The 57,475-nt window shown below is 59.1% G+C and carries 54 protein-coding genes and 1 tRNA gene (2 of these 55 only partly in view); 23 read left to right on the top strand and 32 right to left on the bottom strand.

All coding sequences use genetic code 11. The annotated features are described in order from the left end of the window. Positions 1–960, top strand: partial view of a YgiQ family radical SAM protein gene (locus tag G5154_RS05490; protein ID WP_216978296.1) — the 3' end only. Its footprint begins 1,419 nt before the window's first position; 960 of the gene's 2,379 nt are visible here — the last part of the coding sequence; its start codon lies off the left edge, out of view; its stop codon occupies positions 958–960. Positions 961–1,020: 60 nt separating this feature from the next. Here the strand turns inward: G5154_RS05490 and G5154_RS05485 are convergent, their stop codons facing one another. Together G5154_RS05485 and G5154_RS05480 are read right to left on the bottom strand one after the other, a co-directional pair. Beyond that, positions 1,021–2,304 carry a hypothetical protein gene (locus G5154_RS05485; protein WP_421263895.1) on the bottom strand — a complete coding sequence of 428 codons (1,284 nt, stop codon included), beginning with the start codon at positions 2,302–2,304 and terminating at the stop codon, positions 1,021–1,023. Between the two features lie 481 nt (positions 2,305–2,785). Beyond that, the gene (locus G5154_RS05480) at positions 2,786–4,285 is read right to left on the bottom strand and encodes a histidine-type phosphatase (RefSeq protein WP_216978298.1); all 1,500 of its coding nucleotides are present in this window, start codon (positions 4,283–4,285) and stop codon (positions 2,786–2,788) included. Positions 4,286–4,521: 236 nt separating this feature from the next. Between G5154_RS05480 and G5154_RS05475 the strand changes: the two genes are divergently transcribed. From G5154_RS05475 to G5154_RS05465, 3 genes are all read left to right on the top strand, one after another. Continuing rightward, positions 4,522–5,472 (top strand): transposase, encoded by a 951-nt coding sequence (locus G5154_RS05475; protein ID WP_227342209.1) that lies wholly within the window; start codon positions 4,522–4,524, stop codon positions 5,470–5,472. Positions 5,473–5,736: 264 nt separating this feature from the next. Continuing rightward, positions 5,737–5,988, top strand: a complete 252-nt coding sequence (locus G5154_RS05470; RefSeq protein ID WP_227342210.1) for a hypothetical protein — start codon at positions 5,737–5,739, stop codon at positions 5,986–5,988. 128 nt (positions 5,989–6,116) lie between these two features. Next, positions 6,117–7,031, top strand: coding sequence for a Gfo/Idh/MocA family protein (locus tag G5154_RS05465; RefSeq protein WP_227342212.1), 915 nt, complete (start codon positions 6,117–6,119; stop codon positions 7,029–7,031). A gap of 111 nt (positions 7,032–7,142) precedes the next feature. Here the strand turns inward: G5154_RS05465 and G5154_RS05460 are convergent, their stop codons facing one another. From G5154_RS05460 to G5154_RS05450, 3 genes are all read right to left on the bottom strand, one after another. Beyond that, positions 7,143–7,493: a TusE/DsrC/DsvC family sulfur relay protein gene (locus G5154_RS05460; protein ID WP_019446869.1), complete on the bottom strand. Its 351-nt coding sequence runs from the start codon at positions 7,491–7,493 to the stop codon at positions 7,143–7,145. Between the two features lie 24 nt (positions 7,494–7,517). Beyond that, positions 7,518–9,671: a YccS family putative transporter gene (yccS, locus tag G5154_RS05455; protein WP_100646502.1), complete on the bottom strand. Its 2,154-nt coding sequence runs from the start codon at positions 9,669–9,671 to the stop codon at positions 7,518–7,520. 249 nt (positions 9,672–9,920) lie between these two features. Beyond that, entirely contained in the window at positions 9,921–10,577 is a 657-nt protein-coding gene (locus G5154_RS05450; RefSeq protein ID WP_227342215.1) for a Bax inhibitor-1/YccA family protein, read from the bottom strand. 208 nt (positions 10,578–10,785) lie between these two features. Between G5154_RS05450 and G5154_RS05445 the strand changes: the two genes are divergently transcribed. The 15 genes from G5154_RS05445 to G5154_RS05375 all read left to right on the top strand — a co-directional run bounded on the left by G5154_RS05445 (position 10,786) and on the right by G5154_RS05375 (position 24,693). Next, positions 10,786–10,873 (top strand) — tRNA-Ser (locus G5154_RS05445). 371 nt (positions 10,874–11,244) lie between these two features. Further along, complete coding sequence (locus G5154_RS05440; RefSeq protein ID WP_041234490.1) at positions 11,245–12,057, top strand: IclR family transcriptional regulator; 813 nt, start codon at positions 11,245–11,247, stop codon at positions 12,055–12,057. Between the two features lie 521 nt (positions 12,058–12,578). Next, entirely contained in the window at positions 12,579–12,887 is a 309-nt protein-coding gene (locus G5154_RS05435; protein ID WP_005347576.1) for a non-heme iron oxygenase ferredoxin subunit, read from the top strand. Positions 12,888–12,901: 14 nt separating this feature from the next. Continuing rightward, the gene (locus tag G5154_RS05430) at positions 12,902–13,201 is read left to right on the top strand and encodes a recombinase-like helix-turn-helix domain-containing protein (protein ID WP_421250478.1); all 300 of its coding nucleotides are present in this window, start codon (positions 12,902–12,904) and stop codon (positions 13,199–13,201) included. Positions 13,202–13,232: 31 nt separating this feature from the next. Next, positions 13,233–14,267 carry an aromatic ring-hydroxylating oxygenase subunit alpha gene (locus G5154_RS05425; protein ID WP_236348889.1) on the top strand — a complete coding sequence of 345 codons (1,035 nt, stop codon included), beginning with the start codon at positions 13,233–13,235 and terminating at the stop codon, positions 14,265–14,267. Next, the gene (locus tag G5154_RS05420; protein ID WP_005347570.1) at positions 14,260–15,018 is read left to right on the top strand and encodes an SDR family oxidoreductase; all 759 of its coding nucleotides are present in this window, start codon (positions 14,260–14,262) and stop codon (positions 15,016–15,018) included. The genes G5154_RS05425 and G5154_RS05420 overlap by 8 nt, the downstream gene beginning before the upstream one ends. A 32-nt stretch (positions 15,019–15,050) precedes the next feature. Continuing rightward, complete coding sequence (locus tag G5154_RS05415) at positions 15,051–15,983, top strand: VOC family protein (RefSeq protein WP_421250477.1); 933 nt, start codon at positions 15,051–15,053, stop codon at positions 15,981–15,983. 3 nt (positions 15,984–15,986) lie between these two features. Further along, on the top strand, positions 15,987–17,207 hold the full coding sequence (locus G5154_RS05410; RefSeq protein WP_421244323.1) for an NAD(P)/FAD-dependent oxidoreductase: 1,221 nt from the start codon (positions 15,987–15,989) through the stop codon (positions 17,205–17,207). Positions 17,208–17,230: 23 nt separating this feature from the next. After that, positions 17,231–18,487 carry an MFS transporter gene (locus G5154_RS05405; RefSeq protein ID WP_421263894.1) on the top strand — a complete coding sequence of 419 codons (1,257 nt, stop codon included), beginning with the start codon at positions 17,231–17,233 and terminating at the stop codon, positions 18,485–18,487. Positions 18,488–18,576: 89 nt separating this feature from the next. Then, positions 18,577–19,101: a cupin domain-containing protein gene (locus G5154_RS05400; protein ID WP_005347566.1), complete on the top strand. Its 525-nt coding sequence runs from the start codon at positions 18,577–18,579 to the stop codon at positions 19,099–19,101. Next, positions 19,098–19,943, top strand: coding sequence for an alpha/beta fold hydrolase (locus tag G5154_RS05395; RefSeq protein WP_421250475.1), 846 nt, complete (start codon positions 19,098–19,100; stop codon positions 19,941–19,943). Before G5154_RS05400 ends, G5154_RS05395 begins: the two co-directional genes overlap by 4 nt. A gap of 2 nt (positions 19,944–19,945) precedes the next feature. Further along, positions 19,946–20,740 carry an SDR family oxidoreductase gene (locus tag G5154_RS05390; protein WP_421250474.1) on the top strand — a complete coding sequence of 265 codons (795 nt, stop codon included), beginning with the start codon at positions 19,946–19,948 and terminating at the stop codon, positions 20,738–20,740. 8 nt (positions 20,741–20,748) lie between these two features. Beyond that, the gene (locus G5154_RS05385; RefSeq protein WP_005347563.1) at positions 20,749–21,540 is read left to right on the top strand and encodes an aspartate dehydrogenase; all 792 of its coding nucleotides are present in this window, start codon (positions 20,749–20,751) and stop codon (positions 21,538–21,540) included. Between the two features lie 11 nt (positions 21,541–21,551). Then, a complete protein-coding gene (locus G5154_RS05380) occupies positions 21,552–23,018 on the top strand; it encodes an aldehyde dehydrogenase (protein ID WP_421250473.1) in 1,467 nt (488 codons plus the stop codon). Between the two features lie 34 nt (positions 23,019–23,052). Then, entirely contained in the window at positions 23,053–24,693 is a 1,641-nt protein-coding gene (locus G5154_RS05375) for a thiamine pyrophosphate-binding protein (RefSeq protein WP_216978308.1), read from the top strand. Between the two features lie 171 nt (positions 24,694–24,864). Here the strand turns inward: G5154_RS05375 and chbG are convergent, their stop codons facing one another. The 25 genes from chbG to G5154_RS05250 all read right to left on the bottom strand — a co-directional run bounded on the left by chbG (position 24,865) and on the right by G5154_RS05250 (position 49,844). Then, on the bottom strand, positions 24,865–25,632 hold the full coding sequence (gene chbG, locus G5154_RS05370) for a chitin disaccharide deacetylase (RefSeq protein WP_337072363.1): 768 nt from the start codon (positions 25,630–25,632) through the stop codon (positions 24,865–24,867). Positions 25,633–25,687: 55 nt separating this feature from the next. Next, a complete protein-coding gene (locus G5154_RS05365; RefSeq protein WP_216978310.1) occupies positions 25,688–27,034 on the bottom strand; it encodes a 6-phospho-beta-glucosidase in 1,347 nt (448 codons plus the stop codon). Between the two features lie 145 nt (positions 27,035–27,179). After that, positions 27,180–28,007, bottom strand: coding sequence for a transcriptional regulator ChbR (gene chbR, locus G5154_RS05360; RefSeq protein ID WP_216978311.1), 828 nt, complete (start codon positions 28,005–28,007; stop codon positions 27,180–27,182). Between the two features lie 54 nt (positions 28,008–28,061). Next, complete coding sequence (chbA, locus tag G5154_RS05355; RefSeq protein ID WP_216978312.1) at positions 28,062–28,415, bottom strand: PTS N,N'-diacetylchitobiose transporter subunit IIA; 354 nt, start codon at positions 28,413–28,415, stop codon at positions 28,062–28,064. Positions 28,416–28,438: 23 nt separating this feature from the next. After that, complete coding sequence (locus G5154_RS05350) at positions 28,439–29,821, bottom strand: glycoside hydrolase family 1 protein (protein WP_421250472.1); 1,383 nt, start codon at positions 29,819–29,821, stop codon at positions 28,439–28,441. 68 nt (positions 29,822–29,889) lie between these two features. Then, positions 29,890–31,251, bottom strand: a complete 1,362-nt coding sequence (gene chbC, locus G5154_RS05345; protein ID WP_160881214.1) for a PTS N,N'-diacetylchitobiose transporter subunit IIC — start codon at positions 31,249–31,251, stop codon at positions 29,890–29,892. A 14-nt stretch (positions 31,252–31,265) separates the two neighbouring features. Beyond that, positions 31,266–31,583 (bottom strand): PTS sugar transporter subunit IIB, encoded by a 318-nt coding sequence (locus G5154_RS05340; protein WP_421231585.1) that lies wholly within the window; start codon positions 31,581–31,583, stop codon positions 31,266–31,268. 614 nt (positions 31,584–32,197) lie between these two features. Beyond that, positions 32,198–32,965: a GspN family type II secretion system protein ExeN gene (gene exeN / locus G5154_RS05335; protein ID WP_421250471.1), complete on the bottom strand. Its 768-nt coding sequence runs from the start codon at positions 32,963–32,965 to the stop codon at positions 32,198–32,200. Beyond that, entirely contained in the window at positions 32,962–33,453 is a 492-nt protein-coding gene (exeM, locus tag G5154_RS05330) for a GspM family type II secretion system protein ExeM (RefSeq protein ID WP_421250470.1), read from the bottom strand. The genes exeN and exeM overlap by 4 nt, the downstream gene beginning before the upstream one ends. After that, a complete protein-coding gene (exeL, locus tag G5154_RS05325; protein WP_421250469.1) occupies positions 33,450–34,634 on the bottom strand; it encodes a GspL family type II secretion system protein ExeL in 1,185 nt (394 codons plus the stop codon). Before exeL ends, exeM begins: the two co-directional genes overlap by 4 nt. 113 nt (positions 34,635–34,747) lie before the next feature. Then, the gene (exeK, locus tag G5154_RS05320; protein WP_421244334.1) at positions 34,748–35,746 is read right to left on the bottom strand and encodes a GspK family T2SS minor pseudopilin variant ExeK; all 999 of its coding nucleotides are present in this window, start codon (positions 35,744–35,746) and stop codon (positions 34,748–34,750) included. Further along, complete coding sequence (gene gspJ / locus G5154_RS05315) at positions 35,736–36,476, bottom strand: type II secretion system minor pseudopilin GspJ (RefSeq protein ID WP_421250468.1); 741 nt, start codon at positions 36,474–36,476, stop codon at positions 35,736–35,738. Before gspJ ends, exeK begins: the two co-directional genes overlap by 11 nt. After that, positions 36,473–36,832, bottom strand: coding sequence for a GspI family T2SS minor pseudopilin variant ExeI (exeI, locus tag G5154_RS05310; protein WP_005347523.1), 360 nt, complete (start codon positions 36,830–36,832; stop codon positions 36,473–36,475). Before exeI ends, gspJ begins: the two co-directional genes overlap by 4 nt. Positions 36,833–36,914: 82 nt before the next feature. After that, positions 36,915–37,481, bottom strand: a complete 567-nt coding sequence (exeH, locus tag G5154_RS05305) for a GspH family T2SS minor pseudopilin variant ExeH (protein WP_421211955.1) — start codon at positions 37,479–37,481, stop codon at positions 36,915–36,917. Further along, entirely contained in the window at positions 37,478–37,597 is a 120-nt protein-coding gene (locus tag G5154_RS05300) for a type II secretion system protein (protein ID WP_421211953.1), read from the bottom strand. Before G5154_RS05300 ends, exeH begins: the two co-directional genes overlap by 4 nt. A 47-nt stretch (positions 37,598–37,644) precedes the next feature. Then, positions 37,645–38,076: a GspG family T2SS major pseudopilin variant ExeG gene (exeG, locus tag G5154_RS05295; RefSeq protein ID WP_005347518.1), complete on the bottom strand. Its 432-nt coding sequence runs from the start codon at positions 38,074–38,076 to the stop codon at positions 37,645–37,647. Positions 38,077–38,173: 97 nt separating this feature from the next. Beyond that, a complete protein-coding gene (gene exeF, locus G5154_RS05290) occupies positions 38,174–39,394 on the bottom strand; it encodes a GspF family T2SS innner membrane protein variant ExeF (RefSeq protein WP_005347516.1) in 1,221 nt (406 codons plus the stop codon). A 1-nt stretch (position 39,395) separates the two neighbouring features. After that, positions 39,396–40,901, bottom strand: a complete 1,506-nt coding sequence (gspE, locus tag G5154_RS05285; RefSeq protein WP_421250467.1) for a type II secretion system ATPase GspE — start codon at positions 40,899–40,901, stop codon at positions 39,396–39,398. After that, positions 40,901–42,943, bottom strand: a complete 2,043-nt coding sequence (exeD, locus tag G5154_RS05280) for a GspD family T2SS secretin variant ExeD (protein WP_216978321.1) — start codon at positions 42,941–42,943, stop codon at positions 40,901–40,903. Before exeD ends, gspE begins: the two co-directional genes overlap by 1 nt. Positions 42,944–42,964: 21 nt before the next feature. After that, a complete protein-coding gene (gene exeC / locus G5154_RS05275) occupies positions 42,965–43,804 on the bottom strand; it encodes a GspC family type II secretion system variant ExeC (RefSeq protein WP_421263893.1) in 840 nt (279 codons plus the stop codon). A gap of 221 nt (positions 43,805–44,025) precedes the next feature. Beyond that, positions 44,026–44,712, bottom strand: a complete 687-nt coding sequence (gene exeB / locus G5154_RS05270; RefSeq protein WP_421211947.1) for a GspB family T2SS assembly factor variant ExeB — start codon at positions 44,710–44,712, stop codon at positions 44,026–44,028. After that, on the bottom strand, positions 44,712–46,280 hold the full coding sequence (locus tag G5154_RS05265; protein ID WP_421250466.1) for an ExeA family protein: 1,569 nt from the start codon (positions 46,278–46,280) through the stop codon (positions 44,712–44,714). Before G5154_RS05265 ends, exeB begins: the two co-directional genes overlap by 1 nt. A 378-nt stretch (positions 46,281–46,658) precedes the next feature. Next, entirely contained in the window at positions 46,659–47,780 is a 1,122-nt protein-coding gene (locus G5154_RS05260) for a beta-ketoacyl-ACP synthase III (RefSeq protein WP_421250465.1), read from the bottom strand. 54 nt (positions 47,781–47,834) lie between these two features. Beyond that, a complete protein-coding gene (locus G5154_RS05255) occupies positions 47,835–48,998 on the bottom strand; it encodes a vWA domain-containing protein (RefSeq protein WP_421250464.1) in 1,164 nt (387 codons plus the stop codon). A gap of 3 nt (positions 48,999–49,001) precedes the next feature. Beyond that, a complete protein-coding gene (locus tag G5154_RS05250) occupies positions 49,002–49,844 on the bottom strand; it encodes an AAA family ATPase (RefSeq protein ID WP_421250463.1) in 843 nt (280 codons plus the stop codon). Between the two features lie 159 nt (positions 49,845–50,003). Between G5154_RS05250 and cysK the strand changes: the two genes are divergently transcribed. The 4 genes from cysK (at position 50,004) to crr (ending at position 53,998) form a co-directional block, all read left to right on the top strand. Then, the gene (cysK, locus tag G5154_RS05245; protein WP_215807521.1) at positions 50,004–50,972 is read left to right on the top strand and encodes a cysteine synthase A; all 969 of its coding nucleotides are present in this window, start codon (positions 50,004–50,006) and stop codon (positions 50,970–50,972) included. 440 nt (positions 50,973–51,412) lie between these two features. Further along, a complete protein-coding gene (locus G5154_RS05240) occupies positions 51,413–51,670 on the top strand; it encodes an HPr family phosphocarrier protein (RefSeq protein ID WP_005338266.1) in 258 nt (85 codons plus the stop codon). 46 nt (positions 51,671–51,716) lie between these two features. After that, complete coding sequence (gene ptsI, locus G5154_RS05235) at positions 51,717–53,444, top strand: phosphoenolpyruvate-protein phosphotransferase PtsI (RefSeq protein ID WP_216953166.1); 1,728 nt, start codon at positions 51,717–51,719, stop codon at positions 53,442–53,444. A gap of 44 nt (positions 53,445–53,488) precedes the next feature. Continuing rightward, positions 53,489–53,998 (top strand): PTS glucose transporter subunit IIA, encoded by a 510-nt coding sequence (gene crr / locus G5154_RS05230; RefSeq protein WP_216953167.1) that lies wholly within the window; start codon positions 53,489–53,491, stop codon positions 53,996–53,998. A 99-nt stretch (positions 53,999–54,097) separates the two neighbouring features. Here crr and G5154_RS05225 read toward each other — a convergent pair whose 3' ends face one another. Together G5154_RS05225 and mscK are read right to left on the bottom strand one after the other, a co-directional pair. After that, positions 54,098–55,030 carry a GGDEF domain-containing protein gene (locus tag G5154_RS05225; protein WP_421250462.1) on the bottom strand — a complete coding sequence of 311 codons (933 nt, stop codon included), beginning with the start codon at positions 55,028–55,030 and terminating at the stop codon, positions 54,098–54,100. A 182-nt stretch (positions 55,031–55,212) separates the two neighbouring features. Further along, positions 55,213–57,475, bottom strand: the 3' portion of a protein-coding gene (gene mscK / locus G5154_RS05220) for a mechanosensitive channel MscK (RefSeq protein ID WP_005359039.1). Its footprint extends 1,067 nt past the window's final position; the window shows 2,263 of its 3,330 coding nt (coding positions 1,068–3,330); its start codon lies off the right edge, out of view — the gene reads right to left on this strand; its stop codon occupies positions 55,213–55,215.

The following is a 57,475-nucleotide window of genomic DNA, read 5'->3' as shown; positions in this document are numbered from 1 at the left end:
CGCAAGGCGCGCGACCTCAAGGGGATCAAGAAGATCCTCATCGCCTCCGGCGTGCGTTACGACATCGCGGTGGAAGATCCCCGCTATATCAAGGAGCTGGCCAAGTACCACGTCGGCGGCTACCTCAAGATCGCGCCGGAACACACCGAGGAGGGGCCCCTCTCCAAGATGATGAAGCCGGGCATGGGCAGCTACTACCAGTTCAAGGAGTTGTTCGACAAATACTCCAAAGAGGCGGGCAAGCAGCAGTACCTGATCCCCTACTTTATCTCCGCCCACCCGGGCACCACAGACGAAGACATGGTCAATCTGGCGCTCTGGGTCAAAGAGAACCGCTTCAAGCTCGATCAGGTGCAGAACTTCTACCCGTCGCCGCTCGCCAACGCCACCACCATGTATTACACGGAGAAAAACCCGTTAAACAAGGTGAGCCGCACCGGTGGCGATGTGTTTGTTGCCAAGGGCGAGCGCCGTCGCCGCTTGCACAAGGCGCTGCTGCGCTACCACGATCCTGCTGGCTGGCCGATGATCCGCGAAGCCCTGCTCGCCATGGGCAAGGGCCACCTGATTGGCAATGGCCCCGGCTGTCTGGTGCCTGCGGAAGGGCGCAACGAGCGCGCCGCCAGCGGCAAGGGGCTAAAACCGGCCCTGACTCGCCATAGCCCAATGTCTCAACAAAGAGGCCAACAACAGCGCGGCAATGGCGCTGGCAACAAGCCGACGGGCGGCAAGCCGGTGGGTTCCCAGCTGCAGAAAGGGGCTGCTAACGGCAAACCGGCCGCACAGGGTGAAGGCAAGAGTGCTGGCCAGAATGCGGGTAAGAGCAAACCTGCCGGAAAACCTGCCCATAAGGGCAAGGCGCCAACCCGCGCTGGCTCTGCCAAGCCGGGGGCAAAACCCGTAGCTCAAGGCGGCAAGCCTGCGGCTAAAGGCAATGGTGGCAAGCGACCGGCACGGTAATATTTCCTGATTGGAAAGCGATAGAAATAAAAAGGCGACCGGATGGTCGCCTATTTATTTTTAGTCTTGTTCAGAGTACATTCTAGGTCGAGCTAAAACATATGAATGAAACAAAGAGTCTTTAAATCGATAGTAACGTTCTCTTAGCTTCTCAAGTTCTGCACCATATTCTTCAGCTACAAGCTGGCCAACATACTGACTTGAATTATCGACTCCAGCATCTAAAGCAATTTTGTATGCATTAGAAGTCCATATTTCATTATGTTTATCCTGTGCAGCTGCCATAGCCCTAAGTACAGTCTCTCGTTGAGATGATGACGCGACCGCTTTTCGATATTTGCCTTCTAAGACAGGATCTGCTTTTTGTTCTGCAATGCTAGATAGAGTTTTATTAATATGACTATCCGTAATGATGTACACATTTTCTTCGAATGCAGCCCTAAGTGAAAATTTTCCGATTAAATGGACCATATAAGGATGGCCGTTTGCTAGTTGTACAATTCTATCCCTAGCGTTATTATCAAAAGTTATGTATCTATCAATATATTTTTCTGCGTTATCAATAATGTTCTCTAGCTCATTTGAATTCATGGGGTCCATAGATATTATGCTGCCTGCGAACAATCGATCAGTTGACTCATGCTCCTTCATAAGCATCTGGATATCTTTTGCTACGCCTACAACGCAAAATTTAACCTTAGGTACATTGGTTGCAAGTGCTTTTAGAAAAGAAGCAAATCCTGAAGGATCCGCTATTTGATCAAACTCATCTATAACTAATAGAATTCCATTTTTAGCAACATCTGCTTTAATAATAGCATCAACGACATTAGTGAATACAATATCAACTTGATGTTCCGACATAACTGGAGATGTTGTGACCTCTGATGTCTTACTTCCCGCCAACTCAACGCCTACACCTAATACTTTTGCACTGAACTTTGGATTATAATTAACCATTACCTTCTTTGCATTTGGAATCTCATATATCCACTTAGCTAAGCAGTTGGTAGACGTTAAGAGTCTTTCAAGAAGTTCATCCGTTGAACGTACTTGTTTTCCACATGCCATGTATACAGTTAAAAAGTCAAATTGTTCATCATTCGGAATGTCTAGCTTTTCTAGTATAGAGCTATCACCGGCACCAATATTTGTTATCTGTCTAGCCAAGGAGGTTTTACCAATACCTCTATTACCTACAATGGCTATATTTGAACCCTCAGCAATGAGAGCATAAAAAGAATTTACCACTGCTACTTTTCGGCCAGCAAATCGTTCTGAATCAGTTATTTCCTTTGCAGGTAAAAAAGCATTCTCTATTTGACTTAGCTTTGGTTTTTTCATTTTTTAGTAGTGCCATGATGTATTTTTCATTAGATATTAAAAAATGGTTTATTACATGGGAGCTAATATATTTGGCTAAAAATAGTAGATGGTACCAAATGAAGTGATGCCCAACGTATAGCACGATAATTTTTTAATGGAAATCTAGGACACCCACCTTTCTGTATGAGGCGTATCTTTACCCAATCCCACGCTACCGCCCGTGGATTACAGCTTCCAATATGCTCCCTGGACCTGCGCTGGCAGCAACCCATCGCAACTCAACAGGTTCTGGATGGCTATGGTAAGCCAAACGAAACTGCCGAGGCGAGCCTTAAAGTGACTCAACTATCAGAAATTAATCGTTTTTTGAACTGGATCAGCAAATGGAACCGGAAGGCGGCTTTGTAGCCATATCCCGCTTTGGCAAGCAGGGAAGGGGAGTGAATTGGGGCGACCTGCTGGTCGCCCCTTTCGATAGCCATATCCGGCGCGCTAGGGGTTAGCCGTTATAGCCGTAGCAGCGCTTGAGCTCTTCGAAGTCGTAGTAGTGGCTGCCGCTCTGGTAGGGCTGGCAGCCCGCTTTAAAGGCGATCTCCTTTTCGTTATAGAGCATCTTGACCAGCACCTGCCGCTGCCCGTTCTGATAGATATCCCATTGAATATTGGCGGTATAGGGGGAGACCCAGCCGCCACGCCACTCGTTGTTCTGCTGGCTGAACAGCTGATCCGGGCTGGCCCCCTGACGGCTCCCTTCCAGCTTCATCAGGGCGGCGAGGGGGATAATGGCTTCGGCGTGGGCAAAGCGCAGGGTGGCCCGTCGGCTCTGCTCGCCCTCCACCACCTGATGCTGTACCTCGCCAAACAGGCCGTCGAGCAGCGGCTGGGCAATGGCGTAGGGGGCGCTCTGGTTGGCAAAGCTCGGCCCCTTCTCGTAGAAATCTTCCGCATCGGAGAGGTAGGAGAACCAGGCAGACTCTTGTGGGGTCAGGAACTGCTCCAGCGCCCAGGGTTCGCTGCCCTGTGCCTGCGCTTCGCGGATCATGCCGGGGCCGATGATAAAGAGGTTGTAGAGCATCAGGGCGGCATCCACTTCGTCGCGCACATAGGTCATACCGCCATCTTCCGGGTTGACGGCGACAAACTCGACGCCGCCCGCCAGATAGTCGACAAAGCCCTTGCTGTAGATACGCTCCAGCATGCTGCGGGCCATCTCTTTGGTCTTGCTCAGGTTTTTAAGCTGATCCAGCGCTCTGGCCAGTTCGGGGGCCGGGGCGATTCCGGCATCTTCGTCACCGATAAAGCGCTGGTAGCTCTCATAGGCGGGCAGGTAGCGGGCGTAATCCCCCTCGGGGGTGGTCTTGTGGAAGTAGAGCTCGAACTTGTTGACCAGCTTTTTGTCGATCTTCGAGGGGTCATCCTGCGTGAGGTAGCACTGCGCCGAGTCGCTGACATAGTTCACGTCGCGCTTGAGGCTCTCCATAAAGTAGAAGGCGCTTTCGTTGGCCCTGTCTTTGCCCGAGGTAACCACCTTGATGCAGTGGGGCTCGCTGCTGTTGAGCAGGGTCGGCAGCCGCGCCGCCAGCCGGGTGGCGAGATTGGCGTGCTCCTCCTTGCCCAGCGCCGAGAGCAGGCCGTAGCCCAGTTTCTGGTTGGCGGTCGTCACCAGATCGACCTTGCCTCCCAGCCCCTGCCCGAGAGTGGTGAGCGCCCCCTGACGCTGCGCCTCTTCCCAGACCAGCTTGGTCAGCACGTCATATTTCGGGCTGGAGAGGGAGCGCGAGCCGTGGCGCGCCACCATCTCGGTAAAGACCGGGCTGAACCCCTGAGGCGCTGGCTCGTAGCTCTCCGCCTGCTGCTGCGGGCTGTAGACCGCTTTGGTGCTGTATTGATAGGCGGTTTTGCCCTGGCTGTCGGTAGACGATTCGTTCTCTGACTGGCAACCGCCAAGCAAGACCAGCGAGACGGCCAAAGCCACATAAGAAGAGCGCGGGAAAGTCATGATGTTCCTTATCTATCCATATGAAAAATAAGTGAAAAACTCTATGGCTTGAAAATGACCGCGGGATGTCAGCCAGATGACAGGCTGATGACTTCTGATAAAGCAGTAAGCAAGGGGGAGGGGAGAGAGGATGGCTATAGGGAGGGCAATAGAATCCCTTTTTTCGGGACACCCACCTTTTTGACAGTGGCGTAGGGCTGTTCTTGACTTAAGAGGTCACCGTTGAGGGATGTGCCATGACCATTGCCCGTTCACGTCAAATCAGCTTGCAGGATACGCCTTACTACCATGTGGTCAGCCGCTGTGTGCGGCGAGCCTTTCTGTGTGGTGACGATGCCCATTCTGGCCAGAGTTATGAGCATCGGCGTCAGTGGGTGGTCGACAAGTTGGGGCAACTATCGCGGCTGTTTGCAATTGGCATTTGTGCTTATGCGGTGATGAGCAATCATTATCATCTGGTGCTCAAGGTGGAGCCCGATACCGCAGCCAACTGGAGTGAGCGGGAGGTGGCTGAGCGCTGGGCGGGGCTATTCCAGTGGCCGCATTTGGTCAGGCGCTGGTATCAGGGGGAGACGTTGATCGAGCCTGAACTGGCTGTCGTGCAGCAATTGCTGGCCCAATGGCGGGAGCGGCTTCACTCCATAAGTTGGTTTATTCGGCTACTCAATGAAAATCTGGCCCGTCAGGCCAATCAGGAAGATGGTTGCAAGGGCCATTTCTGGGAGGGGCGCTTCAAGAGTCAGGCTTTGCTCACCGAATCCGCCTTGTTGGCCTGTATGGCGTATGTTGACCTCAATCCGATACGAGCTGCGTTGACCGATCGGCCAGAGCAGAGTGAATACACCAGTATCAAACAGCGCCTTGACGCGCCTGCTACTACTGAGGTTTTGCCACCACTTTTGCTGCCGTTTGCCCGCCAGGGTAAGCCTGAAGAGCTGCCTTATACCTTCAGCGACTACCTGATGCTGGTTGATTGGACTGGTCGTGCTATTCGGCCCGACAAGCGGGGTCATATTCCGGCCCAATTTGGACCCATTCTGGAACGATTGGGACTCGATGCTGTTCGCTGGTTGAAGCAGGTGACGCTGTTCAGGCGACAAGGGATCAGAGTGGTGGGAGACAGATATCAATGTCAGCAGTTTGCCCGCCACTGTGGCCAGCGACGATGCCATCAACCAAGGCTGTGATAGCTTTGCATCCACCCTGCTGATAGCTCCGGGTATTGCACATAGTCCAATAAATGGCTGTGCAGGGGCTGTTGCTTTCTAAACCTGACAATCTCTCCCACCAGCCTACTTTTGCAGGCATCAGCTCGGATACACACCCCTTATTGGGCCTGCAAGTAGCCTAATAGTGGCTTGCTCCAAAAGGTGGGCAAAAGGTGGGTGTCCCAATTTGTTCCCCTTATTGGGCCTGCAAGTAGCCTGATAGTGGCTTGCTCAAAAAGGTGGGTGTCCCAATTTGATTCGGCGACGCTCCCCTGTTACACCTCGCTGCAAGCCTTTATGTCGGTCAATGACGTGGCGGCCTGCATTCCGTCGGCCATCGCCACCCTCGGCGATTTTCGCATGCTGGAGCTGGCCGGGGCGCCGCAGCAGTTCGAGGTGGTGGTTGGCAGACACCGCAAAAGTCAGGGCAATCTCGCCATCGAGTGGCTGGCCGAGGTGATCAAGTCGGTCTGCGATCTTGCCATGCCTAAATAACGTCGCCGTTTGCACAGAGCTGCGCACGCCAGCCAGTTTGCTAACGGCAGGCTGGATCTGCGGGACAAATCCTGCGATGGTGCGGGCAGTTATCCGCTTGTCCCGTTATCGAGTGAAAAGGAGTTGAGATGCGCATTGCCATGATTGGTCTGGGGGATATCGCCCAAAAAGCCTATCTGCCGCTGCTGGCGAGCGACGAGCGGGTCACCCCGCTGCTCTGCACCCGGAGTCCATCGGTGCTGGAGACGCTCGCCCGCCAGTATCGGGTCGCCGAGTGCTTTACCGATGTGGCGGCCATGCTGGCCAGCCGCCCCGACGCAGTGATGATCCACGCCGCCACCGCCGTTCACCGCGAGCTGGCCGAGCAGTGCCTGCGCGCAGGGATCCCCACCTTTGTTGACAAGCCCCTGTGCGACAATCTGGCCGAGGCAGAGGCGCTGGCCAACCTCGCCATCGCGCAAGATTGCACCCTCTTTACCGGCTTTAACCGCCGCTATCTGCCCGCCATGGCCGAGGCGCGCGCCCAGCCGCTCACTGAGCTGAACTGGCAGAAACACCGCTTCGCCCTGCCGGGCAAGGCGCGGGATTTTATGTTCGACGACTTTATCCATGTGCTCGACAGCCTCTGCTTCTATGGCGGCGTGCCGGACGGCGACTTTCATGCGGTATTGCGACCGGATGCGAAGGACAACAGCCTGTTGGCCGGGGTGAGCGTCAGCTGGCAGAGCGGCGATCGCGCCATCAGCGGCAGCATGAACCGCAGCGCGGGGATCACCGAGGAGCGCATCGATGCCTATGGCGACAACCTCTCCCTGCACCTTGAGAACTGCACTCGCGGCAGCATCGCCCGCGACAAGCAGGCACAGATGCTTAGCCCCAGCGACTGGCAGCCGGTGCTGGCCCAGCGCGGCTTTGCCGCCATGCTGGAGCACTGGTATCAACAGATTGAGTTGGGCCGTGCCGATAGTGAGCTGATCGCCTCCTACCTGCATGGTCACCGGCTGGCGGAGCAGCTGGTCGTGCTGGCTGACAAGCGGGGATAAGGCTGGCTGGAAGTGCGCGTGGCATGAATGCGCGGTGCGTGAGAAAGACGCATGAAAAACAACGGGGGCCGCAGTTACGGCCCCCGTTGTTATGGGATGAGATGCATGGGATCAGATGCACTTTACCGGCTTGGGCAGGCCGCCAATCTTGGTCGCCTGCTTGGCGGGCCCTTCCGGGAACAGCTTGTAGAGGTAGCGGCTGTTGCCCTTCTCGGGGCCGTACTGCTTCTCCATCGCCTTGACCAGCGCGCGGATGGCGGGGGAGGTGTTGAACTCCAGATAGAAGGCGCGCACAAAGCGCACCACTTCCCAGTGCGGCTCCTCAAGCGTGATCCCCTCCTGCGCTGCCAGCACCAGCGCCAGCTCCTCGCTCCAGTCGTTGCTGTTGAGCAGGTAGCCCTTGGCATCGGTCTCGATGAGTTGGCCGTTGAATTCCAGCTGATGTTTTTCGGACGCAGACATGGGGGCTCCTCGCTAATGGGGCTATCAGGATTGGGCGGGCATGGTAGCGCCTTGATCCCCGGTGAGCAACCGACTCTCGTTGGCCAGATGCAGCAGCTGATCCGCCAGCTCGCTGATCAGGTTGAGCTGCTGGGTCAGCATCAGCTGCTCCTCGCTGCTGTCCGGACTTATCACCGGGCACTGACCACCGATGGAACTGGAGGGGTTGCCCGCCAGATGTCCGGCGGCCTGCTCCAGGGTGTGGCAGATGTGGTGGCGCACCTCATCCAGCCCGCTGATGGCCTCCAGCTTGTCGCGATGGGCCCCCAGCGCCGAAATGTAGGAGAGCAGGGCATGGTTGCGCCAGGTGAGGGTAAAGCAGAGATCGAGGAAGCGGCGGCGCTTTTGCGGCTCCACCAGCATGCTCTGCCAGGCGGTGGCCAGCTCGCTGTCTGCCAGATGGGCGCTCTTGCGCGCCACCCGATAGTCGATGGACTCGTCTCGCTGCTGCTTGAGGCTCGCCAGCACCGCTGAGAGGTAGCGGGCGTTGGCCGAGAGCGAATTGGCGATAAGCGTCGGCAGCCGCTTGTACTGCCAGTCCGGCCAGAGCCAGGCCACCAGCCCGTAAGAGATCAGGCAGCCGAGCAGGGTATCGAGCAGCCGTGGCCCGAGAATGGCAAAGCCGATGCCATCGAGCAGATTGAACGCCATCAGCACGTAGAGGGTGATAAAGCAGACCGCGGCGCTGTAGTTGTTGCGCACCTGGGTAAAGAAGAGGAAAGCGGCCAGCCCCATCACCACCAGCTGGACGTGCAGCTCGGGAAACAGCCAGAGCACCGGAATACCCACCAGAATACCTGCGAAGGTGCCGAGCATCCGCTGCACCAGTCGGCGGCGGGTGGCGCTGTAGCTGGGCTGGCAGACAAACAGCACGGTCAGCAAAATCCAGTAGCCCTTATCCATATCAAAGGTTTGCAGTATGCCGTAGCCGATCACCAGTCCGAGCGACAAACGCAGCGCGTGGCGAAACACCATGGAGTGCAAGGTGAGGTGCTGCTTGAGCTGGGCTAGCAGCGGCAGGCGGGGGGGGCGCGCCAGCGCTGGCAGATCCTGCTCCGGCTGCTCGGGGTTTTGCAGCACTTCGGCGCTGCCCAGCAACTGGTTGATGCTGGCCAGATTGCGGCGCAGGAATTTCATCGGCGTCAGCAGGGTTTTCGGGTAGTGCTGCTTGAGATTGGTGAACTCCAGCTGATCGCCGAGGGCCTCCAGCGTCCAGTGGATGCGCTTGTTATGGGCGTAGGGCTTGTGCACCAGAATGGCGTAACCCAGCCGCTGGCATGCCTCGGAGAGTTGCAGGAACACCTCCTGAAATCCTTCCAGTACGATGCCTTGCTTGAGCTCCGCTTCCAACCGGCTGTAGGGATAGTGGCTGGAGGTGGCTCGCTCGTGAATCTCCAGCGCCAGAAGATAGAGGCGCAGCAGGCTGGCCAGCTCGGGGCTCGCCGGATGGCGGCGACTCAGGCGGGCGTTGAGGGCCGATTTGGTGAGGGTCAGCGCGCTCACCAGATTGATGTTGAGCTGGGCCAGATTGTGGCGAATGGCCTGAGCGCCGTGCTCGTCCGCCGGGAAGAAGCGGGATTTTTCCAGCAGGTAGCGACCAAGGGCGAAGTAGCTCTGGGCCAGCTGCTCGTGCAGGGTCTTGTAGGGCAGCAGCCAGAGCCAGATAAACGAGACCAGTCCGTACCAGAGGGCGCCAGCGCCGAGGGCCAGCGGCTGGTAGAAGAGATCCGGCGCCTTGGCGGCACCCAGCATGGTGTAGATGGCGATGAGCAGCGAGCCGAAGCTGATGGTGGCGTAGCGGGCGCCGAGCGCCCCCACCATCACGAAGATAAAGGTGGAGCTGGCGAGCCCAATGGCAAACAGCCAGGGGGTGGGGTAGAGATACTGCACGCACAGGGACGCGAACATGAAGCAGATGAGCGTCATGGCGAGGTTTTTGAGCCGTCCCCACAGGCTGTCGTCGGTTTCGGCGATGGCGCCCGCCACGACCCCGAGGGAGAGCAGCACGGTGAGCTGGATATTGCCGGTGGCCAGGGTGAAGGCGAGCAGACCGAGAATGGCCAGCAGCACCTTGAGGGCGAAGTAGATGTGACTATCGGTCAGCAGTCGGCGTAACAAACCGGAGAATTCCATGGGCATGCTAGGCACCACCCTTGAGCGAAGCAAAATCGATGTGACTATCAATCAGCAGTCGGCGCAGCAGGCCAGAGAGATCCATCGGCATGAGACAGGTGAAACCCTTGATCGAAACGAGAGCGAGATAGTAACCCGCCAAGCGCGAAGTGGCCCTGATCCAAATCAGGGCCACTTCGCTTCATATCCTTGATTTACAACTTATCCTGACAAAAATCGGCGCCAATAAAAACCCCGCCGAAGCGGGGTTTCTGATTAGTTGCGGTTGCCGCCAAGCAGGCTCAGCAAGCTCAGGAAGATGTTGTAGATGGAGACATACAGGGTGACGGTGGCGGAGATGTAGTTGGTCTCGCCGCCGCGCACGATCTGCTGGGTAGTCAGCAGGATGGCACCGGAGGAGAAGAGCATGAACATGGCGGACAGAGCCAGGCTCAGGGCGCTCATCTGCAGGAAGATGTTGGCAATCATGGCCACCAGCAGTACCCAGAAACCGACGAACAGCATGCCGCCGATGAAAGAGAGGTCACGCTTGGTGGTCAGGGCATAGGCCGACAGACCGAAGAAGGTGAGCGCGGTACCGCCAAGGGCGGTCATCACGATTTCGCCACCACCATTGTTCATGTACATGTTGATGATGGGGCCCAGGCTATAGCCCAGCAGACCGGTCAGGGCGAAGGTGAAGACCAGCCCCATGCCGTTGTTGCGATTCTTCTCGGTCAGGAACATCAGACCGTATACGCCGATGAGGAAGATGGCCCAGTGCAGCGGCGGCATGTTCATTACGGTCGCGATGCCCGCCACCACGGCAGAGAAGCCCAGAGTGAGGGAGAGCAGCATATAGGTGTTACGCAGCACCTTGTTGGTATCGCGTACGGCACTTTGGGTGCCAGTGTAGATAGAACGGGTATCCATCTTGGGTGTCCTCTTTATGTCCGGGTGAGACGGCGAGCAGCCGCCTCGTGATCGCTGTTTGTTACTGCATGTTTACGCATTGTATGTAGAACAAATAGGGATGACGAGGAACAATTTCAAGCCACCTGCCATTTTGCTCCCGCACACTATCCCACAGGAAATATGTATTGCATATGAACAAGGGCTTAGCGTAGTATGCACGCCGTTCGGAGGGGTGGCAGAGCGGCTGAATGCACCGGTCTTGAAAACCGGCGATGGGCGACCATCCGTGGGTTCAAATCCCACCTCCTCCGCCATATTCAAAGAGAAAGCCCAAGCGGTCACCCGCTTGGGCTTTTTTGTATCTGTGCCGTGTAGTCTTGCTCGACAGTACTCCTGGTCGCAAATGGGATGCCGTCAAAGCGTCCCCGCATCTTGTGACTTGGAGCAGGATGACGGCTATCTCTCTCATCTCTAACTGCTCGATGCGCGTCTCTTCTCTGAGGCTGAGTTGTCTGCATCCATGTTTGAGCCCTGAGTCGTCATCCTGTCGCTGCGCTCATAGACTCTCGTCAGCTTCTCGCCTGCGGCGCGGATGTTGACTGTCTCCTGCCATTTGATGGAGAAAGAGGGTCATTGATTGACGTTCCCCCCCTGCCATGGTCAAATTTTCCCATTAATTAACAAAATGTCAGGTACTTCAGGGAGATATATGGAGACAGATGACAGATATACAGTGCCAGGCTTGGTAAGGGGACTGAGAGCGCTTCAGGCATTTAGCGAAGAGCGAAGAGAATTAAGCGTGTCAGAGCTTGCCGAAGTCATTGATGTCAATCGTTCCAGTGCTTTCCGTATTATCTATACCCTGGAAACCTGTGGCTTTTTGTATAAGGCAGATGGGTCCAGACGCTATAGCTTGACTTCCAGGGTGCTGGATTTGGGATTTACCTATCTCTCGGGGCTGGATTTACTGGAGCCATCGCGGCCTATCATGCAGCGCTTGCGGGACGATATTACCATTGCGTGCCATTTGGTGATCCGTCAGGGGACAGACATAGTCTTTGTCGATCGTTATCAGGCGAAAGGGCCGTTTACCAGCACGGTAGGAGTGGGCACCCGATGGCCAGCCCATGCAACCGTCACCGGTCAGTTGCTGCTTTCTGACTTGTCTGATGAGGCCATTATCGAGCTATATCGTGATTATCAATGGTCCACCTACACCGAGGGAACCCCGAACAGCATTGAGTCACTGCTGGCTTGCATGGCTGAGGTACGGGGACAACCGGCGCTGATCAGCTGGGGCTATTACAATCCCGTGATGGCTGCCTGTGCGGCACCGATAAATCGGTTAAGTGACGGCCGCATGATCGCATCGGTTTCTGTCAGCTGCCCCCTGCAAAGTTTTCCCCGAGAGGAGTTTGAAGGACGCATTCGGGATAAGGTGATCCATGCTGCGCACGATCTGTCGCGCACACTCAGTTTGAATAACGGTAATCCCTGAAAAATAGCGCTCTTTTTGTAACGCCATGCGCAAGCGCATGGCTTGTTGCATGATCTGCCACACTCGGTTTATCCCCCCCTCCTTTCTTTGCCACCCAGTGCACTACCGAGCCTTTGCTGCTCGAACATCAGGCCAGCAATAACGCAACTTGGTCAGATTGTTAAATCTTGTTCCCGCCACTGGATAGCTGCTGATGCCTTGGGGCCATGTTCATGGCTGACTGTCGCCAACCTGCGTCGATGGTGGCAGAGCGTAGCACCCTTCTCAAACATCAAAAATTAATCATCAAATTCAATCGGATAATCAAACCCAGTTGCCTGTTGCGCTCAGCTGCACTGACCCATTTCCGTTCTGGCGAACCCTCAACAGAGGGTCGATGAGCGTTATCGTGGCACCTCATGGAGGAGGCTTTGGTGGTGATGGTAACAAAAAGTACACAACTCATTGACATGGGTTGCTCTTGGCGATTAACGTGTTTGCATACGAAAAAATGTTTCTATAGTGAATTTTTCGGAGGCGAGATGAGTTGGATGCCGGTTTGTAAATTGAGTGCGATTTCGGATGGGGAGCATCTGGCGCTCAATGTCGAGGGGAAAGCGGTTGGGATATTCATGATCGAGGGGCAGCTTCATGCCATCGAGGATATCTGCCCTCATGCCTACGCCCTGCTGAGTGAGGGGTTCGTGGAAGGGCGCACGGTTGAGTGCCCGCTTCATGAGGCCATTTTCGATATACCCACCGGCAAGCTGCAAAGCGGCCCGGGTTGCCGCGATTTGAACACCTACGAGGTACGCGTCGAAGGCGACGACGTACTCCTTCACATGGCATGACGAGGAAGCAGTTAATGGAGAATTTCAATCCCAAACTGGCCGCTTGGCTCAATAAGGAGCCCAGTGCTGAGGCCGGACAAAACAACATTCAGATCCCGGGCAAGACGGTCAACCTGATATGGCAGAACCGCTACCGCGAGCCGACCGCTTATGAGCTGGCGCTGGTGAGTCAACTGGAGAAGGCCTTTGCCGAGGGCATTACCGAGCTGGAGTCCCTTGTAGAGACCCTCAATCGGTCTGGACTGCGCAATGAGGCGGGCGAGCCGTGGAGTTGTACCAATTTTCAGGATGAGATGGCCCGCCTCGGTTACTGAGCGGCCCACTGCAGATAGCGAGGAGAACACGATGAAGCAACAAAGTGCACTGGAACATCACCTGAATTTGGGTCTCAAGGATCTCTGGTATCCGGTGGTATCCAGTTGGGAAGTGAGCAGCAATCCGGTAGGTATCACGCGTCTTGGTGAACATATCGTGCTGTGGCGCGATACCAAGGGGAAGGTCAACGCGCTTGAAGATCGTTGCCCTCACCGGGGAGCCCGGCTCTCGCTGGGTTGGAATCTGGGGGATCGGGTGGCTTGCTGGTATCACGGCGTGGAGGTAAATGGCGCGGGCGTGGTGACCGATGTGCCTGCGGTCGATGCCTGTCCCATGACTGGCAGCAAGTGCCTGCGCTCTTATCCGGTCATCGAGAAGCACGGCGCTATCTTTCTGTGGTTTGGCCTGGAAGCGGAGAGCACACCCGCAGAACTGGTGCTGCCGGAACAGTTGGAAAGTGAGGAGTGGAGCCACTTCCTCTGTCAAGCCGATTGGGCGGTCAACTACCGCTATGCGGTGGATAACGTGATGGATCCCATGCATGGCAGCTACCTGCATTGCACTTCCCACTCCATGGCCGAAGGGGACAAGAGTGCTGATATGCGGGCTCGCAACACGGAACAGGGATTCATCTTCGAGAAAACTGGCCAAAGTGGTGTCAATTTCGACTGGGTGGAATTTGGCAGCAGCGGAACTTTCTGGTTGCGCCTGTCGATCCCCTATCGTCCGCAGTTTGGGCCGGGCGGCGAGTTCTGGATTGTCGGTTTCGCCACCCCGGTAGACGAGCACCACACCCGGGTATTCTTCTGGCGCGCACGCAAGGTCAGCGGTTGGCAGCGCAATGTGTGGCGCTTCCTCTATCGCAACCATCTGGAAAAGTTGCACTGGGATGTGCTGGAACAAGACCGGGTGATCCTTGAACAGATGGCCCCTGATGCCCGCGAACACGAGTTTCTTTATCAGCATGATGTGGGGTTGTCGCGGCTGCGCAGATTGATGAAGAAGATGGCAGAGCAGCAACTGGCCCGCTTGCAAGTCAGGGAAGAGGCTGTGAGCGATGTCTAGGTTGCTGTCGGGCAAACGATTGCTGATCACCGGAGCGGCCAGAGGGCTGGGGCTGGAGTTTGCAAGGGCCGCCTGTGCGGCGGGTGCCAGTGTGGTGATGGCGGACATTCTTGCCGAGCAGGTGTTAGCCGGTGCCAGGGCGCTGTCTGCCGAGGGATGTATGGCACATGGCCTGTCATTGGACTTGGCTGATCCGGACTCCATTGCCCGCTGCGCCCATGATGCAGCTCAGCTACTGGGCGGGCTCGACGGGCTGGTCAATTGCGGTGCCATCGCGACCGGTATTGGTGGCGTCGACATGCTGGCGCTGGATGTGGCGGTGTGGGATCGCGTCATGCAGGTCAATGTCCGTGGCAGTTGGCTGATGACCCGGGCGGTAGTGCCTTATCTCAAGGTGTCCGGTGCCGGCAAGGTGGTGAATATCGCGTCCGACACCGCATTGTGGGGGGCCCCCAGATTAATGGCATACGTGGCCAGTAAAGGGGCCTTGCTGGCAATGACCCGCTCCATGGCTCGCGAGCTGGGGGAGTACAACATCTGCGTCAACGCGATCAGTCCTGGCCTGACGCAGGTTGAGGCGACCACCTATGTCCCTGCATCGCGTCATCAGCACTATGTCGACGGGCGGGCCATCAACCGGCCGCAGGTGCCTGAGGATGTAAACGGCACCGTGCTCTATCTGTTGTCTGATCTCGCTTCCTTTGTCACGGGTCAGAACCTGCCGGTTAACGGCGGTTTTGTCTTCAACTGAGCGGATGACATCCCAATTAAGAGAGTGTGAGCATGAAGATTACTGGAATTGAAACCCTGAAGTTCGGGGTGATCGACAGAGCCAAGGCAGCCGCGTTTCTTGCTGATTTCGGGTTGCGCCGGGCCAGCAGTGATATCGCCGGGGCGGATCTCTTCCTGACGCTTAATCAGAGTCGGGTCTATCTGTTCGAGGTGGATGACCCCCGTTTGCCGGCGGCCTTCGATAGCGGCTCGACGCTGCGCGAGGTGGTTTGGGGCGTGGCCAGCCCGGAGTGTCTGGCGCAACTGGCCGAGCGGCTGGCGGGGCATCCGTCATTGCGAAGCGAGGAAGGGCGTCTGAGTTGCCAGGACCCCAATGGCATGACCCTGAGTTTTCAATTGAGTGCGCAGCGACCGGTCGAGTTACGGGTGACGCCGATTAATCAACATGGGGATATTCGCCGGATCAATGAGGCCAGCCCTGTCTATGAGCGTGGTGAACCCATCGGGATCGGACATGTGGTGTTTTTTACCCCTGACCTTGCCCGCACAGAAGCATTTTACCGTGATCGACTCGGTTTCCATCTCTCTGACTGCTATCAGGGCAAGGGCGCCTTCATGCGCTGCGCCGCGGAAGGGCACCATCATGACCTCTTCCTCTTGCATGTGCCGGGCAAATCGGCGGGGCTCAATCATGTGGCTTTCACGGTGCGAGATATTCACGAGGTGGTTGGCGCTGGCCTGGCGATGAATCGACATGGCTGGTCCACCTTTATGGGGCCGGGTCGTCACCCGATCTCGTCGGCCTACTTCTGGTATGTCAACAGCCCACTGGGCGGGGCGTTCGAGTACTACACCAACGATGATTATCTGACCCTGGAGTGGCAGCCCCGCACCATGGAACATCGTCTGGAGCTCTTTACCGAGTGGGCTATTGAGGGGGGGCTCGATAGCCGTACCCGGCGGCAGCTCAAGCAGGAGGTCTGAGCCATGCATCCAACCATCAGCCGGATTGTGATCATCGGTGCAGGGCAGGCTGGGGCCTGGGCTGCACACACCCTGAGGCAACAGGGCTATCAGGGGCGTTTGTCGGTGATCTCTGCCGAGGAGCAGGTGTTCTATGAGCGCCCCCCCCTCTCCAAACAGGTATTGGCGGGGACTATGGCCCCGGCGGCGTTGCAACTCTTTTCCGACGAGGCGATTACCGCCATGGATATCGATTGGCACAAACCTGTGCTGGCAACGGCCATCAACCCGCAGCAGCGGCAGGTAAGCCTGGCCAACGGGGTGACTCTGGCCTACGACAAACTGCTGATCGCCACCGGCAGCCGGGCCCGTGTTCCGGTGCGAGACTGGTTGGGGTTGCCCCACGTCTTTACCCTGCGCACCGTCGAAGATGCCATCCGTCTGCGTGAGCGACTGCTGCCCGGCAAGCGTCTGGCCATTTTGGGTGGCGGATGGATTGGCCTGGAGGTGGCTGCGACGGCGCGAACCAACGGGGTAGCTGTGAGCCTGTTCGAACAGGCAAGCCGGTTGTGTGCCCGCAGTGTGAGGCCCGAGCTGTCGGCGTTTCTTATGAAGCTGCACCAGGAGCAGGGGGTTGACGTTCAGCTGGCGTGTGGCGCCATTGATCTGGTGGTGACCGACGGTGGGGCAGTCCGACTGCTGCGAGAGGGTCAGTTGCTGCAGGAGGTGGACGCCGTAGTGGTGGGGGCCGGGGCGGAAATAGCCTCCGAGCTGGGCCGCGATGCGGGGTTGGCCGTCAATAATGGTCTGCTGGTCGATGAGTTCGGCAGGACATCCCACCCGGATATTTATGCCGCGGGGGATGTGGCCGTTCACCCCACGCTGGGTATGTGCGTGCAGTCTTGGGCCAATGCCCAGAATCAGGCCATCAGCGTGGCCAAGTCGATGCTGGGTGAGCCTTGCGAGTATCGGGAGGCACTCTGGATTTGGTCGGATCAATATGACTGCAATATCCAGATATTGGGCACTCCGGCCAATCACGCCAGCCGCCTGGTTGAGCGCTACTACGGGGAACATCAGCGTTCATTTATCTATCTGGATGCAGAAGGGCGACTGGAGTCCATGGTGACGGTCAATGACGCCAGGTTGATGAAACTTGGCAAACGATGGCTCAAGGGGGGGACTCTGCTGCCTGCCGGACAACTGGCTGACATCACAGTCAATCTGATGACGCTGAAACCGTAACAGGACGACAAGGTTAAACAAGTATGGAAACCATAAAAGAAACCCTGCTGATGACCGACAAGCCCGCTTCTGCGAGCCTGTTCCGGCGATGGTCTATCTCCGTCGTGCTCATGGTGTGTGTGGTGCTGGCCTTCTTTGACAAGATCAGTATTGCAGTGCTGTTCTCGGACCCGGTGTTTCAGAATGCAATGGGCATCGGGGCTGACAAGACCAGGCTGGGCTGGTTGATGAGCAGTTTCTTGCTGGCGTATGGCCTCTCATCTGTCTGCCTGAGCTTTATCGGCGACATCATCAACCCGCGAACCTGCCTGCTGACAGGCGTGGCCTCCTGGGGAATATTGATGGCCATGATGGGCATGGCGACCAGTTATGAACAACTGCTGGTGTTGCGTGTTCTGCTAGGGATTGCCGAAGGCCCGCTGTTTGCGCTGGCTTATAGCATCGTCAAACAGTGTTACAACTCGGGGCAGCAGGCCAGGGCCAGTACCATGTTTCTGCTGGGCACTCCGATAGGCGCTGCGCTCGGCTTCCCCATTACCGCCTTTATCCTCCATCGCTACGGTTGGCAGATGACCTTCTTCGTGATGGCCGGGTTGACGCTGGCGACCTTGATGGTGGTCTACTGGGGTCTGAAGGGGGTCTCACTGAACAGTGGCAGTGCTGATGGTTCGCCGAAGAAGCGGGTGACCTGGCTGCAGCACTTTCACAATAGTCAGCAATTGTGCAAGTCCCCCTCGTTTTGGGCCCTCTGTCTCTTTAATGCCGCCTTGTTGACCTATCTCTGGGGCGTGAACGGCTGGTTGCCCAGTTACCTTATCGAAGAGAAAGGGGTGGATCTTGCCTCCTTCGGCGCACTTTCGTCACTGCCCTTCATCGCCATGCTGTTTGGGGAGATAGCGGGCGCCTTCCTCTCTGATAAAACAGGCAAGCGGGCGGCACAGGTATTTGCCGGTCTGTTTCTCGCCGGATGTGCGCTCTATCTGGTATTGCAGCTTCATGACGCTGTGCTGGCGATCCTGGCTCTGTCGATGAGCACTATGAGCTGGGGTTTTGGTGTGTCAGCCGTGTTCGCCTTGCTGGCCCGGCTCACGCCGTCAGAAGTGAGTGCGACGGCGGGGGGGATTTTCAACGGCTTTGGCAACTTCGCCGGATCTGCCGCCCCGGTATTGATGGGCTACATAGTGACCCGGAGCGGAGACTTCAATCTGGGACTGATGTTCCTGGTGTGGGTGGCCGTGCTCGGTTCGCTGCTGCTGCTCCCCCTCGTTAAAAAGTACTGATCCTGACCTGACTGGCTGCTTATTCCGTTGCCGCGGAAGGGGCGCTCTTTATCTGAAACTGAGCAATAACCACTGAGAGGAAACGCACTATGAACGCGAAATTTGCCACCTGGAATAAACCCGCTGACAAGAGTCTGGGAGAGTGGCTGGATAGTCGCATCGCCCGCTTTAGCACCCGTCGCTATGACTTCGATGCCCTGAAATTCCAGGCTGATTATGACCCTAAATATCGCCGTGCCCAGATGCGTTATATGGGCACGGGGGCCACAGGGGTACAGAGCGACAGCAATACCGTCCCCTCCGAGCATTTCACTTTCTCTACCATGGTGCTGCCTGCCCAGTGTGAAGGGCCGCTGCATCTCCATGACGATGTCGAAGAGGTGTTTTTCATGCTGCGTGGCTCGATAACCCTGTTCGTCGAGTTCGAAGGGGAAAAATTTGAGACCCAACTTAATGAGCGGGATCTTATCTCCATTCCGCCGGGAATTTATCGTGGTCTGCTGAACCATGGTGAGGAGGATGCACTGATGTGCGTGATGCTGGGGGCCAGCAAGCCGACCACGCCCACCTACCCGGACACCCACCCGTTATCCAAGATCAAGCGGGTCTCATGATGGGCGATCTGGTCGCTCGTCTCACTGACTTCCCGTTGCAACGGACGATGCTGGCCGGGCGTCAGTTGGCCTATCGTCGGGTTGGGCAGGGGCCCGTGTTGCTGTTACTGCATGGGATCAGCTCCGGCTCCGGCTCCTGGGTGTGCCAATTGGAGCAGTTGGCTGCGCAGTTCACCCTGGTGGCGTGGGATATGCCCGGCTATGGCCAGAGTGACCCGCTGCCAGGTTCAACTCCGGACGCCCGGGCGTATGCCAGAGTGCTGCATCAGTTGATCATTGCCCTTGAGCTGGAGCAACCGCTGTTGCTGGGGCATTCGTTGGGGGCCATGGTGGCCGCAGCTTATGCCAGTGAACAACCCGATAGCGTCAGGGGGCTGCTGTTGGCCAATCCCGCACAGGGTTATGGCCGGGACGAACCTGAGATGCGGGAGCAGATCCATCGCAAGCGCCCCGAGATGTTGCGCACCCTGGGCCACGCTGGGCTTGCGGCCGCCCGTGGCCCTGTGCTGCTGGGCCCCAGCGCAAGCAAGGCCCAGTTGGCACTGGTTGCCAACAGCATGACCGGGTTGACCCAGGTGGGCTTCGAGGCTGCTTCCTATCTGCTGGCCTATGACGATATTCGTGATTATCTGGCGCGCTATCCCGCTCCGATCGGGGTGATCTATGGCGAAGAGGATGTCATTACGCCACCCGTAGGGGTGCTGACCCTGGTTGCCGGGCATGGCAAGGCTCATTGCGAGCCTCTGCCGGGGGCGGGTCACGCCAGTTATATCGATCAACCTGCGGCGTTTAGCCGGGCCGTGGTGCAACTGGTCGCTTTATTAACCAATCGAGGGGTATAACCGTGAGTTTTAACGTGAAAGGCAAGGTAGCCGTGGTAACGGGCGGCTCATCGGGGATCGGGCTGGAAACCGTGCGGTTGTTACTGGCCGAGGGGGCTCGAGTGGCCTGGTGTGGACGCAATACCGAGCGTTTGGCTGCCTCGCTGGCCGAGATGTTGGCCAGCTTTCCCGAGGACAACTGCATGGCTTACCCGTGCGATGTACTCGATAAAGAGGCGGTGACGGCCTTTGCTGCGGCGGTCGAGGCCCGTTTTGGCGGTACCGACATGTTGATCAACAACGCCGGTCAGGGACGCGTCTCCAACTTTGAGCAGACCGACGATGAGCAGTGGCTGGCAGAGAGCCGGCTGAAAACATTCAGTGTCATCTATCCCATCAAGGCTTTTTTGGATCAGCTGACGCGCTCGCCATGCCCCTCCATCACCAATGTCAATTCGTTGCTGGCATTACAGCCAGAGCCACACATGATTGCGACCTCGGCCGCTCGGGCCGCTCTGTTAAACCTGACCCACTCGTTGGCTCATGAGTTTGCCGCCAAGGGGATCCGGGTTAATTCCATCTTGCTCGGCATGGTGGAGTCGGAGCAGTGGCGTCGCCGCTTTGCCGAACGCAGCGAGCCACAGCTGAGTTGGGAGGAGTGGACACAGGGGATCGCTGCACGCAGGGGCATACCCATGGGACGGCTGGGCAAACCCGAAGAGCCTGCCCGTGCGCTGCTTTTTTTGGCCTCGCCACTGGCGGCCTATACCACCGGGGCAGCGCTCGATGTCTCGGGTGGCTTTAACAGGCACCTCTAGGAGAGATGATGAAACAACTGATGATGGTGGGCTTTGGTGCCATGGCCCGTGAGGTGATGACGCTGCTGCCTGAGGATCTGATGCTGAAATGGGTCGTGGTGCCCCCGGCCAGCGTGGCACTGGTGCAAGCCGAGTTGGGACCCGCCGTGACGGTGCTGAGCCGGATTGAAGAGTGTACGGCAAGCCCGGATCTGGTGGTGGAGTGTGCCGGGCAGGCGGCCGTGCGTGAGCACGGGGCGGCGATATTGACCCGGGGTTGGACGCTGGGGCTCATCTCGGTGGGCGCGCTGGCCGATGAGACCCTCACCCGGCAACTGCGGGAGGCCGCCCGTCAGGGGGGCGGCACCATGCTGGTGCTCGCCGGAGCCATCGCCGGGATCGATGGTCTGGCCGCCGCCCGCGAGGGGGGGCTGGAGTCGGTCACCTATCAGGGGCGCAAGAGTCCCCAGAGTTGGCGAGGGAGTTATGCCGAGCGATTGATCGATCTGGCCCGGATCTCTGAGCCGACAACTTTCTTTCGCGGGTCAGCCCGGGAGGCGGCCATGCTGTTTCCTGCTAATGCCAACGTGGCTGCCACCATCGCGCTGGCCGGGTTGGGCATGGATCGTACTCAGGTTGAACTGGTTGTCGACCCGACGATTGGGCGCAACCAGCACCAAATCAAAGCGTGTGGTCGGTTTGGTGAACTCGATATCGCCATGAGCGGTTTCCCGCTGGAGGCCAATCCGAAAACCTCCACGCTGGCTGCACTGAGCGTGGTACGTGCCTGTCGCCAATGTACCGACAGCCTGGTTATTTAAGGAGCAGCAACATGGTGAAACCTATCTATATCGCGGGTGAATGGCGCCAGGGGCGTGGCCCGGTGAGCACCAGCTATTTTCCTGCCGATGGCAGCATCAATGATCAGATCAGTACTGCCAGCGTGGAGGATGTGGCAGAGGCCGTCGAGGCGGCCGAGCGGGCCTGGCGTGATCCCTCCTGGCGCCATAGCCTGCCCCACCAACGGGCCGCAGTGCTCTATCGGGTCGCGGATCTTATCGAGCAGCGCAGTGAAGAGCTGGCGCGGTTGCAGACCAGAGACAACGGCAAGCCGCTGCAGGAGACCCGGGGGCTGGTCGCCAGTGCCGCCGGTACGGCCCGCTACTTTGCGGCTGCCTGCGAGACCCTCGATGAGCAGCTGCCTACCCAGAGATCCCCGGACTTCATGACCCTCAGCGTCCATGAACCGTTAGGCGTCGTGGCCGCGATCACCCCGTGGAACTCCCCCATCGCCAGCGAGATGCAAAAGATTGCCCCTGCTCTGGCGGGGGGCAATGCGGTGCTGCTCAAGCCGGCCGATGCCACTCCGCTGGCGGCACTGGCGCTGGCCCGTATCTTTGAAGAGGCGGGGTTGCCCAAGGGGTTATTGAGCGTGTTGCCGGGACGGGGTTCCATCGTTGGTGAGGCGCTGGCTCGCCATCCGCTGGTTAAAAAGATCTCGTTCACGGGCGGTACCAATACCGGGCGACGGCTGGCCCATATCGCTGCCGACAAGCTCATCCCCACCTCGCTGGAGCTTGGCGGCAAGTCACCAACCATAGTGCTGGCGGATGCGAACCTCGAGTTGGCTGCCAAAGGGGTGGTATATGGCATCTTCAGCTCGGCAGGGCAGGCCTGCATCGCAGGGGCGCGGCTGTTTGTGCATCAGTCGTTATATGAAGCGTTTCTCACCCGCTTGCTGGCGTTGACCCGGGAGCTGCGAATTGGCCACCCTGAGCAGCCGGGGATACACATAGGGCCGCTGATCAGTGAATCCCATCTGCAGTCAGTCGATGAGTATGTGGCGTTGGCCAAGGCGGAAGGGGGGCAGGTGTTGTGCGGCGGTGCTCGCCTGACCGGCGCTGAATATGCCAAGGGCAGTTTCTATCCACCCACCATTATTACCGGTCTCTCCAATCAAGCCCGGGTGTGTCAGGAGGAGATCTTCGGCCCTGTGCTGGTGGTGCTGCCTTTCGCGGACGACGCGCAGTTGTTGCAACAGGCCAACGACAGTGTGTTTGGTTTGGCCGCCGGGATCTGGAGTGAAGATTTTCGCCGGGCCTGGGCGTTGGCGCGCAGGCTCGAGGTGGGCACTGTCTGGATCAATACCTACAAAAAATTCTCCGTCTCGGCTCCCTTCGGCGGTTTCAAAGAGAGCGGGCTTGGCCGGGAAAAGGGGCGTCAGGGCGTGTTCGCATACATGCAGCAGAAGAGTGTCTATCTGGGCCTTGGCGATCAACCCAATCCCTGGTGCAACTAACCGGGCCAACCACTGAACAGAGTAAGGAAAGGTCATGAGCAATCAAGTCAATGTGGGCGAAGCCATCGCCAGAGTATTGGAAGCCCATGGGGTTGGCTCGGTTTATGGGGTCATCTCTATCCACAATTTGCCCATCGCCGATGCCATCGGGCGACGGGAGCGGATCCGGTTTGTGGCGGCAAGAGGAGAGGCGGGGGCGGTCACCATGGCCGATGCACACGGACGCTTTAGCGGCTTGGGGGTGGCCATCACCAGTACCGGTGCCGGGGCAGGTAACGGGGTGGGAGGCTTGCTGGAGGCGCTCAACGCCGGGAGCCCGCTACTGCATCTCACCGGTCAGGTCGAGCGGGAATACCTTGATCGGGATGCCAGTTTTATCCATGAGACCCGGGATCAGCTGACATTTCTCAAAGCCAGCAGTAAGGCGGCTTTTCGGATCAACAGCCCGGAGCAGGCGGTGGGAGTGCTGCTTGATGCCATCCGCATTGCGACAACAGTCCCCATGGGGCCGGTGAGTGTCGAGATCCCCATCGATGTGCAGGCCGCGCAGATCACCCTGCCCGCCGAGCTCGGCCCGATCGCCCCCCTGCAGCTTCCCGCACCGGCTGCGCCGGATCTGGCAAAGCTGGTCGCCGCCCTGAAAACGGCCAGGCAGCCGCTGCTGTGGGTCGGCGGTGGCGCGCTCGCGTGCCATGAGGAGGTCTTGGCCCTGGCCGATCTAGGGGTCGCGGTGATCTCCTCGACCCATGGCCGCGGCATCTTGTCAGATGAGCATCCGCGCAGCCTGGGGGCGTTTCATAACGCCGCGGCGGTGGAAGCCCTGATGGCGCAGTGCGATCTGGCTATTGTGGTCGGCTCACGGTTGCGCAGCAATGAAACCCGCACCTATAGCCTGGCGTTGCCCCGTCCCCTTTATCAGGTGGATGCTCACCCCGGCGCGGCGTCGCGCAACTACGCCAGTGATCACTTCGTGTGCGGCGATGCCAAGGTGGTACTGGCGGCGCTGCGCGACAGCTTGCAGGGGGAAACCAAGGTCAATCGAGCGTTTGATCAGGCGATCAGTGAGGCCAAAGGCAGTGCCATTGCCGCGCTCACCGAGCAACTTGGCCCCTATGCCACCCTCTGTGGCCAACTGCGCCAGGCCCTGCCTCAAGATGCGATTCTGGTGCGTGACATCACCATGTCTGGCAGTACCTGGGGTAGTCGTTTGTTTCCCATCTGGGCACCGAATACTAATATTCACTCCCTGGCGGGGGCGATCGGCATGGGGCTGAGTATGGCGATCGGCACTGCTATAGCGAACCCGACGCGCAAGGTGGTGGGCCTGGTAGGGGATGGCGGCTTGATGCTGGGGGTTGGCGAGCTGGCCACTATGGTGCAAGAGCAAACCAACCTGGTCCTGCTGGTGATGAACGACGGGGGCTATGGGGTGATGCGCGGCATCCAGAACCACTATTTTGGTGGCCGTCAGTACTTTAATCAGCTGCACACCCCGGATTTCAGGGCCCTGGGTCAATCTATCGGGCTGGCCAGTTGGCAAGTGTCCGATTTGGCGGGCTTTGAACAAGCCATTGCGCAGGCTTGTGCCCTGAAGGGGCCGGCGCTGATCGAAGTGAAGATGCAAGGCATTGGCCCCCTTAACTTCGCAGGCCCCCCACAGAAAAAGCTCTATTGAGCGGGTCACCTCAAGCGGGAAATAGCGGCATTTTCAGGATATTCAGGGCGGATATTGTTCGGAAAATGCAGCGACCAAAGACGAAGGCCCCGAGGGGCCTTCTGACTTGCTGGCGCACACGCTTGCCTGCTTCTTTCGTTTCCCCGGCAGCTAACGGTCTGTTTACTGAGCTTAAGATCGCCAATCCCGATAGCTGGCAAGGTGGTAACCGCGCTCGGTGATAAGAGCGGGCAGGGCCGGATCGGTCAGGATGGCCAGTTCGTTGAGGCGGGGTTGGCAGTAGGAGCTGCCCTGCATCTCCAGATCGATAAAGGAGGGGTGGCACATGACCTCGAGCGAATGGGCCCCCTGTTCACTGGCTTCATCGAGCAGTTGCAGCAGGTTGGCCTGGGTCAGCTGTGCGCCGTAGAAGCGGTCGTCGAACCGATCGCAGCTCTGCGGGTGGTTAACGGTCAGACCGTGGCGGGCGATTTCGCCCCGGTCGATGCGAAGGGGTAGGCCATGCGCTTTGGCGAAGGCCTCCACCAGCGGGTAGATAGTCGGCAACATATGAACATGGTGGTGGCTGTCGATATGGGTCGGCTGCTGGCCGAAGATCTCGACAAAGCGCTGATACTGACTCGCCAGCTCGCCGGATATCTCGGCCAGATCCAGCTCGCTCGCCTCGCTCTTGTGCCAGATCCCCTTGTTGAGTTCACCTTGCTCGTTCACCAGTGAAGTGAGCGGGGTGAGCGGTTTTCCCCAGCTGAGCATAAAGTGCAGCCCGACTGGCAGCTCGGGGAAGCGTTTGGCCAGCCAGGCGGCATGGTCGATGGCGGGGGAGGTGACAATCGCAGTGGTGGAGCTGACGACCCCGTGCTCGAACGCCTCTATGATGCCGTAGTTCTGGGCGCGACAGAGGCCGAAATCGTCGGCGTTGATGATCAATCTCTTGCTCATGAGGGTTCCCTTGCGGTTAAGCGCCCCGCCTGTGGTCAGGCGGGGCGTGCTGGCCTCAGGCGAGGGCGTCGATGGCGGCGGCGAAGTTGGGCAGGTGTTCGCGGTGGGCCAGCAGCAGCTCGCGGGCGACGATGCGGGCATCGTTGTCGGAGTGGATCAGCGGGTTGAGGTTCATCGCCAGCAGCAGGTCATCAAAGTTGCCACTGATGGCTGCCTTGGCGGCGGCGATCTCGAAGCTCTTGATGAGGTGCACCAGCCCGTTCACCTTGTCGTCAAAGCGGGTGAGACGCGGGTGGGGGATGGCACCGTCACGCCCGATCAGGCAGCTCATCTCCACCGTCCAGTCGGCCGGGATATTGGTGACATGGCCCTGATGGGGCACGATGACGTAGTGCTCGCTCTGCTTGTCGTTATGGATGGCGCTGATCACTTCGCAGGCTGCATCGGAGTAGTAGGCGCCGCCACGCAGCTCCAGCTCCTTGGGCTTTTCGCACAGCTCGGGGTTCTGGTAGAGCTCGAACAGCTTCTTCTCGACCTGCTGCACCACTTGAGCCCGGGCACCGCCCTTGTAGAACTCGCCCATCTCGATCCCCAGCATCTCTTTCTCCTTGAAGTAGTAACGCAGGTAGGAGCAGGGGAGCAGGCGCAAGCCGCGGATAAAACCGGGATCGAACGGCAGATCGAAGATGTTCTTGACCGAGCTGGCGCGGGTCAGGCTGCCATCGGCGACCCCTTCCAGCAGCTCGTCAAAGCGGGATTCGCCGTTGACCAGCACATCGCCGATAAAGACCAGATGGTTGAGGCCAAACAGATCCATCGAGAGGTGATCCCGCTCGGTGAGCTGGAGGGCATCGCGCACAAACATCTGCATGCCGACCGGAATGTTGCACACCCCGATAAAGCGGCGGAAGTTGGTATGACGGCGCACCGCTTCGGTCACCATGCCGGCCGGATTGGTGAAGTTGATCAGCCAGGCATCCGGGCAAAGCTCTTCGACGTCGCGGATGATGTCGAAGATGACCGGAATGGTGCGCAGCCCTTTAAACAGGCCGCCTGCACCGTTGGTCTCCTGCCCCAGCATGCCGTGGCTCAAGGGGATGCGCTCATCCTTCTCCCGCGCCTGCAACTGGCCGACCCGCAGCTGAGTAGTGACGAAGTGGGCGCCCACCAGTGCCTCGCGGCGATCCAGGGTCTTGTGCAGGGTCATGGGGATGCCCGCCTGGCGGATCATCCGCTGGCAGAGATCGAAGATGATGTTCAGTTTCTCTTCGCCAGCGGGGATATCCACCAGCCACAGCTCGCTGATGGGCAGCTCGGCGTAGCGCTTGATGAAACCATCGACCAGCTCGGGGGTGTAGCTGCTGCCGCCGCCTATGGTGACTACCTTGATCTTCTCGCTCATAAATCCCTCTTCATCGATCTTTATCGGTTTGATGGTGGCCGCTCTGTCATCAGGGTGAGAGGGGCCGCAGCCCTCTGTGGCAGGGGCTGGTGACAATGGGTTGGTTCTCTTGAACCGGGTTGTTTAGGTCAGCAACTCGCTGGTTTCAGGCTGAACTTTCGAATTTCGGATAGAGATATTTGCGGTAACTGCCCGGGGTAAACGAGGTCAGCTTCTTGAAGTTTTTGATAAAGAGGCTGACGTCGTTGTAGCCGGTCTCGAAGGCGATATCGGCCACCGAGTTGTTGGTCACCTCCAGCTGCATCTTGGCGTAGTTGATCCGGATCTCGTTGATGATCTGCATCGGCGTCTTGTTGTAGTAACGCCGGGTGGCCCTGGTCAGATACTCCTGGCTCTTGCCACAGAGGGAGACCATGTTGGCCAGCGCATCCTCGGCAAAGAGGGGGCGATCGTGCATCCGCTCCACGGTTTCGTGGAGCCAGAGCGGAAGATCATCGCTGGCGGAGGTGTCCTTGTAGTGACGCAGCCGGTTCATCACCGCGTAGGTCACCACTTCGAGAAATTCGGTCAGCGCCTCTTCCCGAAAGCCCGGGGAGACCAGTACCGACTCGATATAGCTGAGGAACTCGCTCTTGAGCGCATAGGCCTGTGAGGCGACGAAGTGTTCCGGCAGCAGGTATTTGAAGTGCTCGTCAAAATAGGTACGGGTGATCCCGACGTTGAAGATGCGGGTGGTGCCGAACTCGTAGAAGCTCTGATGGCGGGAGCCGAGCGGGATAAACACCACGTCCCCCCGCTCCAGCAGTACCCGCTTGCCGTTGACCTCCTGGTAATAGCGGCCGGTCAAAACCAGGGTGAACTCGTAATAGTCATGCTGGTGCAAACCGGTTCCGCTCACCTGTTTGTTGTAGATGAACATGTGGAACGGTTTGTTGTTAAACAGTTCGGATTCCCGGATTGTCTTGACGCTCATGAGTCGCTTCCTGATCTGCGGGCCGATGACGGGGCCTCTCGCCCCGTCCGGAGGTTACTGGTTCTGCAGCTTTTCGTGCAGCTCGATCAGCTCGCTGATCAGCTCACGGGCCAGCATGGAGGTCATCAGGTGATCCTGGGCATGGACCAGCACCAGGGTGACCGGGATCTTGCCTTCCCCCTGATCGCCCTCGATCAGCTGGGTCTGCACCAGATGGGCGGCATTGAGCGCCTCGCGGGATTGGGCCATCAGCTGGTGAGCGGCGGCCAGATCCCCCTCCTTGGCCTTTTTCAGCGCGGTGTAGGCGAGACTGCGGGCCTGCCCGGAGTTGATGATGAGCCCCATTACCACCTCTTCCAGATCGTTGCAGGTGGCGGCCTCTTCAGTGATGTTGTCCAGATCGAACATGTGTCGTTCCTTACGTAAATGCGTTAATTAAAACCATGGTTGCGCGCGACCTCGGCAAACCAGTAGCCGCTCTTCTTGATGGTGCGTTGCTGGCTCTCCAGATCGAGGCGGACGAAGCCGTAACGGTTCTTGTAGGCGTTGAGCCACGACCAGTTGTCGATAAAGGTCCACAGGTGATAGCCGCGACAGGCGCTGCCCTCTTCCAGTGCGCGATGCAGCCACTCGAGGTGCTCGCGAATGAACTGGATGCGGTAGTCATCCTCCACCCGTCCCTCGGGACCGATAAATCGCTCTTCCCCTTCGACCCCCATGCCGTTCTCCGAGATGTAGCAGGGGAGGTTGCCGTAGTTGACCCGCAGGTCGGTGAGGATGTCGTAGATCCCTTTTTCGTAAATCTCCCAGCCGCGGTGAGGGTTCATCTTGCGGCCCGGCATTTCGTAGTAGTCGAACAGATCTTCCGGCGTGCGCGGCACACCCTGCCAGGCCACCTCTTTGCCCTTGACCCGGCGCGGCTGGTAGTAGTTGATGCCGAGGATATCCACTTTGCCGGCGGCGAGCAGTGCCTTGTCACCCTCTTCGATCTGCGGCAGCAAGTCATACTGCGCCAGCAGGGCGACCAGCTCGGGGTCATAGCTCCCCTTCAGGGCCGGATCGAGGAAGCTCTTGTTGAGCAGCAGATCCGCGATGCGGGAGGCGGCGATATCTGCCGGATCCTGCGAGCGGGGATAGGTCGGGCTCAGATTGAGGATGATGCCTATCTCGCCATCATGCTGGCAGGCGCGATAGGCCTGCACGGCACCGGCATGGGCCAGCGCGGTGTGGTAGGCGACGGTGGCCGCCCGGCCAAAATCGACCACACAGGGGTAGTGGTAGTGGCCAAGGTAGCCACACTCGACCGGCACGATCGGTTCGTTGAAGGTGAACCAGTGCTTGATGCGACCGCCAAACAGGTCGAAGCAGCGGGTGGCGTAGCGCACATAGGCGGCCACCACTTCCCGGCTCTCCCAGCCGCCACGCTCCTGCATGCACATCGGCATGTCGAAGTGGTAGAGGTTGATAAGCGGGGTGATCCCCTCGGCCAGCAGTCGGTCAAAGAGGGCGTTGTAGAAGCTGACCGCCTCCTGGTTGATTTCGCCCACCCCGTCCGGGATCAGCCGTGACCAGGAGATGGAGGTACGAAAACTGTTGTGCCCCAGCTGTTTGAGCAGCTTGATGTCGCTCTCGAAGTTGTCATAGAAGGTGGAGGTATCGGTCGGGCCAACCCCGTTGTGGAAACGCTCGGGCTCGATGGAGAACCAGTAGTCAAAGATGTTGGCGGATTTGCCGCCGCGGTTGGCGGCGCCTTCCATCTGCGGGGCAGAGCTGGCGCTGCCCCACCAGAAGTTATCCGGAAAACGATACTGCATGGGTTACTTCTCCAGGCTGTTAGGGGAGGAGTTTTGCTCCTCCCTTGCTGTCATTGGAATGGCGGTTATCAGAACTTCAGAGCCAGAGCGATATCCTCTTCGCTCTCCTCTTCTTCATCGATGACGTTCTGCGCCTTGTTGGCAATCAACACGAAGGGGATATACATCATGGTCGCGACCCCCAGGTTGAATATCGCCAGACAGAAGGCGGCCACGCTGCCGTTGGTGTTGAAGAAGGCACCCAGGCCGGTTGGCATGGTCCAGGGCGCAATGTTGGTGATGGGCGGGATGATCCCGGCGTAGTAGGCCGCCATGGTGATCCCCATCAGTACCGGGTGCACCAGAATGAAGGGCACCAGCAGGATGGGGTTCATGATGACCGGCAAGCCGAACAGGATGGGCTCGTTGATCTGGAACAGGCCGGAGGGCAGGCCCAGCTTGGCCACCTGACGGTAGTCATCGCGACGGGAGACCATAAAGATGGCCAGGATAAGGCCAAGGGTGGCACCGGTGCCGCCGAGGAAGACGAAGGAGTCGGTGATCGGTTTGGCCCAGAAGTGGAACTGTTTGCCTGCCTCCAGCGCCGCTTCAACCGAGCCGTACTGGTTGTAGAGGGCGACGTTTTCCAGGGCGAAGGGGAACAGAATGCCGGATTCCAGCGCGGTGAGCGCCAGCATGCCGTGTACCCCGAAGAACCAGAGGAAGGAGGAGAACACCACATAGACCCAGCCGACCAGACCGCTCATATTGGACAGCGGCTTGGCGATGCTGTCCATGATCAGCTGGTGGAAGTTGGTGCCCGCATCGCTCAGCAGATAGGAGATGACCCCCATGATGGATAGGATGATAAAGCCCGGAATGAGCGCGGAGAACGAGCGGGAGACCGAGGCCGGCACGCTGTCAGGCAGGGTGATCACCCAGTTGCGACGGACGATAAAGGCGAACATCTCGGCCACGACGATACCGATCAGCATGCCGGAAATGATGTTGGCTCCGCCCAGCCAGTTGGCGCCCACCGCATAGGCGTCGCCCACGCTGAACGGCGTGACGGTCATAAAGGCCGCTACCGAGAGCAGGCCCGATGCCAGGGGATCGCTCTTGCGCTCTTCGGCCAGCGCCAGACCGATAAAGAAGGGGGCCATCAGGGACATGATCCCCAGAGTGCCGTTATAGACGTTGCCACCGATGCTTTTGAGGCCATCCAGGGTGGCGATGGTGGCAGGATCGAGCCGCACACCGATAGAGTAGAAGAAGGAGCCTTCGCCAAAGCTCAGGAACACGTTGTTGATCAGTACGAACATGGCCCCGACCAGTGTCAGGGGCATCATCTTGATAAAGCCGTTCTTGATGGCGTTGACATGAGGCTGTTTGCCCAGCTTGACGGCAATGGGCAGTATGACCTTCTCCAACGATGCGATGATGTTGCTCACAGGGATCTCCTTACCTATGCTAGGCTCTTCTTGATGGAGGCGACGGCGGCTTTCAGCACGCCCAGCCCGTCGACCTTGCCGTAGAGCAGGGTGTCAATCACCTCGACCGGTTTGCCCGGCAGCTGTTGCTGGATCTCCGGCAGCATGTATGCGATTTGTGGCCCCAGCAGCACCAGGTCGGCATCCTGTCCCTTCTCGCCAGCCAGAGTCTCCGGGTAGGCATCGATCAGCACCGGCACATCATATTTTTCCGCTTGGGCCCTCATCTTTGAGACCAGCAGTGATGTGGACATGCCCGCAGAGCAAAACAGGTAGATACGCTTCTTTTCCATAACCCTTCCCTCAACGCTTGAAAATCAAATGGACAGATCAGTCGAGATGCATGCCTGTCGCGCTAGCAAGACAAATAAATCATCTCCAGTTGACCTAATTGTATCGACCTCTGCTTTGCACCTGGTATTTCGATACTTATATCAATTGTCTTTGGTTGACCTATCGTTTTGCCGTTGCTCACACTTCTGATGGGTGGGCACAAAGGAAATGAGATGAAATGGGGCGTAAAGAGGATGTTTTTCTTTTTTAGTTGTTATTTTTCAGTTGGTTATTTTTATGCTCTGGTGGGCGGCTGTGATCTGGCTGGAAAAGATCAATAACGGGTGACAGCTCACATTTATCAATTAATGCAACCTGATTGATATTCAATTTTGCTGGGGCGAGTTGCCTCTTTTTCAGCTCGGTGTTCGCTCATTGACCATTGGCGGCAAATGGATTGACCGGTGAGGCTGGTTGTTGCTGCGCTGATCGGGTTGAAGGAGAGGGGGGCAGGGGACGTGACGGTACGTAAGAGCAGAATGAGTAAGGGCTGAGGGGGGCAGTTCAGTGAGCGGAGAGGTACAAAGAGGAAAAAACAACCCCGGCGTGGCTCCGGGGTTGGTGGGATGGTGAATTAGATCCGCCCCTGGTAGCGCAGGGGGAAGCGGCCCTGACTGTCGGGCTGACCGAGGAAGGGGAGCCCTTGCTGCATCTGCGGCGGCAATTCGGGGCCCGGCTTCAGGGTGCCCTGAAACAGGTATTGGCCATTGGGTTGCAGCTCGAGGCGACCCATGGTCTGCACCGCATCGGAGCCCTGCTTGAGTTCGGCTACCAGTCTGGAGTCGAGGCAGGTGAGTTTCAGCTCGGGGTCGGCCAGATCCAGCTTGCCGGCCGGGGTATCGGCGCTGGCGTTGTACCAGTCGAGGTTACCGTAGAGGTTGTCACACCAGGGGTTACCCTGGGCAAACTGCTCCACTTTGAGCTGCAGCTGACCGGTGACAGTGAGCGGGAGCGGCAGTCGCATCGGCACCCGGCTCAGCAACCAGGGGGCGGGGGCATTGAGGGTCAGGTCGCGGCCGAAGGTGGCGCCATTCCAGCCGACAACGCCCTGACCGTTGAGTCCGTTGCGATCGCCAAAGCGAATGGTCACTTCGGGAGCGAAGCGCAGCAGCGACCAGCCGTTGAGATCCCAACGCAACTGGTTCACCGATTCGCTGGCATATTGCAGTCGGGCAATCTGGCCACTCCAGAGGGTGCCGCTCACCCCTTCCAGTTTCAGCCGGTTGGCAATGTTGGCAGGCAGCGGCAGATAGCGCGCTACCAGTGCTGCGGGCAGGGTGGCGAGCAGGAAGACCAGATAGGTGGCCAGAAACAGGCTAGCAATCAGGATGCGTTTTTTCATTGTGGACGACTCAACTGCAAACGTCTGACCTTGACCAGACCCGGGGCCAGATCCTCGCGGGCGATCTCGATGATTTGAACCTGAATGCCGTGCTGCTCCACCAGGGTGGAGATCCAGAGCAGCAGGTCATCAAACTGGACCGTGTCGATCCACACCTGCAGCTCCTGCCCCTGGGGTTGCAGCCGGGCAATCTTGATCTTATGGTTGAAGGCAGTGCGGTTGACCACCCCCTCCAGGGTGCCGCTGGTGTCGATCTGACTCCCCGTACTCCCTTGCATGGCCAACACCACTTCACCTTTTTCCTTGAGCCAGGCGAGGGTCTGCTGCTGGTTTTGCACCTGGCGTTCGCGCTCGGCGATGCGGTTGTTGAGAGGATGCCAGACACTCCAGTAGAAGAGGCCGACCAGCAGCAGAACGCCGCCTGCGACCACCAGCCGCTGTTCCCGTGCTGTGATGCCGTGCCACCAGCTCTGCAATTTTTCCATCATGATGATTTACCCTTGAGCACCAGCGCCCCTTCAACCTTGCCCTCGGTGCTGCGCACCTCGCCTTGCTGTACCTCGAATTGCTTGCCCGCCAGCTCGCGGAACCGCTCGATCTCGGCAAAACCGGGGGCGGTCACCTGCAGCCGCAGTTCGCGACGGCTGGCGTCAAAACGCATCACCTGTGGCTTGACGCCGGGCACTTCGGCAAAGGTGGGGGCCAGTTCGGTGAGCATCAGCAGCACGCCGTTTTGCGGGGCCTGTCCTATCTGTTTCAGGTGCTGGGTCATCTGGCTGCGCACGTTAACGATGCGGCTCTCTCCCGGGAAGATGCGGGTATAGACGGCGCGGATCTCCGCTTTCAGCGCCTTGTCCTGCTCGGTGAGCTGATAGAGCTGTACCCCGCGCTGGCCCAGCGCCACCAGCAGCAACAGGGCGGCGGTAATGACTACCTTGCGCCACTGCAGCCAGTAGCGGGCATATTCGGTCTGGGGGCGGTAGGGGCCGGTCAGCAGGTTGGCGCGGCAGGTGAGGGCCCCTTTGGCTAGCAGCAGCATGGGCAGTTCGGGTTCGGCCGGCTGCCAGTTGGCCGCCGCAATGGCGGGCGCCGGCGTGTGGCTATAAATTGTGACGGGTTCAGCTTCTGCGGCCAGCAAGATGGCGAGCAGCGGTTCGTCGGCGACGATCCCCTGACAGGGGCCCTGGCGTAACAGCCACTCGTTGCCGAGTTGCAGCGCAGACCAGCCATCAGTGGTCTGCGGCAGTGCCAGCACGTCTGGCAACAGCTGCAGGCCCTTGAGTCCTGCCGTCTCTAGCCAGCCGAGCCACTGGGCCATCTTCTGCCGATCCACCGCCATCAGATCTACCTGCGGGCCGTCGTGAGCCAGTACCACCAGATGCAGCTCATCCACATCGGAGGCGATCTGCTCCTCCAGCAGATAGGGGAGGGCTGCCGCCGATTGACGGTTGTATCGTCCTGGCAGGGTGACCCGACGGAATATCAGATCGCTGCCCGGCACCAGGGTGACCACGGGGCGGCCGCCAGCACGCTCCTGCAGTTCGCTCAGCGCATCGGCCGAAGGGAGCTCGCCGGAGGCGATGATCTCCTGCTCCTGACTCGACCAGACCAGCCAGGCGACCGGTTGTTGTTTAGTGGTCCCCAGACGGATGACCAGACTCTCGCTCACGCCTCTCTCTCCTGCGATACCGGTTCGTGTGGGCCAGGCCCACGCAACCGGTGCGCAGCCCGCAGGCTGCATCCAATGTTTTCCCTGACGGGAGTCGCTCCCGCCAGCGTTGTTTATTCGGCGCCGCTATTGAGGCGGCGCAGCATGACCAGCTTGTTGTCCTTGCCCCGCTGGAAGGTGCTCTCCAGCCAGGCGCGGTTGTCACCGACCTCGGCGACCACGTGGGCCTCGAAAAAGTCGCTCTTGACCACCAGCGCCTCCTTGAGCCCCTTGACGGTTTCAAGAGGTACGGGCAGCTGATCCGTCATCAGCTTGCTCTCTTTCCACCCCTTCTTCGGCCGCTCGGTCAGTACCCGCTTGGCGTCATCGCTGCCAATCTTGCCCAGATAGAGGGCTGCCAGCAGCTCGGGGTGTTCGGGCAGCAGGGTGTTGATATTGATCTTCAGCTTGTCGTTTGGCAGGGCGCAGACGTAGGGGGCCAGTTTTGCGTAGACCCTGGCCGTCACCCCGCGCACCGCCCGCAGCTCATCCTTGCCCAGCATCCACTGGTTGGCGGTGAGGTAGGGAGGCTTGAGTCCCTCGTAGTAGGCATCCTCGGCCCCTAGGCTGGAGACCAGCACCGTATCCTTGTCCGTCCAGTCGCGGATGGCGTCAGTGAGCTGGGCTGCCTCGTAATCATCCATCGCCAGCTCCTTGAGCAGTGTGCGAAACACTTGCACCGGATAGGGCTGCTGCGCCAGATCCTCGTCGCTCCCCGCCTTCGATGCCACGCTCAGGCTGTTGAGGTTGAAGCAGGATTGCAGGTCGGTCACCTCGCCCTTGAGCTGGCCATCATCCACCGGAAAGATGGCATCCTTGCGGGCCCAGTTCTGACCCAGGTGCACCACCTCTGGGCTGTCTTTGAAATCCTGGGCCAGTACCTTGCTCACCAGCGCCTCAGCCGAGAGGGCATACCACCATGCCTGTTTACCTGTGGTGATGTTGGCGGTGCGGCGCAGCTCGAGCTGCAGGCGGCCGCTCATATTGCTGGCGATGATTACCATCACCGAGAGGATCAGCAGCACCACCAGCAGTGCCATGCCGCGCTGGCGGCCCGGGAGATTAGCCCCCATTGGCGCCCCCTCCATTCTGGCTGTCACCATTGCCGCCATGGGTATTGCCGTTGCCGCTCCCTTGAGCGGGGTTGCTGCTCTGGCTGTTCTCTTCGGCGCGCTGGCCACCGGCACCAATCAGAAACTGACGACGAATGGTGCCGTAATCTTCCAGATCCAGCTCCACTGCCAGCCCGTAGGGGAGCACGCTGCGTTGGGTCCACTCCTCCTTCCAGTTGCCCTTGTCGTAGAAGTAGAGGCGAAAGGCGGTGACCCCTGTCAGAATCGGCTGGATACGTGGCTCGGTGCCGATCACCGGATCCGGATAGAGGTAGCTGAGGCGCTCCAGCGTCTGCCCCTTGAGCCGCCAGCCGACCCGCTGCAGATGGGAGCGGGGCAGCATGCCATCGGGGTTGAGCCAGCCGCTGCGCATAAAGGCCATACCCCAGTCATCGCTCTGCTGGCCGAACCGGGAGGCCGCCAGCAGCACCTTGTTGTTCTCCCCCTCGATGCGGCCGCTGCGCGGCACCATCTGGGTGACATCCCGCTCCAGCAGGGTGAAGGCGAGCTGCAATTCGTTGAGGCGGGCCTCCTTGCGCTTGGCCACTTCGTCACTGGTGAGCACTCCCTGCAGCACCTGATAGGCGCCCATGCTGAGGGTGGCGAAGATGGCGATGGCCACCAGCATTTCGAGCAGGGTGAAACCGGCCTGGCGGATGGGGCGAGGTGTACGGGTGAAGAGCTGAGTCATCGGCTGATATAGGTCCGCATCATGGCGACCGGGTTCTCTGCCCTGGCTTCGGTGCGCACTTCCATGTCCAGTGCCTTGAAGTTGCTGTCGCTGGTCGCGACGCCACGATAGCGCCAGTACCAGGTACTGCCCGCCATCTGCTCCTCCCCCTCTACCCAGCTGTTGCCGGGCCACTTGTTCTCGAGCTTCTGTTGCACCAGCTGGTTCTCCACCACCCAGGTGGCCAGGGTTTTCTGCTCCAGATAGTTGAGGGCCGAGAGGTGCTCGCTGGCGGTCTTCATGACCGCGAGACCGGCAATGGCAAAGACCGCCAGCGCTACCATCACTTCGAGTAACGTCATGCCGCGCGCATTCATCGTGTCACCTGTAGAGGGCGTAGTTGGCACAGCGGTGGCGCCACCATCACAGATTTATCAAACAACATCATCCTGCAGGCGTTCATGATGGGTTGTTCCCTTTTTCATCCTCATCGCCGGTGAACAGGGTGAGACGTCCAAACTCGTCACCCCTGACAAGGCGGGTGTAACGCGCATCGTCACCCTGCTGGCTGAAGGTAAGGGTAAAGGGGGTCAGTTCACCACCGGGGAAGATAAGGAGCTGCGGGGTACGCTCCTTCGCATCCCGTTTCTTTTCTCGCTCTTCATCGGGATCCGGCTGCCAGCCAAATCCCTCCAGTTCGAGCGTCAGGGTCATCTCGTCGGGCAGTTGTACCGGGCCCAGCTGTTTGTCGCCGGCCAGGGCCAGCCACTTGCGATCCCTGGCCTGACGCTGCATAAACTGCCAGCCGTTATCCTCGATGCGAATGCCCACCAGTCGACCATCCATCACCGCATACTCCTGCGCCAGTTGCAGGGTCGCCATCAGGCGGCGCGCCTGCTTGTCGATTTCCCTGTCACCTTTTGCGCCCCCCATGCTGAGGGTGACGGCGGTGGCCACCAGCCCCATCAGCATGGCAACCAGCAACACTTCCAGCAGAGTAAAGCCAGCTTGGCGAGTATGTTTCATGGCACCAGCCTCAACTGCATAGCGGTAGCCTCAAGCCGACCCATCAACATGGCAACGAGCAGCACCTCCAGCAGGGTAAAGCCGGATTGACAACGGGCAGATGGTGCAGCCCTCATTCAGGCTGCTCCAGCAAGGCGGACTGCATGGGGTGGCGGCACATCACTTATTGGAAATCCTTCAGGTTCCAGTTGCCGATGTCGTCATCGGTACCGGCTTCGCCATCCAGACCCATGGAGAAGATATCGATCTTGCCGAACTGGCCCGGGCTCAGCAGCTGGTAGGGGTTGCCCCAGGGATCTTGCGGCAGGCGCTTGATGTAGCCGCCATCGCGGTAGCTACGCGGTGCCGGATCGATGGAGGGCTTGGTCACCAGTGCCTCCAGACCCTGTTCGGTGGTCGGGTAGCGGTTGTTGTCCAGCTTGTACATGTCGAGGGCGTTTTCCAGCGCCACGATATCGGAGACCGCTTTCTGCTGGTCAGCCTTCTCCTTGTTGCCCATCAGGTTGGGCACCACCAGGCTGGCCAGAATACCGAGGATCACGATGACCACCATGACTTCCAGCAGGGTAAAACCGGATTGACGACGTTTGTTCATGAGTTGCTCCGTAACGAATGAGATGGGATGACCCATCAGAGAGTGATCACTGGGTGGGTTCGACGGGCCGCCAGCGGCATCACCGAACACCGGAAACTTACATATTCACCATATTGTTGAGCTCGAGGATCGGCTGCAGGATCGACATCACGATAAACAGCACTACCCCGGCCATGGAGACCACCAGCATGGGTTCGAATACCCCGAGGGCGATATTGACCTGGGATTCAAACTCCCGATCCTGGTTGTCTGCCGCCCGCTCCAGCATGCTGTCGAGCTCGCCGCTCTGCTCGCCGGAGGCGATCATGTGCAGCATCATGGGCGGGAAAATTTTGGTCTCGGTCAGCGACTTGCGCAGACTGGTCCCTTCGCGCACCCGTTCGGCGGCCTCGAGAATGCGCATTCTGGCAAAGTCGTTGGAGAGCACTTCACCGGCGATCTTCATCCCCTCCAGCAGCGGCACCGCACTGGCGTTGAGAATGCTTAAAGTGCGGGCGAAACGGGCGGTGTTGAGACCGCGGCTGACCCGGCCAATCACCGGCAGGCCGAGCAGCACCTGATGCCAGCGCCGGCGGCGCTTCTCGTCGGTGAGCCACCAGCGCCAGACAAAGCTGCCGAGGAAGATCAGCAGCAGGAACCAGAGGCCGTATGCCTGCATCAGTTCGCTGGTGCCGATGAGAAAACGGGTGGTGCCCGGCAGCTGCTGACCCATGTGTTCAAACTGGGCAACCACCTTGGGCACCACGGCGGTGAGCAGGATCGAGATAACCCCGATGGCGACGCAGGTCAATACGATGGGGTAGATCATCGCCTGCAGCAGCTTGGTGCGCATATGCTGGCGCTGCTCGGTGTAGTCAGCGAGGCGGTTGAGCACTTTTTCCAGATGGCCCGACTTTTCACCGGCCGCCACCATGGAGCGAAACAGCTGGTCGAACACATGGGGAAAGGCCCCCAGCGAGTCGGCCAGCGAATAACCTTCCACTACCTTGCTGCGCACGGTCGCCACCAGAGAGCGCAAGTGGGCCTTTTCGCACTGCTCGGCCACCGCCTTGAGCGCCTCTTCGATGGTGAGACCGGCACCGACCAGGGTGGCCAGCTGGCGAGTGATCAGGGCCAGCTCGGCAGTGCTGGCACCGCGACGGAACAGGGCGAAGCGGGTTGCCTCCCGTTTCGCCTTCTCGGTGGTCTCGTTGACCTCGAGCGGGGTGAGCCCCTGCTCGCGCAGCAGCTGGCGTACCTGACGGGCCGAGTCGCCCTCCATCACGCCGCTCTTGCTACGCCCCTTGTTATCGAGGGCCTTGTATTCGAATGCCGCCATCTCAATCTTCCCGGGTCACGCGCAGTACCTCTTCGAGGCTGGTCTGCCCCTTGAGCACCTTGTCGATGCCATCGCGGCGGATGCTGGGGGTGTGGCCGCGGATCAGCCGTTCAATGGTCATCTCGCCGCTGGCACCGTGAATGGCTTCACGCACCGCCTCGTCAACCACCACCAGTTCGTGGATGCCGGTGCGACCGCGATAGCCGGTGTGGTTGCACTGTTCGCAGCCCACCGGATGCCAGATAGGCTGATCCGGCTCCAGCTTGATGCCCATGGCGAGACGCTCCTGCTCGGTGGCCGGGCGCGGGGCGCGGCAATCGGGGCAGAGGGTGCGCACCAGCCGCTGGGCCAGCACCGCCAGCAGGGAGGAGGAGAGCAGGAAGGGCTCGATCCCCATGTCCCGCATCCGGGTGATGGCGCCGATGGCGGTATTGGTGTGCAGGGTCGACATCACCAGGTGACCGGTGAGGGAGGCCTGTACCGCGATCTGGGCGGTCTCGAGGTCACGAATTTCCCCCACCATCACCACATCCGGATCCTGACGCAGGATGGCGCGCAGGCCGCGGGCGAAGGTCATGTCCACCTTGGTGTTGACCTGGGTCTGGCCCACCCCTTCGAGGTCATATTCGATGGGATCTTCGACGGTCAGGATGTTGCGATCCCGCGAGTTGATTTCAGACAGCGCCGCATAGAGGGTGGTGGATTTACCGGAACCGGTCGGGCCGGTGACCAGAATAATGCCGTGGGGCTTGCGAATAAGCTCGCTGATGATGGTGCGGTTGGCCGCGGTCATCCCCAGCTGCTTGAGCTCGAGGCGCACGTTGTTCTTGTCCAAGAGACGCAATACCACCCGCTCGCCGTAACTGGACGGCATGGTGGAGACCCGCACATCGACGGCGCGGCCGCCGATACGCAGCGAGATACGGCCATCCTGCGGCACCCGCTTCTCGGCGATATCCATCCGCGACATGACCTTGATCCGCGAGACCAGGAGCGAGGCCAGCTTGCGATGGGGGCGCAGGATCTCCCGCAGCACCCCATCGATGCGAAACCGGATCACCAGTGCCCGCTCGAAGGTCTCGATATGGATATCTGAGGCCTCCTCCTTGATCGCCTCGCTCAGCATAGCGTTGATGAGGCGAATGATGGGGGCGTCGTCATCTGCGTCCAGCAGGTCTTCGCTCTGGGGCAGCTCTTCGGCCAGCGCGAAGAAGTCCATCTCGTTGCCGAGATCTTCCATCAGCTGACGTGCCTCGGAGGAGTCGCGCTGATAGTGGGCCATCAGCAGCTCTTCGAAGGACTCGTTGTCGAGCTGCTCCACCGCGAAGCTGCAACCCGCTACCCGCCGTACTTCCAGCAGGGCTTGCGGGGTGACGCCGGGGCGGCACTGCAACACAGGTGCCCCTTCCCGCTCAATCAGGATCACCCCGAAATTGCGGGCAAAGGCAAAGGGCAGCTCCGGCAGCGGGGGCGGCAACTCGCCGCCGTCAAGATGGTAGGCACTCATCAGGGACGGCTCTGCACAAAGGGGGTGGTGGTTTCGACGGCGCTCTGCTGTCTGTTCTGCATCTCGTTGATCTGCTTCTGAATCTCTTTTTGCAGCTCGGGTGATACCATCACATCCTGACCGTAGGCGGGCAATACCTGACGGGCGGGGGAGGTGAGGTAGCCCTCCTGCGAGGCCGCATTGAGCTGCTCTGCGCGGAACAGACTGTACTTGTTACTGGAGATGCCGGAGTAGACGTCCGCATCGCGCAAGATGGTGGGCCGGATAAAGACCATCAGGTTGCGCTTGGAGGTACTGTTGGCGGTAGAACGGAACAAATAGCCCAGTACCGGGATATCGCCGAGTAGTGGTACCTTGGAGATCTCCTCCTTGGTCTGCTCATCCATCAGGCCGCCCAGCACCACGGTTTCGCCACTCTTTACCAGCACGGAGTTCTTGACGGTACGGGTATCGAAGGTGGGTCCCAGACCGTCTGTTCCTGTTGCCTGTTTACCCACGCTCGAGACTTCCTGCTCGATGTTGAGCAGCACCGAATCCCCTTCATTGATCTGCGGCGTGACCGTCAGCTTGGTGCCCACTGTCTTGCGCTCGATAGTGCTGAACACCTGATCACTGGTAGTGGAGGTCTGTGAGCCGCTCTGGACCGGAACCTCCTGACCGACGTTGAAGGAGGCCTCCTTGTTATCCATGGTGACGATACTCGGGGTGGAGAGAATATCGTTCTTGGTATTGGAGGCCAGCGCCGTCGCCAGCATGGCCCAGTCGCCGTGATAGAAACCGGCAGCCATCCCGTTAAAGCTCTCTAGCAACTTGGCAGCACCATCGGTCTTGCCATTCTGGTAATCCTTGCCCGCGGCGATGGCACCAGTGATGGGGAGCCCTGTGTTCGTGAACTGGGTACCGCCGCCATTGGCATTGCCCCACTGGACGCCGAGGTTGAGGCCATCGGCATCCTGCATTTCGACGATGATCGCCTCTACCAGCACCTGGGCGCGGCGGATGTCGAGCTTGGCGATGACCTGTTCGAGCTCGGCCATCACGTCTGGTTGGGCGGTGATGACCAGAGCATTGGTAGTCTCGTCGGCCGAGATGGCCAGCTTGCCGCCGCCGATACTGCCGCCACTGGTAGCGGCTGCGCTGCCACCCCCTTTCTTGTCGGCCTCGATGCTGGAGCTGACCCCCTTGAGCACATCGACCATGTCCTTGGCCTTGCCATATTTGAGATAGAAGACCCGAGTATTGCCCTGACTCTGCAGGTCACGGTCGAGCTGGCGTACCATCTGGATGATGCGGGCGCGCGCTTTCGGCTCTCCACTCACTACCACCGAGTTGGTGCGCTCGTCAGCCACCACCTTGGGGGAGAGCAGCAGGGAGGCGGTGCCTCCTTGCGGATTGCCATCCTTGTTGAGGTTGGTCACCAAGCGAACCATCTCGCCCGCCGAGGCAAACTTGAGCTTGATGATGTCCACATCCTGATCGCCAGCACGGTCGACCCGGTTGACCACTTCCACCAGACGATTGACCACGGCAGCGCGGCCGGTGATGAGCAGCACGTTTGAGGGCTCGTAGTGCACCACATTGCCACCACCGGCGTTATCGTTGAGCTGGCGCAGCAGGGGAGCCAGTTCACGCACCGAGACGTTGCGCACCGGCACGACCCGGGTCACCATCTCGTCGCCCATGCCCGGGTTGCTGCCATCCACCACCGGAATGGCGGAGGTCTTGGCATCCCGTGAGCGCAGTATCTTGAGCACGCCGTTATCCATCGGCACCACGGCAAAGCCGTAGACGTCGAGTACGCTCAGAAAGAACTGGTAGTACTGCTCCTCGTTGAGCAGGTCGTAGCTGCGCACGTTGATCTTGCCGCGCACCGAGGGCTCTATGATGATGGTTTTATTGAGGTTCTTGCCCACCGTATTGATGAACTCTTCAATGTCGGTGTTCTTGAAACTGGCAGAGTATTCGGTGGCCCAGGCTGAGCCCGCCATCATCAGTGCCGCTGCGATAGTGGCCAGACGCCAGCCTTTCCCTTTAGTTGTCATTATTGGTACGACTCCAAATCATTATTCTGACAAGCGCACATAGACATCGAACTGTTCGCCCTGTCGCTCGACGGTCACTGTCATTTCCGTTGCGCCAGCCAGCTGCTGCATCGCCTGCATGGCTTGCATGTTGTCCCGTAAATCCAGCCCGTTGATGCTGATGGCCAGGTCATTGGCCTGCAGCCCGCTCTGGTTGAAAAATTCCGGATGGGGGCCCGGGTTGAGGCGATAGCCGGTCATGCGGCCATCCACTTGAACCGGTGAAATATTGAGGTAATCGGTGATCTTGCCCGGGTCGGCCATCAGCTCGCTGCGCAGGGAGCCAAGAGGAGCAGAGTTGGTTTGCGGCAGCGGCTTGCCATACTCCTCGCCATCCAGCATCAGGGTCTCGTCGCGGCCATCCCGCTCGATGATCACCCGATCCGGATAGACCTGCCGGATCCGCGCCTGGGTGCCGTCAATCATGTCGCCAATACCATATGAGTTCTGGATGCCGGACATGGCGATGATAGCGATGGATTTGGATGGATTTGAGCTGGCCAGCACCCCGTTGAGTTGGGCATTGAGCTGGGTACGCGGCGCATTGGCGGCCACTGCGGCTTTGGCCTGCGCCTTGGGGATCGCCTTGCCAAACAGCGCCAGTCGGCTTACCTCATCCAGCTCAAGGCGCGGGCTGCTCTGGCCGCTGACCGCTACGGTGGAAGGTTGCCACGGCTGGCTGGATTGCGGGTTTGCCAGGGTGAGCAAGCGCCAGGTGAGTGCTGCGCTCTGTTGTGCCAGCATCAACAGCAGCGCCAGAAAGAACACTCCAGTGACGCGAGTCAAAGGAAGCTGCCGGCACCGGGCCAGCAGCAGGGTCAAGATGTCATCCCTGAATCGTAGCGTCATATTAATCAACAAATTCCAGGTTCTGGGGCGGCTGCGTATTGTGTACGGCTGCGTGCTGTGACACAACGGGTCCGGGCACACCAAACTGTAAAAATGGATATTTCATCACACCGTAACCCTTTGAATGCTCATAAAAGTGTCACTCAGGTGAGGCGCATCCTGCTGGCCAGCGATCATCAGGGACAGGTGCGTACTCACCCTCGCCAATCCTGCAACGCCTTGAGGGTTACGCTCTGGCCTCCGACCTGCAGCACAATGTACTGCTGGTCTATGGTGGCGAGCAGGACTCCGGGGGCGATTTCGCTTCCTTCCCGATATTCCCGGCCATTGAGCACCACGGCCCGCTTGGCCGGATTGGATGAGAACACATGGGAGCCATAGCTGAATGCGGGCACTTGCTGGCGAACCGAAAGCGGAGCGGCATTCAGCGACATCAGCTGGGCCGGCTGCACGCCTTGGGGAACTGTACCCGATTCCTGTTGCAGCGGTGTTTCGTTGAGGGCGCGCATCAGCTGTTCGGCCAAGGTCGGTCGACTGGTTGCCGGATTGCTGGCAGCCGCAGCAACCCTGGGCTGCTGCACCACAGGTTCCGGCAGGGGCGGGGGCAGCGGACGGGTCACCATCGCCTTGGGCTCAACCCGCACGAAGGGGGAGGCAATCACCTCTTTTACCTCCACCTTCTCCTCGATGGGACGCAGGTGGATTAGATGCCAGCCATAGTTGGCACCCGCCCCCAGTAGCAGGGCAAGGGGGGCCAGCAGCCAGCCGATACGGCGCGCGGGTTGCGTCTCTTCGCGGGCTACTGCTAGCCCCATGGCGGGAATATGGCTCTGTTGCGAAGGCTGCTGGGCACGGCGCAGAGCATTGAGCAGGGTAGACATCAGGAGGCCTCCTCCAGTCTTGGCATGGGTTCGCCGGAGAGAGCGTTGAGCCGCAGCAGGGTGTTGCTGCCGGCGATGCCATCAGGGGTGAGCCCCTGATCCCGCTGGAACTGCTGCAGTTTGGTCTTGAGCTCGCCATCGAAACGGCGCACCTTGCGTTCGGGTTGTTGCAATGCTCGGCTCAGGGCGTTGTCGAGCCACTGGATCTGGGTCTGTCCGGCATTGCTGGCGATCAGGCTGACGCCCCCTTTCGGCATGCGCCAGAGCAGGGTATAGCTGCCACCCCAGTTGTCGGTGAGCCACTGGCGATCCACTTGCCAGCTCTGGTTGCCGATCATCAGGCTGGCCTTGCTTGGCCCCAGATTGACCAGGGTGGCGTAATAGAGACCGCCATTCTGGTCAGTGAGCGTGATCATGGCGGGATACTGCAGGGCGCGCAGCTCGTCGAGGCTTGCCTCTCCCTCCTGACAGCGCAGACCGGCACGGGGCGCGTTGTCACATGTTGCCTCGAACGGTTCCGGTTCATAACCCCAGACCCGATAGAGATTCTGCATGGCGCTGTCGGGGTCGATGGCCTGATTGATCGCCTCGGTCAGCTGCTCCTGCTGCTCGGCGGTTTCGTCGATGGTGACTGGTACCTCGACCTTGACTACCGGACGGGTGGGGAACACGCCGAAAAATTGCCAGCTCCACCAGCCTGCGGCCACCAGCAGGGCGCCCGCCAGCGTCACCATCAGACCGGAGGCCCAGCTCCCTTCGTCCCGAACGCCATTGACCTCGAAGGCGGCCTGGCTGATATCGCTGTGGACAATCTTGTAGCTGCCACGGGCGAAGGCTGCGAGCAGGGCGCGATCGCAGATGAGGTTGATCAGGCGCGGAATGCCGCCGGAGAGCCGATGCAGCGTCTGGATCGCTCTGGGGGTAAAAATGGGCTGCACACAACTGGCTACTTGCAGCCGGAAGCGGACGTAGGCATCCACATCGGTGGCGGAGAGGGGCAGCAGGTGGTAGCGGGCGGTGATGCGCTGGGCCAGTTGGCGCAACAGGGGCAGGCGCAGCATCTGTTGCAGTTCGGGTTGGCCGATCAGCACGATTTGCAGCAGTTTTTTCTCGTCGGTTTCCAGGTTGGTCAGCAGACGCAACTGCTCCAATACCCCGGGCAACAGATGTTGGGCCTCATCCACCAGTACCACGCTGCGCTTGCCTGCGGTCAGGTTGGCCAGCAGGTGGTCGCGGATCAGGTCGAACAGTTGCTTGATCCCAGCCTCGGCGGGGTAGGGGAGTTGAAACTCGTCACAGATGGCGGCCAGCAGATCCCGTTCGGTCAGGGAGGGGTTGAGGATGTAGGCGATCTCGGTCTCTGCTGGCAACTGCTGCAACAGGCAGCGGGAGACGGTGGTTTTGCCAGTGCCCACTTCGCCGGTCAGCAGCACAAAGCCGCCGCCATCCTGCAATCCGTAGTTGAGGTGAGCAAGGGCTTCGCCGTGGCGCTCACTCATATAGAGGTATTTGGGATTGGGCGAGATAGAGAAGGGCGGTTCAGATAGGCCGAAGAACTGTGTGTACATGAGGGGGATTCTTTTGTAGCCGGCGACAGATTAGAAATGTCTCCGGATGATAGCAAACCTCGAATTCATTGGAAGCCATCATTGGCAAAGGATGACAAATTGCCGCCTTTTCCTGTCATCTTGTGATCCAGATAGCGGCCCGTTGCACCATGGTACTCAAAAATTGCAACGAATCTGAAAAATAAGTTTTTCATCAATGGCTTGTCGGTATCCGTTGTCACTGTGTTCTGGCGTTTTCGGGTCAATAGTTATGGTCTGACCACTCTCTTATGCCCATCTTCTCCTCTCGCAAGGGGGGCCGGGAGAGGGGCTAGTGGCGAAACAGTACCAAGCCCCAACCAGAGTGCAGGGCGCGGGCCATTTTCCCCGCGCACTCTGTTACTGTCGTTGTAGCAGCAGACTGCCGATGGAGTAACCGGCACCAAACGAGCAGAGGACGCCGCGGGCCCCGGCAGGAAGGTCACCGTTGTGAAGGTGAAACGCAATGATGGAGCCTGCCGAGCTGGTGTTGCCGTAGCTGTCGAGAATGATCGGCGCCTCCTGCTGGCTGGCATCGTGACCGAGCAGCTTGCGACCGATGAACTGGTTCATGGTGAGGTTGGCCTGATGGAGCCAGAGCCGGTTCAGGCTCTCGGCGGGCCAGCCCTGCTCATCGAGCTGGTTGGCTATCTGGTCGCACACCAGCGGTAACACCTCCTTGAACACCTTGCGCCCCTGCTGGCGGAACAGCTTGTCGTCGCTGTAGCGGGTGCGCGGGCTCAGCCGGTTCAGAAAGCCGAAGTTGTTGCGGATGTTGTTGGAGTACTGGGTCACCAGCTTGCTGGCCACCAGTTGCCACGGATTGGCCACCTTGCAATCGGCCTCCCGCTCCAGCAGCACCGCGGTGCAGGCATCACCGAAGATAAAGTGGCTATCGCGATCGCGAAAATTGAGGTGCCCCGAGCAGATCTCCGGATTGACCACCAACGCCACGTTGGCTGTGCCTGCCGCCAGCATGTCGGCGGCTGTCTTGATGCCGAAGGTGGCAGACGAGCAGGCCACGTTCATATCAAAGGCCATGCCGCTCGCCCCCAGATAGTGCTGCAGCTCGATGGCCAGCGCTGGGTAGGGGCGCGGCATGTTGGAGGCGGCGACGATCACCAGATCGATCTCGCCGGGCTCGCGACCGGCGGCGATCAGCGCCTGCTCGGCGGCGGCCACCGCCATCTCCACCATGATGGAGGGCATCTCATCGGGCCGCTCCGCCAGCAGCGGCTGCATGATATCGGGGTTGAGCACCCCCTCGCGGCTCACCAGATAACGGCTCTTGATGCCGGAGGCCTTCTCGATGAACTCGCAGCTGGAGTGCTGCTTGGCGGGGAGCTGGCCGGCGTCGATGGCAGAGGCGTTCTCCTCGTTGTAGAGATCCACATACTGGTTGAAGGCAGCCACCAGCTCTTCATTGCTGACGGCAAAGGGTGGGGTATAGAGGCCTGAGCCACTGATCACGATAGAGGTCATCTTTGCTCCTCGCCGGGTGCGTTCCCGGCTTGTCGGTTTATAGGGTAGAGAGGGTTACAGCTGGTCGATCGCCGCAGCGAGACCCGCCAGGGTCAGCGGATGCATTCGCCCGCCAACCACGTCATTCATCAGCTTGATGGAGGGATGCCAGAGCCACTCCCGGCGCGGGGTGGGGTTGATCCACACCAGTTTGGGAAAGTGCTGCTGCAAGCGGGTAAGCCACACCTGACCCGACTCTTCGTTCCACTGCTCGACACTGCCGCCTGGCCAGGTGATCTCGTAGGGGCCCATGGTGGCATCCCCCACCAGGATCACCCGGTAGTCGCTGCCGTAGGTGCGCAGTAGCCGCAGGGTATCGAACCGCTCCTCAAAGCGGCGCTCGTTATCCTTCCAGACGAAGTCGTAGAGGCAGTTGTGAAAATAGAAGTACTCCAGATGCTTGAACTCGTGGCGCAGGGCGGAGAAGAGGCGCTGCACCTCGGCCACGTGGGCATCCATGGAGCCTCCCACATCGAAGAAAACCAACAGCTTCACCCCGTTGTGGCGCTCGGGCCGCAGTTTCACATCGAGCCAGCCCTGGCGGGCAGAACTTTTTATGGTGTCGTCGAGATCCAGCTCGTCGGGATTGCCTTTGCGCACCCAGCGTCTGAGTTTGCGCAGCGCGAGCTGAATGGCGCGCTGGCCAAGCGGTGAGTCGTCGCTGAAGTTGCGATAATGTCTGGCCTCCCACACCTTGGCCGCCTTGCCGTGCTGCCCCTCTCCACCCATGCGCACCCCCTCGGGGTGAAAACCGCCGTGGCCAAACGGGCTGCTGCCACCAGTCCCCACCCACTTGTTGCCGCCGGCGTGGCGCTCTTTCTGCTCGCGTAATCGCTGGTTAAGGGTTTCAATCAGCTTGTCGAGTCCGCCAAGGGATTTGAGCAGCGCCTTCTCCTCTGGGCTCAACAGCCGTTCGAACTCCTTGCGCAGCCACTCCTCGGGCAGGCTCTCCGGCAGCAGGGGAATCGCTTCCAGCCCCTCATAGTATTCGGCGAAGGCGCGATCGAAGCGATCGTAGTGGGCCTCGTCTTTTACCAGCAGGCAGCGGGAGAGCTGGTAGAACTCGTCCATATCGACAGCGACCAGCCGGGCAGCCAGTGCGGCGTGCAAGTCCAGCAGCTCACGCAGGCTGCACGGGAGTTTGTGGCGGCGCAGGTGGGTAAAAAAGTCGATCAGCATGGGTCAGCTGCCGCGCCGGGCCAGAAAGGCGAGCTTCTCGAAGAGATGCAGATCCTGCTCGGTCTTGAGCAGGGCGCCATATAGCGCGGGCACCAGCTTGCCGGGCTCGCGGGCACGCATCGCCTCGGGGGCGATATCGTCGGCCAAGAGCAGGCGGATCCAGTCCAGCAGCTCCGAGGTGGAGGGTTTCTTGCGCAGCCCCTCTACCTCGCGCAGCTCGAAGAAGAGATCCATTGCCTCGCCAAGCAGGCTCTCCTTGAGGTCGGGGTAGTGGAGTTTGACGATGGCCTGCATCTCGGCCTTGTCGGGGAAGCGGATGTAGTGGAAGAAACAGCGGCGCAGGAAGGCATCCGGCAGCTCTTTTTCGTTGTTGGAGGTGATGATGACCACCGGCCGCTGGCGCGCCTTGACTCGCTCGCCGGTCTCGTAGACGTCGAACTCCATCCGATCCAGCTCCAGCAGCAGATCGTTGGGGAATTCGATGTCGGCCTTGTCGATCTCGTCGATCAGCAGCACAGGTCGCTGCTCGGCGCTAAAAGCCTGCCACAGCTTGCCTTGACGAATGTAGTGGCTGATATCGGCCACTCTGGGATCGCCGAGCTGTGAGTCGCGCAGCCGGGCCACCGCATCATATTCGTAGAGTCCCTGCTGGGCCTTGGTGGTGGACTTGATATGCCAGGCAATGAGATCGGTGCCAAGATGATTGGCGACCGCTTCTGCCAGCACCGTTTTGCCGGTGCCTGGCTCCCCTTTGATCAGCAGCGGTTTTTCGAGGGTGATGGCGGCATTGACCGCCATCTTCAATGCATCGGAGGCGAGATACTGGCTGCTTCCTGAAAATCCCATAACGTCGGTTCCTTTGACGATTGGCTCCCGGAGTCAGGGGCCAGAGAGAATAAGATCTATATGTTGTAATACCATATGGTTATAACGAATAGTCACTTCTCATTCAGAAACCACAGGGTAATCTTGTTTCATCGTCGTAACAAACACAGGGATAGCACCATGAGCAAAATTTTTGAGGACAACAGCCAGACTATCGGTCACACCCCGCTGGTTCGTCTCAACCGTGTTACCAAAGGCCGCGTGCTGGCCAAGATCGAGAGCCGCAACCCCAGCTTCAGCGTCAAGTGCCGGATCGGCGCCAACCTGATCTGGGATGCCGAGAAGCGTGGCATCCTGACCAAGGGTAAGGAGATCATCGAGCCCACCAGCGGCAACACGGGTATTGCTCTGGCATTTGTTGCGGCTGCTCGCGGCTATCCCATTACCCTGACCATGCCGGCAACCATGAGTCTGGAGCGCCGCAAGCTGCTCAAGGCGCTCGGTGCCAATTTGGTGCTGACCGAAGGACCGCTTGGAATGAAAGGGGCCATTGCCAAGGCCAACGAGATCCTCGAGTCCGAGCCGGGCAAATACGTGCTGTTGCAACAGTTTGAAAACCCGGCCAACCCGGAGATCCACGAAAAGACCACTGGCCCCGAGATTTGGGATGCCACTGACGGTGAGGTGGATGTGTTCGTGGCCGGGGTCGGTACCGGCGGCACCATTACCGGTGTCTCCCGCTACCTGAAGAAGACCCAGGGCAAGGCGGTGGTCTCTGTTGCGGTCGAACCTGCCGAGTCGCCGGTCATCAGCCAGAAGTTGGCCGGTGAAGAGATCAAACCGGGCCCCCACAAGATCCAGGGTATCGGCGCCGGCTTTATCCCGGGCAACCTCGACCTCTCCCTGATTGACCGGGTCGAGCAGGTGACCAGTGACGAAGCTATCGAGATGGCTCGCCGCCTGATGGAGGAGGAGGGGATCCTGGCCGGTATCAGCTCCGGTGCTGCTGTGGTGGCAGCCAGCCGTCTGGCCGAGCAGCCGGAGTTTGAAGGAAAAACGATAGTCGTTATCCTACCGAGCGCCGCGGAGCGTTACCTCTCCAGCGCCCTGTTTGCCGGGGTGTTCAGCGAGCAGGAACTGCAGCAGTAACTGATCGGAATCTTTCAAAACAGCGGCGCTCCCAAGAGCGCCGCTTCTTTATGGGCTAGACTCAACCCCTGATAGTGTCACTTGGTCCTTATTTTTTGGGGTAAAATAACAAGCTTGGGAGTGAGAAAAAAAGCAGACATTCTGTGATAAATCTCATATCCTGTGCGGCGTCACGCGGTGTTTGCTGGCTGGGTATCACAAAGTAACAAAGTGTTATTTTTCGTTATAAAATAATTTCAAGCCAGTCCTGATGCGGCTTGTAGCCCAATAACTGAAAATTGCCAACCAGCGTGCCGATTACTGCACAGAAACTTGACCTGGATTAAACCATTGCGGGTCTGCTTTCGTTACTTTACAACATATCCATACTGACACGGTGGGTCAGGTTGCTTCAAAAACGACCAATCCACCAAAAAATATCAATAATATGGGGTGAAACCATGTACGAGAAGTCTGTTGTTATTACTGCTGAAAACGGCCTGCACACCCGTCCGGCAGCTCAGTTCGTGAAAGAAGCCAAAGAATTCCAAAGCGAGATCACTGTGGTCTCCGGTGGCAAGTCCGCCAGCGCCAAGAGCCTGTTCAAGCTGCAGACCCTGGGCCTGACCAAGGGTACCAACGTAACTATCCAGGCTGATGGCCCGGATGCTCAGCAAGCTGTTGAGAAGCTGGTTGCCCTGATGGACGAGCTGGAGTAATCCAGCTTTAGATTCCTCCCCCACAGTCGTTTTAATAGGAAGGATTATGATATCTGGCATTCTTGCGTCCCCCGGTATCGCATTCGGTAAGGCGCTTCTTCTTAAAGAAGATGAAATCGTTATCAATCAGGGCAAAATCTCTGCTGATCAGATTGATGGCGAGATCAACCGTTTCCTCGAAGCTCGTACCAAGTCAGCTGCCCAGCTGGAAGCCATCAAAGAGATGGCCGGTCGCACCTTCGGTGAGGAAAAAGAGGCCATCTTCGAAGGCCACATCATGTTGCTCGAAGATGAGGAGCTGGAAGGGGATATCAAATCCTTCATCAAAGAGAACAAGGCATCCGCCGACAAAGCCATCTATGAGGTGATCGAGCAGTACGCCAAGATGATGGCCGAGCTGGATGACCCCTATCTGCGCGAGCGCGCCACCGACTTCCGTGACATCGGTACCCGTCTGGTGAAGAACGTGCTGGGCATCGCCGTTGTCAACCTGAGCACCATCGACGAAGAGGTGATCCTGGTCGCCAAAGACCTGACCCCGTCTGAAACCGCTCAGATCAACCTGAAATATGTGCTGGGTTTCGTCACCGATATCGGTGGCCGTACCTCTCACACCTCCATCATGGCCCGCTCCCTGGAGCTGCCGGCCGTGGTAGGCACCAACGACATCACCGAGCGCGTCAAGAACGGTGACATGCTGGTGCTGGATGCGATCAATAACCAGATCATCATCAATCCGACCGCTGAACAGCTGAACGAAGCCAAGAAGTTCCAGGCTCAGTTCCAGGCCGAGAAAGATGAGCTGGCCAAGCTGAAAGATCTGCCTGCCATCACGCTGGATGGTCACCAGGTCGAAGTGTGCGCCAACATCGGTACCGTCAAGGATACCGAAGGTGCCATCCGTAATGGCGCCGAAGGCGTGGGTCTGTACCGTACCGAGTTCCTGTTCATGGACCGTGACGCGCTGCCGACCGAAGACGAGCAGTTCAAAGCCTACAAAGAAGTGGCCGAAGCGATGCCGGATCAGCCGATCATCGTGCGTACCATGGACATTGGCGGCGACAAAGAGCTGCCGTACATGAATTTCCCGAAAGAGATGAACCCCTTCCTGGGCTGGCGTGCCGTGCGTATTTTCTTCGACCGCGAAGACATCATGCACGCTCAGCTGAGGGCCATTCTGCGTGCGTCTGCCTTCGGCAAACTGCGCATCATGTTCCCGATGATCATCTCTGTCGAAGAGTTCCGTAGCCTGAAAGCGACCGTAGAGACCCTGAAAGCCGAACTGCGTGCTGAAGGCAAAGCCTTTGATGAATCCATCGAAGTGGGTATCATGATCGAGACCCCGGCCGCTGCCGTGATGGCTCATCATCTGGCCAAGGAAGTGGATTTCTTCAGTATCGGTACCAACGACCTGACCCAGTACACTCTGGCCGTCGACCGTGGTAACGAGATGATCTCTGCTATGTACAACCCGCTGTCACCCTCCGTCCTGACCCTGATCAAGATGGTTATCGATGCGTCCCACGCCGAAGGCAAGTGGACCGGTATGTGTGGTGAACTGGCTGGTGACGAGCGCGCCACTCTGCTGCTGCTGGGTATGGGTCTGGATGAGTTCTCCATGAGCGCCATCTCTGTACCGCGTATCAAGAAGCTTATCCGCAACACCAGCTTCGAAGATGTGAAGGCAATGGCTGACCAGGCATTGAGCTTTGCCACCGCTGCTGAAATCGAAGCGTGCGTAGATAACTTTATCAAGCAGAAGGCAGTCTGCTAAGATCGGCTGCAAACAGCGACAAATCATCTTTAGGAGCTTTTACTATGGGTCTGTTCGACAAACTGAAGAAACTGGTGTCCGACGATAGCGCTGATACCGGCGGCATCGAAATCTTTGCTCCGCTGTCTGGCGAAATCGTGCCGATCGAAGATGTGCCTGACGTTGTCTTCGCCGAGAAGATCGTGGGTGACGGCATCGCCATCAAGCCGGCTGGCAACAAGATGGTTGCTCCGTGCGACGGCACCATCGGCAAAATCTTCGAGACCAACCATGCGTTCTCTCTGGAGTCCGACTCTGGGATCGAGCTGTTCGTTCACTTCGGTATCGACACCGTTGAACTGAAAGGCGAAGGCTTCAAGCGTATCGCTCAGGAAGGCCAGCAGGTCAAGCGCGGTGACACCATCATCGAATTCGATCTGGCCGTTCTGGAAGCAAAAGCCAAATCTACCCTGACTCCGGTGGTCATCTCCAACATGGACGAGATCAAAGAGCTGGTGAAGATGACTGGTGCCGTGACTGTGGGCGAGACTCCGGTTATCCGTATCAAGAAGTAATGGTCGGCTGGCCTATGCCAGTTGCCGCAGTAAAAAACCGAAGCCTGGTGCTTCGGTTTTTTTATGGTTGCGTGCGAGCTTCCCTTTCTGGCTATCAGGCTATTGTGCCGAGATGACCACCCGGTTACGTCCCTGCTCCTTCGCCTGATAAAGGGCCCGGTCTGCCATCATCAGCAGATAGTCGATGCTCTCCTGACCCTTCATGCCGGCACACCCCAGACTGATGGTTAGCGCGATCTGTTCTCCTTGCCATGGCAAGCGGGTGGTACTGACATGCTGGCGCAGTTGCTCGGCACGTTGTGCCGCCTGCTCAAGGCTGCAGTCTGGCAGGATCAACAGAAACTCCTCTCCACCCCAACGGGCCAGGCTTTCCCCGGGCAACAACTGGCCCGCCATGGCATGGGCGACGGCGCAGAGTGCGGCATCGCCCGCAGGATGGCCGTAGCGGTCATTGACCTGCTTGAAATGGTCGATATCTCCCAACACCACCGAGAGGGGCTGGCCCTGCAACCAGAGAGCCTGCAGCTGTTGCTGGGCGCCACGCCGGTTGGTCAGTTCGGTGAGGGGATCGGTGCAGGAGAGGCGGCTCACCTCTTCTACCATGCATTGCAGGTCGTGGATATCGCGAAAGGTGACGATATGGCTATCCGGGATGGCATCTGCCCCCAGCTGGGCGGTGACGATAAACCAGCGAGAGTGGCCACTCTTGCATCGAATCAGCGCCGGCATCTCGGCGACCTCCAGTCCATGGTGCAGGCTCTGCTCTATCTGGTTATGCCAAGCCTGAATTACCGAGTTGCGATAGCTCTCATCGGGATAGGCGAGGTGAAACCAGCTCTCCATGTCCGGCAGATCCTGCAGCTCATAGCCCAGCTGTTCGCGAAAGGCCCTGTTGAGGAAGAGATGGCGACGCAGGGGGATCCGGTCGGGTGACATATGACCCTGGCTGGCTGTCGACTCGGACACCAGGATTGGGAGCGGGATCACATCAAAGGAGCGAAACAGAATGTGCTCTAGTTGTTGGTCATCCATGGGCGAAAACGCGGCTCCCTGCTCTCCCGTTCGTCAGCCTACATTAGGTGAGAGACCGCAGCGGGTAAACTCATTTATCACTCTCCGGCGGTTGCCTGAGTGGATGGTCGTGGCAACGGGAACATAAAAAAGCCGCTCACCAGGGTGAGCGGCTGTTGCCATCAGATTCATGCAGTTCGCTATCAGGCTGGCTGCTTGCCATCTTCCGCGGGCGGCGGCAGGGCGGCGGAGTTGGACTCCACCTTCTGCTCTTCGCCCTGCATGTTCTTGATGTAGACATCCATCTGGTTGAAGGCGATCTCGATGCCATTCTCGCGGAACAGCTGGTCGATCTTGCGGTTCAACTCGTCCACCGCCGGGTTGCGGTCTCCCAGTTCGCTCACGAAGAAGCGCAGCTCGTGATCCAGAGTACTGGCGCCAAAGGTGAGGAAGTAGACGATGGGGGCCGGGTCTTTCAGCACGCGGCTGTTTTCGTCGGCCGCCTGTTTGAGCAGGGTGCGGGTCAGCTCCAGATCCGAGCCGTACGCCACGCCCACCCGCACGATCACCCGGGTGACGGTGTCACTCAGTGACCAGTTGATGAGCCGCTCGGTCATCAGTTGCTGGTTGGGGATGATCACCTCTTTGCGGTCGAAGTCGGTCAGGGTGGTGGCGCGAATGCGGATCCGCGAGACGGTACCGGAGAAGGAGCCGATGGTGACGGTGTCACCGATCCGTACCGGACGCTCGAACAGGATGATGATGCCGGAGACGAAGTTGGAGAGGATCTCCTTCATGCCGAAACCGATACCGACTGACAGACCACCCGCTACCCACTGCAGCTTGTCCCACTGCACGCCCATCATGGAGAGAGCGGTGAGGGAGCCAAAGCCGATCAGTACGTAGTTAAGCATGGTGGTGATGGCGTAGGCGGTCCCCTGAGCCAGGTTGAGCTTGGAGAGCACCAGCACCTCCAGCAAGCCCGGCAGGTTGCGCGCCAGTGACCATGCACCGCCGAGCAGCAGGAAGCCGATCAGCACGTCACTCAGGCTGATGGGGAACAGCACGGCATTGGCGCCGGTGCCTTCGCTGCGGTGCCATAGCACCATGCTGTCGAGGTAGGAGAAGACCGCGACCAGATCAGACCAGAGCCAGTAGAAGGCGACACCGAAGATCAGCATCAGCACGGTACGGGTCAGACGCAGGGACTGCTGGCTGACATCCTCCAGATCCATGGGCTGCTCTTCGATGGACTCGCCCCCTTCCGCATCTTCCGAAGATTTGTGCTCACGCTTGGCCACCGCACGGCGGTAGGCCAGACGACGGGCCGCCAGCTCCAGACCACGCAGGGCGGTGCGGTAGACCAGGCTCCAGATGATGATGAGGTAGAAGGATTCGATCAGGCGACCGGTCAGCTTCAGCGCGGTGTAGTAGTAACCGAGCACGGCCAGCACGATCAGCGCCACCGGCGCCAGCGCCAGGGCGATGGCGATCAGCGACTTCTGCATGCTCGCCTCGCCCTTGATGCGGGCGCGGGAGATGGGGAACACCAGATAGGCGGCCAGCCCCAGCAGGGTCAGGGTCATGGCCTGACCGATCACGTCGTTGCCCAGGGTGGAGGGTTCAACCACCGCCTTGGTTGCGAGCATGATGAGCGGCAGCAGTGGCAACCAGATGTAGCGCATGCTGTTGCGCTTGGCCTGCAGCTCTGCTTTCGGGATCCGGAAGTGGGTCTCGGCGATGCCGCCCGGGCGCATCACCGCCAGATAGACGCTGAACACCAGATAACCGAGGGCGAGGTTCAGGGTGATCTGGAACATCAGCTTGGGACTGAGCAGACCGCAGTAGGTCAGCAGCAGACCGCCAGCCAGAATGAACATGCTGCCCGGCAGGCGTTGCAGTACGGTATAGAGCAGGGCGCGCGGGGTGTGCCACTGGCTGTCCTGACGGAAACGGCCAAGGTCCTTGGTGATCTTCTTCTCGCGCTCAACCAGCGCCGGACGTTTCCAGACCAGCAGGCCGCCGATCAGCAGCAGCGGGAAGGCGAGCAGGGAGATCCCCAGCAGCTCTTCGCGCCAGCGTTTCCAGTCCGGTTTCAATACCCAGTCGGAGGCCTGTTTGTAGGCCTGGGCGGGCCAGCTGATAAACCACTTGCTGTCGATGGGCTTGTTGCTGCTTACCCAGAAGATGTGTTGCTGCAGGGTAAATTCGATAGAGGCATAGACCCGCGCCAGCTGCTGCTGGGTCAGCTGCAGGCTGATGGCGTTGGTAAGCTGGCTGTCGAGCTGGCGGTTGAGCTGATCGAGCAGATTGATGCGGGTGTCGAGCAGCTTGGCAAGGCTCTCCTTGTCCTCCTCGCTGACCGGATCCTTGCTGCCGGCGATCAGATTGTCCAGATAGAGGTTCTTCTGGAACAGCTGGTCACGCTGCTGGCTCAGTTCAAACTGGGCCAGATGCAGATCGGCG

Origin of the sequence: Aeromonas sp. 600527, from assembly GCF_049175415.1 — a bacterium.
Lineage (GTDB): Bacteria > Pseudomonadota > Gammaproteobacteria > Enterobacterales > Aeromonadaceae > Aeromonas > Aeromonas veronii_A.
This window is presented reverse-complemented; position numbering and strand designations above follow the sequence as displayed.

Bases quoted from the DNA above. Each gene is read 5' to 3' on its own strand.
- G5154_RS05485 (WP_421263895.1), bottom strand. From the start codon at position 2,304: ATGAAAAAACCAAAGCTAAGTCAAATAGAGAATGCTTTTTTACCTGCA.
- G5154_RS05480 (WP_216978298.1), bottom strand. From the start codon at position 4,285: ATGACTTTCCCGCGCTCTTCTTATGTGGCTTTGGCCGTCTCGCTGGTC.
- G5154_RS05475 (WP_227342209.1), top strand. From the start codon at position 4,522: ATGACCATTGCCCGTTCACGTCAAATCAGCTTGCAGGATACGCCTTAC.
- G5154_RS05465 (WP_227342212.1), top strand. From the start codon at position 6,117: ATGCGCATTGCCATGATTGGTCTGGGGGATATCGCCCAAAAAGCCTAT.
- G5154_RS05460 (WP_019446869.1), bottom strand. From the start codon at position 7,493: ATGTCTGCGTCCGAAAAACATCAGCTGGAATTCAACGGCCAACTCATC.
- yccS (WP_100646502.1), bottom strand. From the start codon at position 9,671: ATGCCCATGGAATTCTCCGGTTTGTTACGCCGACTGCTGACCGATAGT.
- G5154_RS05450 (WP_227342215.1), bottom strand. From the start codon at position 10,577: ATGGATACCCGTTCTATCTACACTGGCACCCAAAGTGCCGTACGCGAT.
- G5154_RS05440 (WP_041234490.1), top strand. From the start codon at position 11,245: ATGTCAGGTACTTCAGGGAGATATATGGAGACAGATGACAGATATACA.
- G5154_RS05435 (WP_005347576.1), top strand. From the start codon at position 12,579: ATGAGTTGGATGCCGGTTTGTAAATTGAGTGCGATTTCGGATGGGGAG.
- G5154_RS05430 (WP_421250478.1), top strand. From the start codon at position 12,902: ATGGAGAATTTCAATCCCAAACTGGCCGCTTGGCTCAATAAGGAGCCC.
- G5154_RS05425 (WP_236348889.1), top strand. From the start codon at position 13,233: ATGAAGCAACAAAGTGCACTGGAACATCACCTGAATTTGGGTCTCAAG.
- G5154_RS05420 (WP_005347570.1), top strand. From the start codon at position 14,260: ATGTCTAGGTTGCTGTCGGGCAAACGATTGCTGATCACCGGAGCGGCC.
- G5154_RS05415 (WP_421250477.1), top strand. From the start codon at position 15,051: ATGAAGATTACTGGAATTGAAACCCTGAAGTTCGGGGTGATCGACAGA.
- G5154_RS05410 (WP_421244323.1), top strand. From the start codon at position 15,987: ATGCATCCAACCATCAGCCGGATTGTGATCATCGGTGCAGGGCAGGCT.
- G5154_RS05405 (WP_421263894.1), top strand. From the start codon at position 17,231: ATGGAAACCATAAAAGAAACCCTGCTGATGACCGACAAGCCCGCTTCT.
- G5154_RS05400 (WP_005347566.1), top strand. From the start codon at position 18,577: ATGAACGCGAAATTTGCCACCTGGAATAAACCCGCTGACAAGAGTCTG.
- G5154_RS05395 (WP_421250475.1), top strand. From the start codon at position 19,098: ATGATGGGCGATCTGGTCGCTCGTCTCACTGACTTCCCGTTGCAACGG.
- G5154_RS05385 (WP_005347563.1), top strand. From the start codon at position 20,749: ATGAAACAACTGATGATGGTGGGCTTTGGTGCCATGGCCCGTGAGGTG.
- G5154_RS05380 (WP_421250473.1), top strand. From the start codon at position 21,552: ATGGTGAAACCTATCTATATCGCGGGTGAATGGCGCCAGGGGCGTGGC.
- G5154_RS05375 (WP_216978308.1), top strand. From the start codon at position 23,053: ATGAGCAATCAAGTCAATGTGGGCGAAGCCATCGCCAGAGTATTGGAA.
- chbG (WP_337072363.1), bottom strand. From the start codon at position 25,632: ATGAGCAAGAGATTGATCATCAACGCCGACGATTTCGGCCTCTGTCGC.
- G5154_RS05365 (WP_216978310.1), bottom strand. From the start codon at position 27,034: ATGAGCGAGAAGATCAAGGTAGTCACCATAGGCGGCGGCAGCAGCTAC.
- chbR (WP_216978311.1), bottom strand. From the start codon at position 28,007: ATGAGCGTCAAGACAATCCGGGAATCCGAACTGTTTAACAACAAACCG.
- chbA (WP_216978312.1), bottom strand. From the start codon at position 28,415: ATGTTCGATCTGGACAACATCACTGAAGAGGCCGCCACCTGCAACGAT.
- G5154_RS05350 (WP_421250472.1), bottom strand. From the start codon at position 29,821: ATGCAGTATCGTTTTCCGGATAACTTCTGGTGGGGCAGCGCCAGCTCT.
- G5154_RS05340 (WP_421231585.1), bottom strand. From the start codon at position 31,583: ATGGAAAAGAAGCGTATCTACCTGTTTTGCTCTGCGGGCATGTCCACA.
- exeN (WP_421250471.1), bottom strand. From the start codon at position 32,965: ATGAAAAAACGCATCCTGATTGCTAGCCTGTTTCTGGCCACCTATCTG.
- exeM (WP_421250470.1), bottom strand. From the start codon at position 33,453: ATGATGGAAAAATTGCAGAGCTGGTGGCACGGCATCACAGCACGGGAA.
- exeK (WP_421244334.1), bottom strand. From the start codon at position 35,746: ATGGGGGCTAATCTCCCGGGCCGCCAGCGCGGCATGGCACTGCTGGTG.
- gspJ (WP_421250468.1), bottom strand. From the start codon at position 36,476: ATGACTCAGCTCTTCACCCGTACACCTCGCCCCATCCGCCAGGCCGGT.
- exeI (WP_005347523.1), bottom strand. From the start codon at position 36,832: ATGAATGCGCGCGGCATGACGTTACTCGAAGTGATGGTAGCGCTGGCG.
- exeH (WP_421211955.1), bottom strand. From the start codon at position 37,481: ATGAAACATACTCGCCAAGCTGGCTTTACTCTGCTGGAAGTGTTGCTG.
- G5154_RS05300 (WP_421211953.1), bottom strand. From the start codon at position 37,597: ATGAGGGCTGCACCATCTGCCCGTTGTCAATCCGGCTTTACCCTGCTG.
- exeG (WP_005347518.1), bottom strand. From the start codon at position 38,076: ATGAACAAACGTCGTCAATCCGGTTTTACCCTGCTGGAAGTCATGGTG.
- exeF (WP_005347516.1), bottom strand. From the start codon at position 39,394: ATGGCGGCATTCGAATACAAGGCCCTCGATAACAAGGGGCGTAGCAAG.
- gspE (WP_421250467.1), bottom strand. From the start codon at position 40,901: ATGAGTGCCTACCATCTTGACGGCGGCGAGTTGCCGCCCCCGCTGCCG.
- exeD (WP_216978321.1), bottom strand. From the start codon at position 42,943: ATGACAACTAAAGGGAAAGGCTGGCGTCTGGCCACTATCGCAGCGGCA.
- exeB (WP_421211947.1), bottom strand. From the start codon at position 44,712: ATGTCTACCCTGCTCAATGCTCTGCGCCGTGCCCAGCAGCCTTCGCAA.
- G5154_RS05265 (WP_421250466.1), bottom strand. From the start codon at position 46,280: ATGTACACACAGTTCTTCGGCCTATCTGAACCGCCCTTCTCTATCTCG.
- G5154_RS05260 (WP_421250465.1), bottom strand. From the start codon at position 47,780: ATGACCTCTATCGTGATCAGTGGCTCAGGCCTCTATACCCCACCCTTT.
- G5154_RS05255 (WP_421250464.1), bottom strand. From the start codon at position 48,998: ATGCTGATCGACTTTTTTACCCACCTGCGCCGCCACAAACTCCCGTGC.
- G5154_RS05250 (WP_421250463.1), bottom strand. From the start codon at position 49,844: ATGGGATTTTCAGGAAGCAGCCAGTATCTCGCCTCCGATGCATTGAAG.
- cysK (WP_215807521.1), top strand. From the start codon at position 50,004: ATGAGCAAAATTTTTGAGGACAACAGCCAGACTATCGGTCACACCCCG.
- G5154_RS05240 (WP_005338266.1), top strand. From the start codon at position 51,413: ATGTACGAGAAGTCTGTTGTTATTACTGCTGAAAACGGCCTGCACACC.
- ptsI (WP_216953166.1), top strand. From the start codon at position 51,717: ATGATATCTGGCATTCTTGCGTCCCCCGGTATCGCATTCGGTAAGGCG.
- crr (WP_216953167.1), top strand. From the start codon at position 53,489: ATGGGTCTGTTCGACAAACTGAAGAAACTGGTGTCCGACGATAGCGCT.
- G5154_RS05225 (WP_421250462.1), bottom strand. From the start codon at position 55,030: ATGGATGACCAACAACTAGAGCACATTCTGTTTCGCTCCTTTGATGTG.